Source organism: Bacillus cereus group sp. MS39, from assembly GCF_040448665.1.
GTDB lineage: Bacteria > Bacillota > Bacilli > Bacillales > Bacillaceae_G > Bacillus_A > Bacillus_A wiedmannii.
Genome location: NZ_CP123058.1, coordinates 461,371 through 517,757 on the forward strand (window position 1 = coordinate 461,371; position 56,387 = coordinate 517,757).

The following is a 56,387-nucleotide window of genomic DNA, read 5'->3' on the forward strand; positions in this document are numbered from 1 at the left end:
CAAAATTTCACCTGTTTCTGCATCGATTGTAATGCCATATTGCCCAGTAATGTTAGGTTGATCCGCTCTTACAGCTTGTTGCCTTTGCGCATAAGAGAAGAAAATCATCCCTGTAAATAGTGTAGCAATCATTACAATTATAACTATTGTTCGTTTCATTATAATTCCCTCATTTGTTACAAATAAATTGGGCAGAAAAAGCAGCCATTACCCATTATGCCACGTTTTCTGCCCAAAAATATACCGTTATTTTTCGCCCATATTATGCTTCTTATATTGTTGGTTATTACCTTGACGTCCTTTTTCCACACCGTGATTATGAGGACCTGCATTTCCAGTTACGCTTGCTGCGCTAATTCCAGCCTTTGAAGGGTTCTTCTTAAGTTTTGCCATATATATTCCTCCAGTTTCGTCAGATTATAAAAAGGAAAAGTGCATTTTAATGAAGAAAATACACATGTATAGCATAGCCAAATGAAAGAAATATATTTATTTCAGAAAATTTTATCAATAAATATATTGCGAAAATTCAAACTGTATCATATATTTATTAGTAGAGGCTCACTCATTGATTGCGACTTATGTCGAAAAATTGAATGAGCATTCATTCAAGAATAGGGGGAGAAATGGATGTTCCAAATTAAAAAGGCTGCTGTTCTAGGTTCAGGCGTAATGGGTTCAGGGATTGCGGCACACTTAGCTAATATTGGTATTCCGACATTATTGCTTGATATTGTACCACCTGCGCTAACAAAAGAAGAGGAAGCGAAGGGACTTACATTAGAACATAAAAGTGTGAGAAATCGTTTTAGTAATACGGCTGTGCAAAAACTATTAAAGCAAAAACCAGCTCCTCTGACAGTGAAAGGAAATCTAGCACTGATTGAAGCAGGTAACTTAGAAGATGATCTTGAGCGTCTAGCTGATGTAGATTGGATTATTGAAGTAGTAGTTGAAAACTTAGATATTAAAAAGAAACTATTTGAAAAAGTAGATGCTGTTCGTAAAAAGGGTTCTATTGTAAGCTCGAATACGTCAGGCATTTCAGTTGAAAAAATGGCAGAAGGTCGTTCAGACGACTTCCAGAAGCACTTCTTAGGCACACACTTTTTTAACCCACCACGATATTTAAAACTTCTAGAGGTAATACCGACGAAAGAAACAGATCCACAAGTATTAAGCTTCATGAAACTATTTGGCGAAGACGTTCTTGGAAAAGGCGTTGTTATCGCAAAAGACACACCAAACTTTATTGGAAACCGCATCGGTACGTACGGTTTATTAGTAACTCTTCAAGAGATGATAAAACGCGGCTATAGCATTGGGGAAGTTGATTCTGTAACAGGCCCACTTATTGGTCGTCCGAAGAGCGCAACGTTCCGTACATTAGATGTTGTTGGTTTAGATACATTCGTACACGTTGCAAATAACGTATATGAAAACGTACAAGAAGAAGAGCGTGATGTATTTAAAGTACCAGCTTTCATGCATGACATGCTTGATAAAAAATGGCTTGGAAGCAAAACAGGTCAAGGCTTCTTCTTAAAACAAGGAAAAGAAATTTTAGAACTAAATCCTGAAACGATGGAATACGAAGCTCGCAAAAAATTAAAAGCTGCATCTATCGAGTTAAGTAAACAAGAAAAAGGTTTATCGAATAAATTGAAAGCGCTTGTATACGCGAAAGACCGCGCAGGAGAGTTGTTATGGAACATCATCACACCAACTCTTTTATACTCTGCAAAACTTCATAAAGAAATTGCTGACGATATCGTTGCAATTGACCAAGCGATGAAGTGGGGCTTCGGCTGGGAGCAAGGACCATTTGAAGTTTGGGATGCAATCGGCGTTGAAAAGTCCGTTCAAAAGATGGAAGAAAACGGCGTAGTTGTTCCGACTTGGGTGAAAGAAATGTTAGAGAAAGGTTTCACTACTTTCTACAAACATGATAACGGAGATAGCTACTATTACGATAATGGCGAATATAAGCTAATCGAACGTAATAAAAAGGCAATTTCTCTTAAACAATTAAAAGCGAAAAATGGCGTATTAAAGAAAAATAGCGGAGCGAGCTTAATCGATTTAGGCGACGGTATCCTTTGCTTAGAATTCCATTCGAAGAGCAATGCAATCGGTATGGATATTACGCAAATGATTAACTACGCTGTTGATGAAGTAGAAAAGAATTATAAAGGTCTTGTTATCGGTAACCAATCGAAGAACTTCTGCGTTGGTGCGAACCTAGCAATGATCTTAATGGAAGCGCAAGATGACAACTACTTTGAAATTGAGTTAGTTGTTAAAAACTTCCAAGATGCAATGACGAAAATTAAATACTCTTCTAAGCCAGTTGTAGCAGCACCATATGGTATGACGCTTGGTGGAGGTACAGAAGTTTGCTTACCAGCAGCGAGCATTCAAGCTTCTAGCGAAACGTATATGGGCTTAGTAGAAGTTGGTGTTGGCTTAATCCCTGGCGGAGGCGGTAATAAAGAGCTATACATTAAACACTTAAATAAAATGCCAAACGGTGTAGAGTTTGATCTGCAAAAAGTTGCGAATAAAGTATTCGAATCTGTAGCGATGGCGAAAGTTTCTACATCAGCACAAGAAGCTGTATCGAACAACTTCTTAGGCGATAAAGACGGTATTAGTGTGAATGGTGATCACTTACTATATGATGCGAAACAAAAAGCACTTTCTTTATATGAAGCTGGCTATAAAGCACCGATCCGTAAAAAGATACCAGTTGTTGGTGAAACAGGATATGCAACTCTTGTACTTGGTGCAGAAGCAATGCATTTATCAGGTTACATTTCTGAACATGATCTTCACATTGCGAAGAAACTTGCATATGTCATCGCGGGCGGAAAAGTGCCGTACGGAACAGAAGTTGATGAGCAGTATTTACTAGATGTAGAACGTGAAGCATTTATTAGCTTAGTAAGTGAGATGAAATCACAAGCAAGAATGCAGCACATGCTTGTAAAAGGAAAGCCATTACGTAACTAATAACGAGGGGAGATATCGTTCATGAGAGAAGCTGTCATTGTTGCGGGAGCAAGAACACCAATTGGAAAAGCAAAGAGGGGTTCATTAAAAACAGTTCGTCCTGACGATCTAGGGGCGTTAGTAGTAAAGGAAACATTAAAGCGTGCGAATTATGAAGGACCAATCGATGATTTAATTTTCGGTTGTGCGATGCCAGAAGCAGAGCAAGGGTTAAATATGGCTCGTAATATCGGCGGACTAGCAGGACTTTCTTACGATGTTCCAGCTATTACAATTAACCGTTACTGTTCTTCAGGGTTACAAAGTATTGCTTACGGAGCGGAGCGCATTATGCTTGGTCACTCGGAAGCTGTATTATCAGGCGGAGCGGAATCAATGAGTTTAGTTCCGATGATGGGACACGTTGTTCGTCCAAATAGTCGCCTTGTTGAAGCAGCTCCAGAATATTATATGGGTATGGGACATACAGCAGAGCAAGTTGCTGTGAAATATGGAATTTCTCGTGAAGAACAAGATGCATTTGCAGTAAGAAGTCATCAACGTGCTGCGAAAGCATTAGCTGCAGGGAACTTTGCTGATGAAACAGTATCTGTAGATGTAACGTTACGTACTGTTGGATCAAACAATAAACTGCAAGAAGAAACAATCATTTTCGCGCAAGACGAAGGTGTAAGAGCGGAAACGTCGCTAGACATTTTAGGTAAATTACGTCCAGCATTTAACGTTCGCGGTTCTGTAACAGCTGGTAACTCTTCACAAATGAGTGACGGTGCAGCATCTGTACTATTAATGGATCGTGAAAAAGCAGTGAGTGATGGCATGAAACCACTTGCGAAATTCCGTTCATTTGCAGTAGCTGGCGTACCACCAGAAGTAATGGGAATCGGTCCAATCGCTGCAATTCCAAAGGCGTTAAAATTAGCTGGTTTAGAGCTATCTGATATCGGCCTATTCGAACTAAATGAAGCATTCGCTTCTCAATCAATCCAGGTTATTCGTGAGCTTGGTTTAGATGAAGAAAAAGTAAACGTAAACGGCGGTGCAATAGCACTTGGACATCCACTTGGCTGTACAGGAGCAAAACTAACACTATCTCTTATTCACGAAATGAAACGCCGCAACCAACAATTCGGTATCGTAACAATGTGTATCGGCGGCGGAATGGGAGCAGCAGGAGTGTTTGAATTACTATAAAAAAGTGTAAGCGGCTCGTTCAGAATGAGAGGGGGATGGAGCTTCAGACGTAGAGGCGCTCTTTGCCTCGCAGGAAGCAGCGAAGCCACCGAACATTCTAGCCGCTGGAACTGGATTATAAAAAGTGGAAGTGGCTTGCTCAGAACGAGAGGACACTAAAGCAAAGAATGGAAGCAACAAAGGTTTATAAAAAATAAAATTGAGAGCCAGCTTCTTTCAAAAAGAAAGAAGCGGCTTATGAAAATATGAAGGAGGAAATTTTCATGGAAAAAACAGTAGGAAATGCGGTTAAAGGCGGTAGCTTTTTAGTTGATGAGATTACGATTGATCAAGTGTTTACGCCAGAGGATTTTTCATCTGAGCATAAAATGATTGCAAAAACGACAGAGGACTTTATCGTAAATGAAGTTCTTCCAGAGCTTGAATATTTAGAGCAACACGAGTTTGATCGTTCTGTTCGTCTTTTAAAAGAAGCTGGGGAACTTGGTTTATTAGGCGCTGACGTACCAGAAGAGTACGGTGGAATTGGCCTTGATAAAGTAAGCTCAGCGTTAATCGCAGAGAAATTCTCTCGCGCTGGTGGTTTTGCAATTACTCACGGTGCTCACGTAGGTATCGGATCATTACCAATCGTGTTATTCGGTAATGAAGAGCAAAAGAAAAAGTATTTACCATTACTTGCAACTGGTGAAAAATTAGCGGCATACGCATTAACAGAGCCAGGTTCAGGGTCTGATGCATTAGGTGCGAAAACAACTGCACGTTTAAATGCAGAAGGTACACATTACGTATTAAATGGTGAAAAACAATGGATTACAAACTCTGCATTCGCTGACGTATTTATCGTATACGCAAAAATTGATGGAGAGCACTTCTCAGCATTTATCGTAGAGAAAGAATATGCTGGCGTATCTACAAGCCCAGAAGAAAAGAAAATGGGTATTAAATGTTCTTCAACTCGTACGTTAATTTTAGAAGATGCATTAGTACCGAAAGAAAACTTACTTGGCGAAATCGGTAAAGGTCATATTATCGCGTTCAACATTTTAAATATCGGCCGTTATAAATTAGGTGTTGGTACAGTTGGATCTGCGAAACGTGCAGTAGAAATTTCAGCACAATATGCAAACCAACGTCAACAGTTCAAACAACCGATCGCTCGCTTCCCATTAATTCAAGAGAAACTTGCGAATATGGCAGCGAAAACATATGCAGCTGAAAGCTCTGTATACCGTACAGTAGGTTTATTCGAAAGCCGCATGAGCACATTATCTGAAGAGGAAGTAAAGGACGGTAAAGCAGTAGCAGCTTCTATCGCTGAATATGCAATCGAGTGCTCTTTAAACAAAGTATTCGGTTCTGAAGTATTAGACTATACAGTAGATGAAGGTGTTCAAATTCACGGTGGTTACGGATTTATGGCAGAGTACGAGATTGAAAGAATGTACCGTGATTCTCGTATTAACCGTATTTTTGAAGGAACGAACGAAATTAACCGCCTAATCGTACCAGGTACGTTCTTACGTAAAGCGATGAAAGGTGAATTACCACTTCTTCAAAAAGCACAAAAATTACAAGAAGAGTTAATGATGATGATGCCAGAAGAAGTAGGCGATGAGCCATTAGCACTTCAAAAGTATTTAGTAACTAATGCGAAGAAAATCGGCTTAATGGTAGCTGGATTAGCTGCTCAAAAATACGGTAAAGCATTAGATAAAGAGCAAGAAATTCTTGTGAATATCGCTGACATCGTAAGCAATCTATACGCAATGGAATCAGCTGTTCTTCGTACAGAAAAAGCAATCAAAACAACTGGCCTTGAAAAGAATAAACAAAAAGTGTTATACACTGAAGTATTCTGCCAAGAAGCATTTAACGAAATCGAAGCAGATGCGAAAGAAACACTTATCGCAGTTGAAAACGGCGACATGCTGCGCATGATGTTATCATCATTACGTAAATTAACTCGCCACACACCACTTAACGTAATTCCGAAGAAACGTGAAATCGCTGCGAAAATTTTAGAAGATGAGCGTTATACAGTTTAATACCTTTAAATAACAGTAGTCGTATAAACGACTACTGTTATTTTTTTGTGAAAAAATGTAATTTTCAGTGACAAAAACTAATACCGTTAGTATAATAAAACTAATGGTATTAGTTTTTGTGGAAAGGGAGCTGGAAATATGAGAGTGATACATGAAAAAACGGTATATCAATTGTCATTTTTGCCAAGAGTGTTTCCTGTGAATTGTTACTTTGTGGAGGAAGAAGATGGTTTAACTTTAATTGATGCAGCTTTGCCATATAGCGCAAAAGGAATTTTACAGGCGGCTGAGAAAATAGGGAAACCAATTACGAATATTGTATTAACACATGCGCATGATGATCACATCGGTGCACTAGACGCATTAAAGGAAGTACTTCCTAATGTTCCAGTCTATATTTCTAAACGGGACGCAAAGGTGTTAGAAGGCGATACGACGTTACAAAAGGATGAACCAAATACGCCAATAAAAGGCGGTGTACCTAAAAAGGTGAAAACGGCACCTGATGTTTTATTAGAAGATGGCGACCGAGTTGGATCGCTTCTTGCGATTATGACACCGGGTCATACGCCAGGATCCATGTCGTTTCTTGATATACGAAATAAAGCTCTTATTGTTGGGGATGCATTTCAAACAAGAGGAGGTATGGCTGTTTCGGGACAAATGAAATTTTGGTTTCCGTTTCCGGCGATGGCAACGTGGAGTAAAGAAGTCGCATTACAAAGTGCAGAGAAGCTAAGAGAATATGAGCCGTCCTTGCTTGCGGCAGGGCATGGGAAAATGATAAATGATCCAGGCGCTATCATAGAGCTTGCCATTAAGGAAGCTAAGCGGAATATAGAAAGTATGAAAGAAGGTTAATTTATGTCACCAAGAATCGGACTTACATTACCGAAAATTGTAGAAACAGCTGCAGAAATTGCAGATGCAAATGGAATACAAGAAGTAACATTAGCTTCATTAGCGCAAAGGTTAGGGATACGTTCGCCCTCGCTATATAATCATGTGAAAGGGTTACAAGATGTACGCAAAAATCTTGGTATTTACGGAATACAACAGCTGCATAACAGACTGGAAGAAGCGGCCGGGGGTAAACGTATGGACGAGGCAATTCATGCTTTAGGAGAAGCGTATGTAGCATTCGTACGCAAACATCCTGGATTGTATGAAGCAACCTTTTTACGAGATGAAGAAGTAAGAAAAGCAGGAGACGGAATTGTGAAGCTTTGTCTTCATGTTTTACAACAATACGGCTTAGAAGGAGAGAATGCACTTCATGCGACACGTGGATTCAGAAGTATTTGTCATGGATTTGCGTCGATTGAACAGCAGGGTGGATTTGGTTTGCCGCTAGATTTAGATACAAGTTTACATGTATTATTGGAAACGTTTATTAAAGGACTACATGTAATGAGAGATTGAATAAGAAGCGAGGCAACTAAAAACCTTAGAAGCGAGTCTAAGGTTTTTTTAGTGCATATGATTCCAAAAGAATGGTAGGCTCTTTCTCATTAAATGATATTATTTAGCTGGTTTGAAAAATGTGTATATGGCTAAGGGAAGGCAAACGAAAATAAATGCAATAGGATCTTGATATGGACTAGGCTCAGAGCCCTTCTGGATTTCTGTAAGGAAGTCATGTGTTTTCATGTTCATTGCTCCTTTAACTAATAAGTTTTATATGATGCGAGGGTTATGCTGGATAGAAATTGTTTTTTGAAATTTCATATAATAATTATTGTATAGCAATCTGATTCCTAAAACTATAGAATATAAAGTTTTCATAATATGTAAAATTGCATATTATTCTTTTTGAAAATTTTGTTATATTATCTATATATTTGTATTAAAGGGTTTTTATTAAGGTAATGAAAACAAATGGAGGAATAGTATGAGAAAAACAGTATTAGACGCGTATAATGCAGAAAGAGAAGTAGATAACATAACATATAAAAATCTAGTTGTAACGATTGCAAGCATTCTAGGGTTCTCACTCTTAGGGGGATTATTCCTTGCTTTAGCCCTTGGAATTTTTGGAGAAGAGGTATTACGTGCTCATTTAGAGGGATATTATTTACTTCTATTTGATGCAGCTGTTGTTACTATTGTTTTATTTGCTTATAAACCAGTGCTTCATTTTATTAAGAACATATGGGATGTATCTGTTTTAAAAAATGGGAAAACCTACTTGTATTTATTAATAGGTTTTATCATCATTGCATTAACTCAGTATGTAATGTTAGAGTTGTTTAGCTTTGAAAGTGCAGAGCAGCAACGAGATCAATTAGGGAGCTTAGGACTTCAAAATAGTCTACAAAGTATTATATATGTGTTAAGTGTTGCTATAATTACACCAATTAAAGAAGAAATTTTATATAGAGGTATTTTGTATCGATTTTTTGAAAAGAAATATAGTTTTCTAGTTGGTATCATTATTTCTTCCTTTATCTTTGGGATTCTTCATGGTGGTTTTCCGGTTACGGCAATGATTATGGGGATTGTATTTGCTATGTTATATAAGAAAACACAATCTATTGTACCTAGCATCATTTTACATATTGTATGGAACCTACTTGTGAGTATAAGTATGATTGTTTCTTTATAAAATTGAATGAATATTTAGCATAAAAGATGAATGGCCTAGCTATTCATCTTTTATTTTGTTTATATGTGGGAAAAGTTGATGAATACAATCCAAAAAGAACCAAATACTAATGATGAATGAACAAAGAAAGGCGGGTATGTTATATGCAAAACTTAACAGAGCTTGAAGTAGAAAACTTACGTCATTTGATTGGTGGACACGCAACCATTATTAACAAGTTAGACCAGTATGCACAGGCTTGTACAGATCCACAACTGAAACAAATGTTACAAAAGGATGCGCAAGATGCACGAAATACGAAACAGCAATTAATGACTTTCCTAGGATAGGAGGAAGCGGAAAATGAATGAAAAAGATATGGTAAATGATTATTTAGCAGGGTTAAATGCAAGTTTAACAAGTTATGCAAATTATATTGCTCAGTCTGATAATGAACAGTTACATCAAACGTTAATCCAAATTCGTAATCAAGATGAGATGCGTCAACGTAATATGTATGAATACGCAAAGCAAAAGAGTTATTACAAGCCAGCAGCACCTGCGAATCCAATGATTGTACAGCAATTAAAAGGCCAATTAAGTGCGGAATAATGGGATGAAGAAACGAGCGAATGAAGTCGCTCGTTTTTTTTGTTTTGGGCATGTCAATAAATATATAATAAATATTTTTCCAGTTGTAACAAATATGACGAAAATGGAATATAACAATTCACAAAAAGGACAAAAGTTTGCTCAACATTTCACAAAGTATCCATGGTTTCTATCGTGGGAATCTCTATAATTAGGAGTGTAAAGAACAAAAGAAATAGATTATATGATCAATTAGGAGAGATTGCTATGAAAAGAAATACAAGAAAAATTGCAATTATCGGTACTGGATTAGTTGGATCAAGTTGTGCATATTCCATTGTAAATCAAGGCATTTGCGAAGAACTATTATTAATTGATATAAATCATGAACGTGCAGTTGGGGAAGCAATGGATTTATCACACTGCATTAACTTTACAAATACAAGAACAAAAGTATATGCAGGAAACTATGAAGACTGCAAAGATATGGACATCGTTATTATTACAGCAGGACCAGCACCAAAACCAGGGCAAAGTCGCTTAGATACTTTAGGAGCGAGTGCGAAGATTATGGAAAGCATTGTTGGCGGCGTAATGGAAAGTGGATTTGATGGTATTTTCTTACTTGCATCGAACCCAGTTGATATTATTACTTATCAGGTGTGGAAATTATCTGGATTACCTAGAAATCGTGTGATCGGTACTGGTACATCACTAGATTCTTCTCGCTTAAGAACAATTTTATCTGAAATGTTACATGTAGATCCTCGTAGTATTCATGGGTATTCTCTAGGAGAACATGGTGATTCTCAAATGGTTGCTTGGTCTCACGTAACTGTTGGTGGAAAGCCAATTCTGCAAATTTTAGAAGAGAAAAAAGACCAATTTGGTGAAATAGACTTAGATGAAATTGTTGAGAAGACTGCAAAAGCAGGATGGGAAATTTATAAACGAAAAGGCACTACTTATTACGGAATCGGAAATTCTCTAGCATATATTGCGAGTTCAATCTTTAACGATGATCACCGTGTAATTGCTGTATCAGCTATTTTAGATGGTGAGTACGGTGAGTATGATATTTGTACAGGAGTGCCAGCTATTATTACTAGAGATGGTATGAAAGAAGTTGTAGAACTAAACTTAACAGAGGATGAAGAATCTCGATTCGCAAAATCAAACGATATTTTACGTGATTATATGAAAACAATTGGTTACTAACTTATAGGAGAAGGTGAAACAAATGAAGGAATATATAATGTCCCGTGTATTTAAAGCATCAGCTGGAATTGCACAAGGTATTTTCGTATCCCTTGGAATTGGTTTACTAATCGAAAATATAGGAAGAATTGTTGATATTCCATTGCTTATTACAATCGGAGTTGTTGCAAAATCACTTATGGCACCAGCCATTGGTGCCGGAATTGCCTTTATGCTCGGTGCAAATGGTCTTGTAATCTTCTCAGCTATGGTAGCTGGAGCGATTGGTGCCGGATCCATTTCAATTACTGAAGCAGGTCTAATTATTAAAACAGGTGAGCCAATCGGTGCATTATTAACAGCGACTTTAGCTGTATATATTGGTAAACGTTTAAGTGGAAAAACTGCGTTAGATATGATGCTCGTTCCATTTGCGGCCATATTAGGTTCTGGTTTAGTTGGTATTTGGTTGTCTCATAATATTACTCCTGTGTTAAATACAGTTGGAGCGTTTATTAAAGATAGCTCAGCTGGTAGCCCGTTTATCGCTTCTATCGTCATTGCAGTCGTTTGGGGACTATTACTTATCTCTCCAGCTTCATCAGCTGCGTTAGCAATCGCACTTAGCTTAGACGGTGTTGCAGGTGGTGCTGCTCTTGCAGGCTGCGTTGCTCAGTTTATCGGATTCTCTGTAATCTCAGCGAAAGAAAATAATTTAGGCGGCATATTAGCTCAAGCGCTTTGTACTCCGAAAGTACAGTTGCCAAATATCACTAAAAATCCAATGATTCTCGTCCCAACTGTCGTCGCCAGTGCTATAGTTGGTCCAGTATCCGCATTAATTTTCCAACTAGAAGCAGGAAAAGAAATTGCAGGTCTTGGATTAAGTTCTCTTATCGCACCAATTAATTTAATTTCTAGCGAAGGATGGGAAGTTGTCCCAGCGATGGTAATCACTTATATCATCATTCCAGTAGCTGTTTCTTATATACTTTACATTGCCCTTAAAAAAGCAGGGCGTATTCACTCTGGTGATATGACTGTACCGCAATCTTAAATTGAAAATCTCCTTTTATATATAGAAAAGCAGACTGGAAGCCACAGTCTGCTTTTTACATTTTGTGATTTTGTTTTACTGGAACACGTACAGTTTCTTTTGCTAATAAAAGCTGAACGCCGAAGTAAAGTATGCTTGCAAGCGTCATTCCAGAAATGGCGTCTACAAATGCGTGTTGCTTCGTAAATAGCGTGGATAAAATAATAAGCGTACCGAAGAAGGTAAGAATGTAATATTCAAAAGCATGTTGTTCTCTACGTTTAAAGGCAGCTAGCATAATCACAAAGGTAGTAAGAACGTGAATGCTAGGGAAACAGTTTACCGGTTGATCGATACTATAAATATAGCGGACTAGTTCGGAAAATACGTCTGATCCAACGACTGTTGGACGTGGTACAGTTGTCTGCCAAAAATAATAAATAGAAAAACAAGCCAGTTTTCCAAGAATAACACTACTTAAAGTGGCATAATATTGCTTTCGATCTGCAAAGCAGTAATAAATAAGTGCGCCGTATAAGTAAGGAAACCAAAGTAAATAAGGAATAATAAATGCTTTCACAAATGGAATCCAATCATCTACTACAGTTGTGACATCTACTGCGTGAACAGCCGATTTATTTAATACATCGTAAAGGGGACTTACGAGTACGAGTAGAAGTATATAACTTAACGGAAGAAAAGATGAAAGTTTAAATTTCTTCATGATAATCTCCTATGTTTAGTAATGTAAGTAAATTCAATTGATTATAATATAGAAACGTAATTTGAGCTATCGATTTTACTTACATTTTCTTGAATTCGCCTTACGTTTTTGTCACTTGACTGAAAAGAAGGGGAGGGTGCTAAATGAAGCGTTTATCGTATTTCTTATTTTTTATATTGATATGCCTAGTCGGTGCTGGGTGTGCAAAGGATAAAGAAGGAGAGAAATTAGAATATAACGGAAGAGCACTCGTAATTGGAGTCATTGGAGAAAAGCCGAAAGATACGTTTAGGAATATAAAGTTTGAGGAAATGAAGTTAGAGGAACTGGAAAAGAAATCTAAGGAAGTGGATGGTTTTTTAATAATGAAAGATCACTTTCAAGAAGCCTCAACAGATCAATATAAAAATGTATTTTCATCGCTAAAGAAACCAGTGTTTTTTATCGGTTTACAAGATAAATCATATTCAATTTTTACTACAAAAGGGATAGAGTATAACAGTGCAAGAAAAGATGTAAATGCTATGTATACGCAAGGGTTTGCAAATATCGGAAGTGGTGAAGGACAACAATGGGCAGTTGGTTTATCTAATGGCGGAAATACAGAAGAAAGTATTCATAATATGTATATTGTCGTATTTCAAACCATCGCAGATTATTTGAATAGATGATGAAGGAGCCTGTATAAGAGGCTTCTTATTTTTTATGCAGAAGCACAGATAAAAATATGATTGAGAAGTTCAAGCAAGCTTTACAACGTATGCGAGATGTAATGATACTGATTTATAATTTTATATCAGCTATTGCGGATTTTATTATAAAGTTTTAATGAAGTGCATCCAGTATTAGTTCGTTTTATCAAGGGGTGATAATGTTAGTTCCACATCTCCCTTTGCGATTAGTATTGGTTTGTAGGCAGGTATGCAAGCAGTTTTAGCTTTATTATGGCCAATAATCGTTCCTGTTGAGATTGGACTTGCGGTTATGAGTGGCTACGGTATGGTTAGTGGCGTCTGCTTGAGCAGGAATTGCCGTAGGATATTCATATGCATATAAACATGTTTATTTATATACTCGTTTACTCTTTCTATATCTCACTACATCATAACGACTATGCCATAGTTATATAATGGGTTTCTGTTAAAAATTAGTATTAAATATCTTAATTGAAGTGCACTGCATTTCTACCCATTCATTTGCTATATCTTGCTCGATTCCTTCTACATCAATTAGTATTATACTATCGTAGATATTTAGTGTTGCTAAGCTATCCTCACTGTTATAATCTAGCTTAGCAATTACTTTAAAGCCTTTACTATTCTGAATTATTGCATTTGCATTTTTATCTGAAAAAGTTATATTTGTATTCCATATAAATTCATTATCTATATGTATTTCTACATTATAGTTTTCGTGTTTTTCTGGTTTATCGCCATCCCACTCAGCGATAAATTGATTGCTATCTACTTGAACTAAAACTTTATATCCATCTAATAATTTGTCTGATATATCCACTATTTTAATATTCATTGCTTATTACTCCTTTTTATTTTTTATATGATACTCTAACAAGGGGATTGTCAACATTCATCATGTTATTTACTTGGTCATAGGTCCATTTTTCTTTATGAAAGAAAAAATGTAAATAAGAGGATAAGGGGGAATGATGTTGAAAACTATTAAAAATACATTATTATTTGTTCTATGTTTGGTAGTTCTTAGTGGTTGTTTTACAAGAGAAGGAACGATTGTTGGTGGTAAGGTTCATGGTTCTTCAGATAGCGTATCTGGTAGTATATCTGGGGACTATAGGAAATTTACTGGATATGCAACTCAAGATAGGAAAGTTAAAAAAGGGGAGAATTGGATCTTTTCTTTTACTGATAAAACTAAACAAGGAACCATAAAGGCTTATGTTTTAGATTCAAATGATAATACAATATTGGAAGTTACTAGTGGAAACAATAAAAATAATATTAAAGTGTCTAAAGATGATACATATAAAGTTAAAATTATAACAGAAGAACATGGTGGAGAATTTGAAATATCATGGAAAAAAGAAAAGTAGTTAAGTTAATGAGTATCGGGCTATTATTATGTTCTTAGGATTCGGATATTTTCCAAAGAGATGGGGAAAAAGGAAAGTTTCAGAAAAGTTTCTGCAAGCAAAATTTGCTGATGAAGGAAAAGGGATTTTGATTATTACTTATGCTATAGATTTATATGTAATATCTATTCCTTTAAAAGTAAAGAAATATAATTCACTTTAATTTCTATTGAATATAGAAGTGATTATGCTATGAAAGTCATGTTTATTCATGGCTTTTCTTTGTAGTAATTTCTTAATTATGAGCTCAATAGTATCCATCCGTTGTAGTGTTATGCGGTGGGTTATTCATTAGGGTTAGTAGCCAGGAACAGGGATTTCCCCGTATTTCAAGGGCTGGGATTGACTATACAGTGGTTCAAATAATTTCGTTATTTATGCGATTATTTGTTGGGGTTGCTAAAGCCATTTTGTCCTACAATTGTAGGGCTTTTTTATTAACAGTACTTCCTTAATATTCACGAAATATGCATATTGTATTTATTTGGATATTTTGTATGTTAAAATTGAATATAAGGGTTTTTGTATATTGAGAACTGAAAACAGAAATATCCAATGAATTTTGAGAGGTGTTACATGTTTAAAAACAAGAAATTAATTCGGTTTGGTCTAACATTACTTGTATGTTTATTTGTAATTGATTTTACAATCGGTTATTTTCAAGCATATCTTGAATCAGCAGGTATTAAATGGATAATATCAGAAACTTGGAGAACTATTTTGTTAGATGCTCCTGAAGGTATATTGGTTATTTTAGGCGCGATTGCTTTATATGATTTCACAAAAGAAACATCGCCAAAAGACGCATCAATTTAAATGCGTCTTTTTTATTTCATGCAATTAGCAATTTCGTGGATGGTAGTCTTGCTATCAATAATAGGGCATTATGTCATACAATGAAGATGAAGATAATATTAGAAAATTATGGGGATGATTACGTTGAGGAAATTTTTAATTAGTTATGCTGCAAGTCTGCTTACTTTTATTATCATATGGTTCTTAATACCGTATATTTCTGATCCTAGTTATTCTAACGAGAATGGTTTACCTAACATAGTTGGATTTATTGTAATTCTCATCATATTTGGTAGTGTATTAGATCTTGTAGCTTGCCTAATTGGAGAAGTGTTATACAGGAACATAAAACAATGTAGGAAGTTTCGAGTTGGAATTCCTGTATTTATTGGACTATCTCTTATCTATATATTTATACTCTCTCTTTTTACTATTACTAGTGCATATGCTTCTAGTTTAGTTGCACCTATTATTATGGGTTCCTTAGCTTTTTATGTAGTACGTAGAAAAATATAATTAACCTCAGCTAACGATAATGATGTAAATGAGCTAGTGGCGGTTCCGCAAAGATTTTGAATAAATTACGAAAAAGTAGAGAACTATACATTTTTACTTTAATGAAGGATACGTTTACCTTTAGGTTGATGATAAAAAAGAAGTACCCTGTCTCTAAGCAAGGGCACTTCTTTTTATATTTCAGTCAGTAATTTGAATTTCATATTCTCAGGAGCAGTTACTTTTGCTTTATTGATGATAGGCTTAATAACTTTTTTATGGGCTCACTACTACGGTCAAAATCGTTAGTTCCTTTTATCTGTAAGCTTTTGTCATTTAAAGTGTTTCCAGGTTTTGTGACTATAGGCTGAAACGGTTAAATAAACGTTTGTTTAAGATGTATGTTCGGTAGGAAGAAACCGATGTAGCTCAAGGGTGAACAGAGAAAAATAGGGAGTTAATCAAACGTTTGTTTAAGATATATGTTCGGTAGGAAGAAACCGATGTAGCTAAAAGAGTGAACAAAGAAAAATAGGGAGTTAATCAAACGTTTGTTTAACATATATGTTTGAAACAGAATGAGAGAAAAATCTAAAAAAATTATATATTTATTTTTTCTTAACAAATGGCGGAAAAATAAGAAAAAATTGCAGGATTATTAAAAATTATCACGAAATAAGTAAAAGTTTAGCGAATAATCGTTTGAAATAATAAAACGTTTTCTATATGATAAAGGTAAAGGTTAGTAAAAAAGTAGGTGAATTTATGACAGTAACATTTTATTCATATCCAAAGTGTGGCACATGTCAAAAAGCAAAGAAATGGTTTGAGGCAAACGATGTAGCATATGAGATGATTCATATTGTTGAAAATCCACCATCAAAAGAAGATTTACGTAATTTACATGAAAAAAGTGAATTACCATTAAAAAAATTCTTTAATACAAGTGGAATGCGTTACCGCGAACTTGGTCTGAAAGATAAGTTAAAGGATGCAAGTGAAGACGAAATGTACGAACTTTTAGCATCTGATGGCATGTTGATTAAACGTCCAATCGTAACAAATGGAACGAATGTAACACTTGGTTTTAACGAAGAGCAGTTTGAAAGTGTGTGGAAAAAGTACCAATAAGGTATTTTTACATAATTAATACATTCACTGGAGGTACAGTCATGAGCATTCCAAATAATTTACGTTACTCTGAAGAACACGAATGGGTAAAAACTGAAGGTAATGAAGTTGTTATCGGTATTACTCACTTTGCACAAGGTGAGCTAGGCGATATCGTATTCGTTGAACTTCCTGAAGTAGGTGCAACAATCGAAGCTGACGAGCCATTCGGAAGCGTAGAATCTGTTAAAACAGTTTCTGAGTTATACGCACCTGTAAGTGGTAAAGTTGTAGCAGTAAACGAAGAATTAAGTGACCAACCAGAACTTGTTAACGAATCTCCATACGAGGGTGCATGGATGGTTAAAGTTGAACTTTCTGATGCAAGCCAAGTTGAGAAGTTATTAACTGCAGAAAAATATGCAGAAATGACAAACCAAGACTAATTATAGTCGACTAAAGGACAGCCTTTGTGCTGTCCTTTTTTATTTTGTGTTACATAATACATTTAAAATCGAGTGCAAATGAATAAGCTATTATGGGAATGAATGTTTTTCGGTAAGGTTTCATGGGGCTTCACAATCTGAACGAGCCGCTTGCGCTTTTCTTTTGCAAAAATAAACAGGAAACAACATGAAAATAACGAATATACTATATACTAAGTTAAAGGTTGTATAGTATATGGTGATCGGGTGATGACATATGATTTATGTAGAAAAAGTCATTATTGTAGAAGGTAAATCAGATAGAAGAAAGATTGAATCTATTATTCGTGAACCGGTGGAAATTGTTTGTACAAATGGTACAATTGGTTTATCGAAAATGGATGAGCTCATTGATCAGTTTTTTGATAAGGAAGTGTATGTACTAGTGGATGCTGATGATGCTGGAGAAAAGTTAAGGAAGCAATTTCGAAAAGAATTTCCGCAAGCAGAGCATATTTATATTGATCGCTCGTACCGAGAAGTGGCAACTGCGCCATCTTCACACTTAGCAAATGTATTATGGGGAGCTGACATTGACGTCTATACAGAATATTTACGGTAAGGAATGATAGAAGTGATTGACTGGACAGGAGCCGAAGCAACAGCCCTAATAGAGAATGAAGAAAAAACAGTGTTATATGTATATACTCCAATGTGTGGAACATGCCAATTAGCAAAAAAGATGTTAACAGTCGTTGAGATGACAATTGAAGACTTGAAAATTGGAATGTTAGATTTAAATTATGCTCCGCATTTAGCGAAAGAGTATGGAATCGAAAGTGTACCGTGTTTACTTGTTTTTGAAAATGGGACACTCATGAAGAAGATATATGCATTTCATTCGGTTGAATATTTATATACGGAATTAAAGTAGGCGGCAAAGTTTTTGCCGCCTCGACATATTTCTCGGGAAATATGTCGAGGCGCAGGGTGGTTACAGTATTTGTCGAGCGAAAGTAACAGGATTGTTCTTTAGTGAGAGGGAATGGTATGTGTAATAGAAAGTGATATGAAGGATGTGATTTAGGGTGAAATTATATTCTTTGCTGCAATCATTTGTAAATTACGCTAATGGTCAATATCATTTAGAGCCGCTTTTAAGACAAGGAGAAAAAACTGTTAATTTCCGCTTTGGAGATGAAAGTTGTTCGTTACAAATTTCAAGAGATTATATAGAGCTGCTACATGAGGAAAGAGGAACAGAGCAAATCGTTTGTGTAGATGAGGAAGATGTAAAACAATTGGTGAACGGAAATGTACGATTGCAAATGCTAATGAACGATGGACGTGTACAATATTCGGGAACGTATCGAACGATGCTACTAGTTGAATCGATGTTCCATATATGTAAACCGATGTCAGTAGGCGCTTAAAATTCTGAAGTTTCATTTTTTGCGAAAATTTCTGTTGACATGGTGTGTGGATATTGATACAATTCAATTCATAAAATATAGACAATTTCATAAATTACAAATCAGACGAAAATGTAATCTGATTTCTCTTATCAAGAGAGGTGGAGGGACTGTGCCCTGTGAAGCCCGGCAACCGTCAACTTATGTTGAAATGGTGCCAATTCCTGCAAAGCAAATGCTTTGAGAGATGAGAGAGAGGGATAATGTTGTTATATACGCATATAAACCTTTCTGCTTCTCTAAAGCGGAAAGGTTTTTTTATTGTTTGAATGTGGAGGACATTCAAATAATAAAAGTAATGATAACGGTGGACTACACGCATTAAAAATAAAAAATTGCGGAGTCGACCAAAAATCTAGCTTCAGTGGCTAGAACAGTCGGTCGTTTCATCCCTTCCTATGAGGCAAAAAGCGCCTCTACGTCAGGGATTCGGGCGTCCTCTTGTTCTAAACGAGCCGCTTGCGCTTTTTAAACAAAAAAAGGGGTGAACATCATGATCTTGTTAGAAAATGTAAAGAAAATATATAAAGCAAAAAGCGGTGATGTCACTGCTGTAGATAATGCCAATTTAAAAATAGACAAAGGTGAAATATTTGGTGTGATCGGATATAGTGGCGCTGGGAAAAGTTCTTTAATCAGATTATTCAATCAGTTAGAGAAACCAACTTCTGGCCAAATTACAATTGCAAATCGTGTGATTTCAGCAATTACAGGGAGTGAACTTCGTAAGGCAAGGCAAGAAATCGGAATGATTTTTCAGCACTTCAACTTACTTTGGTCACGAACTGTACGCGAAAATATCGAGTTCCCACTTGAAATTGCAGGTGTTGATAAGGCGAAGAGAAGAAAACGAGTGGATGAGTTAATTCATCTTGTTGGATTAGAAGGAAGAGGAGACGCGTATCCATCTCAGCTGAGCGGAGGACAAAAGCAACGCGTTGGTATTGCAAGAGCATTAGCTAACAATCCACAAGTGCTTTTATGTGATGAAGCGACATCAGCTCTTGATCCAGAAACGACAGATCAAATTTTAGATTTATTATTAGATATTAATAAGCGTCTCGGTTTAACAATTGTACTCATTACACACGAGATGCACGTGATTCGAAAGATTTGTAATCGAGTGGCGGTAATGGAGAAAGGGAAGATTGTAGAAACGGGTCCAGTACTTGATGTATTCCGCAATCCGCAGAAAGACATTACAAAGCGATTTGTACAGCAGTTAACGGATTCTGAAGATACAAATGAAACGATTGAAAGTTTAATTGAAAAGTATCCAGATGGTAAAGTAGTTCGTTTGCAGTTTATCGGTGAAGCTGTAGAAAGACCAGTACTTCAAAGATTAATGCAACGCAGTGATATAGAAGTTAGCATTTTGCAAGGAAACATCGCCCAAACAAATAACGGCTCTTACGGTAGTTTAGTTGTTCATTTAAATGGTGAGGAAACAGCGATTCAGCAAGCAATAGAGGGAATACATCAAGATCAAGTAGAGCTGGAGGTGATTGCACATGGATAAGTTACTCACAAATATTGATTGGAATCAAATGTTAGAAGCAACTGGTGAAACGTTATATATGACGGCAATCGCAGCTCTTGCCACATTTGTTTTAGGACTAATTTTAGGATTGTTACTCTTTATGACAGCGAAAGATAATTTATGGGAAAACAAATCGGTTAACACGGCGATTGGAGCGTTCGTAAACATTTTCCGCTCGATACCGTTCATCATTTTAATCATTTTATTAATCCCATTCACAAAGATTCTGCTTGGAACAATTCTTGGAGCGAGTGCAGCACTGCCAGCTTTAATTATTGGAGCGGCGCCGTTTTACGCGAGAATGGTTGAAATTGCACTTCGCGAAATTGATAAAGGTGTAATTGAAGCTTCAAAAGCAATGGGAGCAAAAACAAGCACTATTATTTTGAAAGTATTAATTCCAGAATCGTTACCAGCATTAGTATCTGGTATTACGGTTACAACAATCGCTTTAGTAGGCTATACAGCAATGGCGGGGGTTGTTGGTGCTGGTGGCCTTGGAACACTTGCTTATTTAGAAGGATTCCAGCGAGGAAATAACGATGTAACAATCGTTGCGACAATTTGTGTATTACTAGTGGTATTTTTCATTCAGTGGATTGGTGATAGTGTAACGACTCGAATAGATAAACGATAATAAAAAAACAGGAGGATGTTTCAAATGAAAAAATTATTACTTACAGCACTTATTTCAACTTCTATTTTTGGGTTAGCTGCTTGTGGCGGGAAAGATAAAGATGAAAAGAAACTAGTTGTGGGGGCTTCTAACGTGCCGCACGCTGAAATTTTAGAAAAGGCAAAACCGTTACTTGAGAAAAAAGGAATTGAATTAGAAGTGAAAAAGTTCCAAGATTACGTGTTACCAAATAAATCGTTAGCGGATAAGGATTTAGATGCAAACTACTTCCAGCATATTCCGTATTTAGAAAAAGAAATGAAAGATAAAAAATATGATTTTGAAATAGCGGGGAAAATTCACTTGGAACCAATTGGTGTATATTCTCAAAAATATAAGAGCTTAAAAGAACTTCCAGACGGGGCGACAATTATTATGAGTAATTCCGTTACTGACCATGGACGTGGTTTAGCAATTTTACAAAAAGAAGGCATTTTAAAAATTAAAGACGGAGTAGATCCAGTTAGTGCAACTCCAAAAGATATTGCAGATAATCCGAAAAACTTAAAGTTCAAAACGGATATCGAGCCTGGTTTGTTACCACAAGTGTATAACAATAAAGAAGGCGACGCTGTTTTAATTAACTCGAACTATGCAATTGATGCAAAATTAAATCCAGAAAAAGATGCAATTGCAATTGAAGGTGATGATTCTCCATACGCAAACGTATTAGTGGTTCGTAAAGGTGATAAAGATAAAAAAGGGATTAAAGAGCTTGTAGAAGTATTGCATTCTAAAGAAATCGAAGACTTTATTAATAAAGAATATAAAGGAGCGGTTGTTCCTGTAAAAGAATAATTGCTGAAAAGAGCTGGTGTATGCCAGCCTTTTTTATAACTACATAACTATAGGGGAGAAGGGGACATCATATGAAAAAGATTCTATTGTCAGTTGTTACAGCGCTGTCTGTATTTACATTAGCTGCTTGCGGAGGGAAAGAAGAGAATAAGCTTGTTGTGGGAGCTTCTAACGTGCCGCATGCTGTTATTTTAGAAAAGGCACAGCCGATACTAGAGAAAAAGGGCATTAAATTAGAGATTAAAAAGTTCCAGGATTATGTTTTGCCGAATAAAGCGTTAGCGGATAAGGAAATTGATGCGAACTACTTCCAACACATTCCTTACTTAGATAAAGAAATTCAAGAAAAGGGATATAAAATTGTAAACGCAGGAAAAATCCATTTAGAGCCAATGGGCATTTATTCTAAGAAGTATAAAAGTTTAAAAGAATTGCCAGATGGCGGAACAGTTATTATGAGTAATAACGTAGCGGAGCGTGGCCGTATGCTCGCATTGTTACAAAAAGGCGGCGTTATTAAATTAAAAGACGGTGTAGATGTTGTTAAAGCAACAGTAAAAGATGTTGTAGAAAATCCGAAAAACTTAAAGTTTAAAACAGATGTAGAACCGGGACTTTCACCGAAGCTATATGAAAATAATGAAGGTGATGCTTTATTCATTAATTCAAACTACGCAATTGACGCAAAATTAAATCCAACAAAGGATGCAATTGCGATTGAAGGATCAGATTCTCCTTATGCAAATATTATTGCAGTTCGCAAAGGTGACGAGAAGAAAAAAGAAATTAAAGAATTAGTAGAAGTACTGCATTCAAAAGAAATTCAAGACTTTATTAATAAAGAATATAAAGGTGCTGTACTGCCAGTAAGTGAATAAATATAAGGGAAGGACTGGAAAATTACCAGTCCTTTTTTCTTTATATAAATAAGAAGAAAGGTGTATCATATAAAGATGCAAGGGAAATACTTATATACATTTGTGAAAAAATTGTTACTTTTTTTCGTCGTTTGCGATATCATTTTATTTGATATAAAATTAGAATGAGAATAAAATGAGAATATGAACGTTTTAGTAATTTTTAAAATGTATATAGAGGATTAATGGAGGTATTGAGATGGCTGGTTCTACATTAACGGTTAAAGACTTACACGTATCAATCGACGGTAAAGAAATTTTAAAAGGTGTAAACCTTGAAGTAAAAGGTGGAGAAATCCACGCAATTATGGGACCTAACGGAACAGGTAAATCAACTTTATCTTCTGCAATTATGGGTCACCCAAAATATGAAGTAACAGAAGGTAGCATCATCATCGACGGTGAAGATGTATTAGAAATGGAAGTAGATGAGCGCGCACAAGCAGGTCTATTTCTAGCAATGCAATATCCAAGTGAAATTAGCGGAGTAACAAACGCTGACTTCTTACGTTCTGCAATTAACGCACGTCGTGAAGAAGGCGATGAAATTTCTCTTATGAAATTTATCCGTACTTTAGATAAAAACATGGAATTCCTAGAAATGGATCCAGAAATGGCACAACGTTACTTAAACGAAGGTTTCTCTGGTGGAGAGAAAAAACGTAACGAAATTCTTCAATTAATGATGATTGAGCCAAAAATCGCAATCTTAGATGAAATCGACTCAGGTCTTGATATCGATGCATTAAAAGTTGTATCTAAAGGTATTAACCAAATGCGCGGCGAAGAGTTCGGTTGCCTAATGATTACGCATTACCAACGTTTATTAAACTACATCACTCCAGACTTCGTTCACGTTATGATGAACGGTCGTATCGTTAAATCTGGTGGCCCTGAGCTTGCACAACGTCTAGAAGCTGAAGGTTACGACTGGATTAAAAAAGAATTAGGTATTGAAGACGAAACAGCAGAGCAAGAAGCGTAAGAGAGGAGCATAAACATGACAATCGGTACATTACCTTTCGATCAAGAAACAATCCGTCAGCGCGCAAGCGAAGTAAACGAAGCTGCTTGGTTGACTGAGTTCCGCTTACAAGCTCTTGCACAAGCAACTGAACTTCCAATGCCAACGCCTGATAAAACGAAAATTGAAAAATGGGACTTTATCGGAAAAGGCGACGCTGCTAAGCAAGAGCCTGTAAGTTCTTTAACAGAGCTTCCAGAAGCAGTGAAAAACTTAATCGATGAAAATAACAGCGTATTAGTACAACGTACTGGTACAACTGCATTCGTTTCTTTAGCAGACGAAGCAAAAGAAAAAGGTGTTATTTTTACAGACATCGTAACAGCTGCAACAGAGCATGCTGAACTATTACAAAAGTATTTAATGAAAGACGGCGTGAAGGTAGACGAGCATCGTTTAACTGCACTTCATGCTGCATTAATCAACGGCGGTGCATTTGTATATGTTCCGAAAAACGTTGTTCTTGAAACTCCACTTCAAGCTGTATTCTTAGTAGACGGCGAAGAAGCTAACGTATATAACCACGTATTATTCGTAGCAGATGCGAACAGTACTGCAACTTATGTAGAAAACTACGTTGCAAATGAAAATGCTAAAGGTATTGCAAATATCATAGCAGAAGTAATCGTGGAACAAGGCGCACAAGTGAAATTTGGTGCGGTTGATCTATTAGCAAAAGACGTAACAACTTACGTTAACCGCCGCGGTGTTGTTGGACGCGACGGCCGTATTGATTGGGCTCTAGGCCTTATGAATGACGGAAACACAATTTCAGAGAACGTTACGAATTTAATGGGCGACGGATCATATGCTGATACAAAAACAGTAACAATTGGTCGCGGTAACCAAACACAAAACTTTACAACTAAAGTTGTTCACTTCGGTAAACACTCTGAAGGTTGGATTTTAAAACACGGTGTACAAAAAGATAGTGCAACATCTATCTTTAACGGAATTGGTAAGATTGAACACGGTGCATCTAAATCAAATGCACAACAATCTTCTCGCGTTCTTATGTTAGATGAAAAAGCTCGCGGTGATGCAAACCCAATTCTTTTAATCGACGAAGATGATGTAATGGCAGGTCACGCAGCTTCAGTAGGCCGCGTAGATCCGTACCAATTATACTACTTGATGAGCCGTGGTATTCCAAAACGCGAAGCAGAACGTTTAGTCATCCATGGATTCTTAGCACCTGTAGTAAATGAGCTTCCAATTGAAGGAGTAAAGGCACAGCTTGTTGAGGTAATTGAAAGGAAAGTTCGCTAATGAATATTCATGAAATACGCAAACAGTTTCCAATTCTTGATCAAAAAGTGAACGGCAAACAACTTGTATATTTCGATAGTGCAGCAACTTCTCAAAAACCAATTCAAGTCATTGAAACGTTAGAACGTTACTATAAAGAATATAATTCTAACGTGCATCGCGGTGTTCATACGCTCGGTACGAAAGCTACCGACGCGTATGAAGGTGCACGCGAGAAAGTTCGCAAGTTTATTAACGCGAAATCAATGGAAGAGATTATTTTCACGCGCGGAACGACAACTGCATTAAATACAGTAGCGGCTAGCTATGGTCTTGAAAATGTAAAAGAAGGCGATGAAATCGTTATTTCTTACATGGAACATCATAGTAACATCATTCCGTGGCAACAAGTTGCGAAGAAAACTGGTGCAACTTTAAAATACCTTCCGCTTCAACCAGACGGTACAATTTCTTTAGAAGATGTTCGTCAAACAGTTACACCGAATACAAAAATCGTTTCTATTATGCAAGTATCAAACGTACTTGGAACGATTAACCCTGTAAAAGAAATCGGAGCAATCGCACATGAAAACGGTGCAATCATGATCGTTGATGGAGCACAAAGTGCACCTCATATGAAAGTGGATGTACAAGATTTAAACTGTGATTTCTACGCATTATCTGCTCATAAGATGTGCGGACCTACAGGTATCGGCGTATTATATGGTAAAAAAGAATTGCTGAACAATATGGAGCCAATTGAATTTGGCGGTGAAATGATTGATTTCGTAGATTTACAAGAATCTACTTGGAAAGAGCTTCCGTGGAAGTTTGAAGCAGGTACACCGATTATCGGTAATGCAATCGGACTTGGTGCGGCAATTGATTTCCTAGAAGAAATCGGTCTTCATAATATTGAAAAGCATGAACATGAATTAGCGCAATATGCTTTAGAAAGACTATCAGAAGTAGATGGCGTTACAATTTATGGTCCAAAGCATCGCGCTGGTCTTGTTACATTTAATATTGAAGACGTACATCCTCATGATGTAGCAACTGTATTAGATGTAGAAGGCATTGCGGTTCGCGCAGGACACCACTGTGCACAACCGCTTATGAAGTGGCTGAAAGCTTCTTCTACAGCACGTGCGAGCTTCTATTTATATAATACAAAAGAAGAAATTGATACATTTGTTGAATCACTAATCAAGACAAAGGAGTATTTCACAAATGTCATTTAATAATTTAGATACGTTATACCGTCAAGTTATTATGGATCATTATAAGAATCCTCGTAACAATGGCGTGTTAGAAGATAGTGTTACTGTTAACTTGAACAATCCAACTTGCGGCGATCGTATTCAACTTACGATGAAAGTAGAAGAAGGTATTGTACAAGAAGCGAAGTTTGAAGGAGAAGGGTGTTCTATCTCAATGTCTTCAGCTTCGATGATGACACAAGCAGTAAAAGGTAAGAAAATTGAAGAGGCACTTCAGCTTTCTAAAATTTTCTCTGACATGATGCTAGGAAAAGAGTACGATGACAGCATTGATTTAGGAGATATTGAAGCATTACAAGGCGTATGCAAGTTCCCTGCACGTATTAAATGTGCAACATTAGCGTGGAAAGCGTTAGAAAAGGGCTTAAACGAAGATAAGTAATGTTAAAGGTTCCTAAAAACGAGGTTATCTAAGGAGGGACACACCAACATGGCGAAGCAACTGCCAGATATCGGCGATTATAAATATGGTTTCAAAGACAAAGACGTTTCGATTTTCCGTGCTGGACGCGGTTTAACAAAAGAAATCGTTGAAGAGATTTCACGTATGAAAGAAGAACCACAGTGGATGTTAGACTTCCGTTTAAAATCACTGGATAAGTTCTATGAAATGCCAATGCCACAATGGGGCGGCGACTTAAACGACTTAGATTTCGATGAAATTACGTACTACGTAAAACCATCTGAGAAATCTGAGAAGTCTTGGGATGAAGTACCTGAGGAAATTAAAGCGACATTTGATAAATTAGGTATTCCTGAAGCGGAGCAAAAATATTTAGCTGGTGTATCTGCACAGTACGAATCTGAAGTTGTATACCACAACATGAAAGAAGACCTAGAAGCTCTAGGAATCGTCTTCAAAGATACAGATAGCGCATTAAAAGAGAACGAAGATATTTTCCGTGAGCATTTCGGAAAAGTAATCCCACCAACAGACAACAAATTCTCTGCATTAAACTCTGCAGTTTGGTCTGGTGGATCATTCATCTACGTTCCAAAAGGTATTAAAGTGGATACGCCACTTCAAGCGTATTTCCGTATTAACTCTGAAAATATGGGACAATTCGAGCGTACGCTTATTATCGTAGACGAAGGCGCACACGTACACTACGTAGAAGGTTGTACAGCACCTGTTTACACGACTAACTCACTTCACAGTGCGGTAGTAGAAATCATCATTAAGAAAGATGCTTATTGCCGTTACACTACAATCCAAAACTGGGCGAACAACGTATACAACCTAGTTACAAAACGTGCGGTTTGTGAAGAAAACGCAACGATGGAATGGATTGACGGTAACATCGGATCTAAATTAACGATGAAATACCCAGCAGTTATCTTAAAAGGCGAAGGCGCTCGTGGTTTAACATTATCTATCGCGATTGCTGGTAAAGGCCAACACCAAGATGCTGGTGCGAAAATGATTCACTTAGCACCAAACACGTCTTCAACAATCGTTTCTAAATCGATTGCGAAGCATGGTGGTAAAGTAACTTACCGTGGTATCGTACAATTCGGACCAAAAGCGAAAAACTCTCGCTCTAACATCGAGTGTGACACGTTAATTATGGATAACCAATCTACATCTGATACAATTCCTTACAACGAAATCAAAAACGATTACGTTTCACTTGAACACGAAGCGAAAGTATCGAAAGTATCAGAAGAACAATTATTCTACCTAATGAGCCGCGGTATTTCTGAGCAAGAAGCTACAGAAATGATCGTAATGGGCTTCATCGAGCCATTCACTCGCGAACTTCCAATGGAATACGCAGTTGAAATGAACCGCCTAATCAAGTTTGAGATGGAAGGTTCTATTGGTTAATATATGTATGAAAAAAGCGCCCTGCTGTGCAGGGCGCTTTTTTATGTTGTGCTGGGGGTCGATTCAGTTTAGGTCAGTTCAGTTCAGGCTGGGATACCCAGGCGGGTGTTCAGCTAAATATATCAGCGATTATTCAAATAAATCGACCATAACTCGGAATATATCGGCGATTATTGCAATATATCGACGTTTCGACAAGGGATATCGACTTATCGACAAAGTAAGACAAAAGAAATTCCGTATATACCCCACAACATGTTGTAGGAAAAGAGACTGACTAGTGGTATGGAAAAGATATTGACAAACCCACTGGAAAATCCAATTGAAGCCCCACCTATCGAACTCTCTGTTAAACTTTTTGACAAATCCCCCGAACCCCAACCAAATCCCCGTTCAATCATCTAAAACCCTTCCACACACTAGAAAAAGTTTTCTTATCAAAAAGGACAATCTTTTGCTTTTTCTTATAATGCGAGTACAATGTAAAATAGCAAGAAAAGACGAAAAGTATTTACAGGATTATTGCGTACGCGTAGCGTAAATGGCAGTAAGGAACTGAGAGGAGGTTTTTTCTCTGAATATAAATAAAGAAACAATCATCCACCTTTATCATACAAACGATATACATAGTCATTTTGAAAATTGGCCGCAAATTTCTCGGTTTGTACAAGGGGAGAAAAAGCGAAGACAGGAAGCGGGAGAGACCGTTTTGACGGTTGATATCGGCGATCATGTGGATCGTTTTCATAGCATTTCGGAAGCGACGAATGGACTGGGCAATACGAAGCTTTTGAATGAGGCGTTATATGATTATGTAACGATCGGAAATAATGAAGGAATTACGTTAGCGAAGGAGCATTTGAATCGTCTATATGATGATGCTGGATTTGAGGTGCTCGTTGCGAATTTATTTGAAAAAGAAGGGGTACGTCCAGCGTGGGCAAAGCCTTATAAATTACATACAACGACAGATGGGATTACGATTGCCTTTATCGGGTTAACGGTAGCTTATCCAGAGTTTTATCATATGCTCGATTGGCATATTGAGGATCCGCTTATCCATTTAGAGTCTATTTTAGAAGAAGTGCGAGATGAGGCTCATATTACGGTTGTCCTTTCTCATCTTGGGAAAAGCATGGATGAGTATATGGCAGAGCATTATGATATAGATGTTATTTTAGGTGCACATACGCACCATTTATTTGAGCGTGGCATTCTTATGAATAATACTTTACTTTGTTGTTGTGAAAAGTGGGGACGTTACGTTGGGCACGTTCAGCTTACTGTGGATAAAGAGACGAAGAAGCTGTTGAAAAAGGACGGTAGAACGATTAAGACAGAACGTTTAGGTGCTTATAGCAAACCGTTATCCACAATTGAATTGCTGCAGGAAGAAAGTAAACAGATTATGGCAGAGCCTATCGTTCATTTAAAGGAATCATTACCAGTCGATTGGTTTCATGAGACGGCATTTTCGCATATGTTAGCAAATGCGCTGAAAACGTGGTGCGGTGCAGAAATTGGAATGGTGAACGCTGGTGTGCTATTAGAGGGATTAAATGAAGGTGTTGTGACGCGCGGAGATATTCATAGAATTTGTCCACATCCAATTAATCCATGTTTATTAAAAGTGCCGGGGAAAACGTTAAGAGAAGTTATTTTGAAAGCACGTCGCCCGAATATGGAGAACCTTGAGGTAAAAGGATTCGGATTTCGTGGGAAAGTGATGGGGAAAATGATTTACGCTGGTGTCGAAGTCATTCCAGATATGATTCCTGGGAATAAAATTTTACTGGAAGATGTATTGATTAACGGGGAATCGCTGGAATTAGATCGTATATATACAGTAGGAACGATTGATATGTTTACATTCGGATACTTATACCCAGAGCTATCCACACTTTCTGACAAACAATATTATATGCCAGAGTTACTCAGAGATGTGTTAACAGACGTGTTGATAACTCATACATCTTCCGTCAAACTATAGGCTAGTTAACTTGTAACACTCATTTTTCTCTTGTCATACAGATAAGAAAGAGAGGAGTGTGGACTATGGTTAATGTGGAGCCAATTATAATCGATAATTATACGTTTATTGCGGTTAGCGTCAAACTTCCAAAGACAAATTTGCTAGCTGTAATGAGCGATAAAGGATATATTATGTGCGGTGCATTAGATGTAGGTCTTTTAAATGAGAAGTTAGGTGATCGAGGAATTATTGCTGGCCGTGCGGTTGGTGTAAGAACGATTGAACAACTTCTTGAAGCACCGCTAGAATCAGTCACGATTGAAGCCGAAGCATTAGGTATTACGGCAGGCACAATCGGAAAAGAAGCATTATTAAAAATGAGATAAGCATATATCGTCCCTCCTTCTTGCATAGAAATGATATAAGAAGGAGGTTTTTTTATGAGTATATTTCGTTCGAAAAATTCGCGGTTTCGAAGGGGACCAATTTCCTTTCGGCACATACTGCTTATGTCGTTTATTCTTTTTGTCATATTACTCGTGCAAGGATTATGGATTGTGAATAAAAGCATTCAGCCGACATTACTTAAATATGGGGAAGTAGAGACGCATAAAATGGCGACAGCGGTTATGACGAAGGCGGTAAAAGATAGAATTAATGAAGGGTTTGATGTCGATTCATTAATGAAAGTACAAAATGATAAAAACGGAAAAGTATCCACAATTAATTTAAATACAAAGCAAGTAAATGAAATCGTAACGTCAACGACCACATACATAGAAAAATATTTACAGCAAGTAGAACAAGGTGATTTGAAGGGGCTAGGTATTTCTGAAAAAAATGGGGCAACGATGGCAGTTCCTTTTGGTCGTGTAACGGATAATGCGCTTCTTGGAAATATAGGTCCCGATATTCCAATTGATTTCACGACGATTGGTCATGTGAATACGGATATTAAACAAAAAATTGAACCGCACGGGATCAATACGACAGCGATTCAAATTATTATGGAGATGGAAGTCACGTTGCAAGTGATTATTCCATTTCATACGAAAGAAATAAAGGTAAAACAAGATGTTCCGATTGCAACGCGCATTGTTCAAGGGGAGGTACCTACTTATTATGGAAGCGGGAGTGTGGTTGTACCTGATAAAAAGAAAACGGATAGTTAGCCGAATTAAAAAAATAACCGTAGCAATATGCTACGGTTATCGTTTTGTATTCGTGCGTTCTTTTCGCTCCCACAGACTTAAATGCATGTATGGATCGAAAGCCCATTCTGTATAACCATTGTCTTTATACATACCGAAATGTAGGTGGGGCGGGAATTTTCCCGCTGTGCCGGGAGGGCCGTAACCGGTGCTACCGACAAATCCGATTACTTTTCCTGGTTCGACAATTTGTCCAAGCTGTATTTCTTTTGAGAATCCGCCTAAATGAGCGTAATAATGGTAATTATTATGAAGGTCGCGAATACCGATGCGCCATCCGCCAAGACGGTTCCAGCCTTTTGTTTCAATAATGCCATAGCAAGTAGATCTTACTGGTACACCATAGCCTGCAAAAATATCAGTTCCTTCATGAACTCTCCTTCCCCCAAAACTTCTTCCAGCACCGAAAGTACTACGGTAGCTATGGTCACTACGAATCGGAAGAGGGAAAGCATTTCCTTCTAAATTAATACGTCCGTAATGTTTATAAATTTGGGCGTATTCGGTAATTAATTCAACTGTTTTCGCACGTCTATAATATTCCCAAAGCATAATGTGAACACGGTCTTCGGACGTTCCTTGTTTCTTTAAAATTGTCGCTGCTGTATGCAGAAGATCACGGTCGTTATTTGCGTTTGCAAATCCATCTTTGTCACCATCTAAACCCAATCCGCCAAATAGAGAAATTGTATGGGGGAGAGTGTCGTTACCATTAACGGGACCAGCCCATATTTCTGGTTTGAAATAAAGGGAAATAATGGCATCTGGTTTTTTCGGAATATCTTTTCTTACGCTCCGTATATTTCTTTCGTATTGATCCATTGCAGCTAAGTAATACCACGGAATGCCTGAAGATTGCTCGGTTTCTTTATATAGTGCCATGCGCTTTTCGTATATGCTTTGCTGATTATCTTCACCGTAAGCGATGTTTTGGTGGAGAAGAAAGCAAATTGAAAGCAAAAGAGAAATTTTTCGAAGCATGAAATAGACTCCTTTCACAACATCACTCTTTTTAGTGTGGGATATACGGAGTATTTCATTATAGGGAACGATTGGAAAAAATCTTAGAATCTTCATTTGAGCAAATCGCTTTCATACGTTAGAATAGATATGTTACATTGAAAGAAGCGAACACGGTAAACTATTTCATATTGTGCGGAGTTGATAACCATGACAAAACAAACAGAATATAAGCGCAAGCCCGAATGGTTGAAAATTAAGTTAAACACGAATGAAAACTATACAGGCTTAAAGAAAATGATGCGTTCTAAGAATCTTCATACAGTTTGTGAAGAAGCGAAATGTCCGAATATTCATGAATGCTGGGCTGTAAGGAAAACAGCAACATTTATGATTTTAGGTGCGGTTTGTACACGTGCTTGTCGTTTTTGTGCGGTTAAAACAGGCTTACCAACTGAGCTTGATTTACAAGAGCCAGAACGCGTAGCAGATTCTGTAGTACAAATGGGCTTAAAGCACGTTGTTATAACAGCGGTTGCACGTGATGATTTAAAGGACGGAGGAGCAGCTGTTTTTGCTGAAACAGTACGCGCTGTACGTCGTAAAAATCCATTTACGTCAATCGAAGTATTACCATCTGATATGGGTGGAGTAGAAGAAAACTTAAAAATGTTAATGGATGCAAAACCAGATATTTTAAACCATAACATTGAAACAGTACGTCGATTATCTGACCGAGTTCGCGCTAGAGCAAAATATGATCGTTCATTAGAGTTTTTACGTCGAGCAAAAGAAATGCAGCCTGATATTCCAACTAAATCGAGCATTATGGTGGGCTTAGGTGAAACGAGAGAAGATTTAATTGAAGCGATGGATGACTTACGTGCAAACAATGTGGATATTTTAACTCTTGGACAATACCTACAGCCATCTAAGAAGCATTTACCAGTTCTTAAATATTACCCACCAGCAGAATTTGCAGAGCTTAAAGAAATTGCACTTAGCAAAGGCTTTAGCCACTGTGAAGCTGGCCCACTTGTGCGTTCTTCTTACCATGCGGACGAGCAGGTTCGTTCTGCAAAAGAAAAAACAGCAGAAGCAAAATAATGAAAAAAGAGAGCTAATCATTAGCTCTCTTTTTGTTTATATTCTAAAACAGTATTTGGGCATGTTAATAAGATTTTCTTTAATTCCTCTGTGGATAATTCAATTGTAAATTCAGGTACACCAGGTGTAATTAAAATTTTATCGTAAGCATAAATAGCAATATCCACAATAATCGTTACATTTTGTGAATAACCGAAAGGAGCTACACATCCTGGAGTACAGCCTGTTTCTTCTCTTAGCTCATCAGGAGAACAGAGAGATAAGCTTTCTCCTGTTATTTCTTTCATCTCTCCTCGGTTGAGCCTTGTACCCTCTAACGTAAAAAATACGTAATAATCTCCAGACTTTGATTTTAAAAATAAGCTTTTACTTGGAGTGCCGTGTAAGCCAAGTCTTTCACGTACGATACGATCTGTTTCATAATCGAGTACTGGTTCGTGTTCAAACTTTTCGTAAGAAGCATTTGTTTTATGTAGTAAAGCAAGTACATCTTCGTACATATGGAGTGATACCCCTTTCTATTGTTAGTACAGTTTCTTCTCGTGGCGTCAACTGAATGTGTTGGAAAGAGATATTACTTGGACGGTGCTTCCCATAATCGTTTTAGGATACATTGTTTATCGAGTGTAATTTCGTAAATATCAGGATTCGTTAAAGCTCTCCATTCAATAAAGCCGATCGTATGATCAAAGTGCTTTAAAATGAGCGTGAGTAAGTTGCCGTGTGTAACAAGTAGTGTTGTAGTATGTTTTAACTTTAAAACGTCTTGGATAAGTGATATAGCACGATCCGTCGCTTGTTTTGTTGACTCTCCGCCTGAAAAGGCAATATCTATATTTGTAAAAGTAGATTCTAGTTTTTGCAACCAATCATCCATTGGAACGTCGCTTAATATGCGTTCAGCTAATCGTTCATCTTCTTGGATAGACAAGTTAGCTTGAAGCGCATAGGGCCGAATTGAATCGATAGCTCGCACAAATGGGCTTGAAATAATATGATCTATTTGTGATTGGTTTTCTAAGAGGAATGTAGCAAGAGTGTTTGCTTGATTTTTTCCGGCAATCGTTAATTCGGCATCACGTTCTTGTCCAGTTGCTGAACAATGTCGTATTACAATCAATTTCTTCATAATTCATCCCCATCTTTCAAGTTGACGCTATATACTTCGACAAATGTGGGGAAAATTCCTTTTTATTGGAAACGGCATATTGATTTAAATATGTGGAAAAGTAATGTGGATAAATGAACATTTGAGGTGTAATGATGAAAAAAATGATATGTATTATATTCGTTCTTTGTTTTTTTATACACTTGTCCACAACATATGCAGAATCCAATCAAAAATTAAATTATCCAAGCAATCGAAATAAATCGTTTGTGAGTGAGGATGTGTTTTATGAACAGTTAGATAAAAAGGTGTATAAAGAATATAAAAATGCAGCATATAGCGTTCGAAAAAAAATCTCATTTAAAGAAGTGCCTGATGAAGAATTTTCTTTCTTACAAAAAACAGCTGTGGGTTGTCGGAGTAGTGTGGTGTTCCAAGATTCTTTTATTCACCCTGATCGCCAAGTTTATTTTTTCGCGTCCTTTTTTCAAAATGAAGCAGAAGAGTTTCATAAGTACATTGTTATAGATGCAGAAACGAAGAGGGAGCTGCAAGAGGGCGAGAGTTATCATCATTGCGAAAATCGTGGTAAAAAATAACCCACCAGTTGGTGGGTTATTTTTTATTCCGGTACACTCATTAATTTCTCTTTCATTTTACGAATAAGAATGACAGCACCAATTGTGAAGAGAAGGGTAATTCCTTCTGCAACAAAGATGTTAATTGTTTTTGTTTGATAAAGTGCCGCGAAAAAGTCTACAAATGCGTGGAATAATATAGCGTAAACAAGGAAGATATATTTCTTCTGTTTTACTGCGTATAAGACAAGCATTGTAAAGGAAATTTGCAATACAAGAGCCATAATTCTTTCCAAGCTGCCAAGGAAGTATAAATAAGCAGGTTGTTCTATTAACATATCCTTTACAAGGTTTAATTGTGGTAGTTTTTCTGCCATTTGAGCGAAGCTACCATTGTTAATAGCATTAGCGAATATAAGTGTCTGCAATGCAGAGAATCCGCCAACTAAAATGGATTCAATCCCGCCGTGACCAATTCCATAAGCGAAGCCATCTTTATATTCTAGATATTTTTTTAGTAGGAAGAAGAAGGCAACGAAGCGTCCTAATTCTTCAAAAATACCAGCAGTTAGTCCACCATAAATTGCAAAGATAAACGGATTTTCTAAAAATGGAGCGATTGCTGGATTACCACGCATAAATAGGTGGAACGGTGTTTCGAGAATTTGGGTAAATCCAATAAAGATAAGAACACCAACGCCGACTACTTTCCAATTAATATTATATTTTTTACGGAAATAAACAAACGCAATAATAGGTACCAGAATCGAAATCACAAGTTGAATTGTGATACTGGCAATTACCGTACTTGAAACCATACTTTCACCGCTTTCTAATATATGTACATATCTATTATGCATGAAATATAGTGGAGATGAAACTTTAAAAAAAAATGAATTTACTTATTGACTCTAACGTTGCGTCATACTTTATCGTATGTACTAAGGGGGAGATACACATGACAATGAAGGTAAAAGAAGTAGCTAATTTAGTTGGAATTAGTGTGCGCACACTGCATCATTACGATGAAATTGGGTTATTAACCCCAGACGAGACGACAGAGTCTGGATATCGTCTGTATTCCAATGAAAATTTAGAGACATTGCAGCAAATTTTATTTTTTAAAGAACTAGGCTTCCCTTTGAAGAAAATTAAAGAAATTATTATGAGTCCATCATTTGACCACGAAGAAGCACTACAGCTTCATAAGAAAATGCTTCTTGAAAAGCGTGCCAGATTAGATAAGGTGATTGCGACGATTGATAAAACAATTCAGCATACAAAAGGAGAGATTGAAATGACGAATAAAGAGAAATTTGAAGGCTTTGATTTCAGCCATAATCCGTACGAAGAAGAAGCGCGTGAACGATGGGGAGACGCAGCTGTAGATAAAGCGAATGAATACGCGAAAGGTATGTCAAAAGATAATCAAGAAGAGTTTAATACTATTTACAGAAATTTAGCGGCCCTTAGACACGGCGCACCAGATTCTAAAGAGGCACAAGAAGCAATTGGAGTATGGTACGATTACTTGCAAAACTTCGGAGAGTATTCATTAGATGCTTTTAAAGGACTCGGTCAAATGTACGTCGCAGATGAGCGCTTCACGAAAAATATCGATAAGTTTGGTGAAGGGTTAGCACAGTTTATGTGTGATGCGATGGCGGTTTATGCGGATCGTAAGAAATAGTCAAAAATAAAGAAGGTGGAGGTTTTCTCCACCTTCTTTATTTTTTTATCATATCATTCAAAGTCTGATCCCCCGTATTGTTCAAATGAGGATTTTTACTCATTTCCCGTTTTAACATGTCGAGGCTCTGTGTATATTCTGTATCATTTAAAGCGCCAGATTGAAGGCCTTGAATTTGAGAAATCAACTTTTGGTCTGTTGATACATATGCTTTATAATAGCGAGGGACGATGGACAAAGCAGCTTTATATACTTGATCTGCTACGAGTTTTGGATCCGTTGTGTTTGCACGGTATACAACAAATACTTCATCATCGGTAACGAGCGTAGCAGCGTTTGTAACGTCAGGAAGTTTGACTGTCATGCTTGTAATCATTTCAGCGACTTTCTCACGGTTAATGGCTCCTACTTGTTTGTTAGATACTTCATGTTTTTGTTTAGATGAATAACCGACTCTCGTTAATCTTGTATTTGTATTTTCCGTATGATACATGTCGTTTTTATTGGAAACAAGAACACGACTTCCTTCTTCACGTTCCATTTCGGCTTTATTAGATGATTGACAGCCTGCGAATAAGGAAAGAGTGAGGAGAGAGAGTATAATTTGTTTTTTCACGATGTATCACCTCCTTCTCCATAGCATGCACTAATTTTCAATTTTTTGTATTTGAAATTGTTGGTTGGTATGCTTTGTGATACGATAAAAAGAAGAATGCTTAGAGAGGAAGTTAATGATGGAGCAAAAGCAAGAGCAAGAGATGCATGCTACGGTGAGCATTAATAATGTGCAGTACGAAGTAATTAAAAACTTTCGTGACGGTTTTAGTGAAGAAGCATTTAAAGAGCGTTATGCAGAAATTTTAAATAAATATGATTATATCGTTGGGGACTGGGGTTATGAGCAACTTAGATTGCGCGGTTTCTTTGATGATAGTAATCAACGTTCGACATATGATACGAAAATTAGTACGTTAACGGAGTATTTATACGAGTACTGTAACTTCGGTTGTGCACACTTCGTATTACGAAAAGTGAAGAAATAAAAAAATCCTCTTACGATTGTAAGAGGATTTTTTGCATTATAAACAAATCGAGATATGATCGCCTTCAGAAAGTATTGCATTTGGTTTCATTTGTTGTCCGTTCAATTGAATATCCCCATTTTTAATTTTATCCACAATGAGTGTACGGCTCCAGTCGGAAATATATGTGGATAAAGCTTTATCGATTCGGTGGGAACCGAAAACGATATCTAATACGATTGTGATTTCAGCTACGCCACCTTCTTTATGATGTGTAATGGAAATGGTAGTAGTTGTTTCTGTTTGATCTTGCTTCGTCATGTCGACTGTTTCAACGTGATCAGTAAATGATTTATAAATACGAAGTTTTTGGTTCCACGTATGATCTTTCGGACATTTATAAATGGCAAAACGATATATATTTTTTCCGTTGGCGTTATGCCTACGAATATTCGTGTCAGTAAATAAGGTAGTGCGTCTGCAATTTTTACAATACTTTTCAATTGTACCTTGTTCATTTTCATATAAACTCCAAGAAAGTTGTACTTTTTGCATTTTCCTTCACCTCTTATAGTAGTGGCAAAGAAACGTAATACAGCTATTTGGATGTCTTGTAGTATGAAGGCATGAGAAATAGACAAAAATAAAAGGAGGTTCCCCAAAGAGGAACCTCCGTAAACATCATACTACAGATGCGTTACGTTCCTTTGTAATGGGAATGGGCAGACTACTCCCTTGAAAAAGCGTGGTGCTTTTTTGAGAGTAATGCTATCCAATTGCTGGTCCATTACAAAGTAAATGTCGGCATACGTAGATAACGTCCTTTCTATCCAAATAGATTTATTCTTAATTATAACATATAAGATCGAAAATTCGAAATACTTAAAGCGAAAAAACACCAGCTAAAATAGCTGGTGCCTACGATAAATTATATAAGTTCAAATAAAAATGAGCGTAATTCTTCTGCAATTTCTTCAGTCATAGAAAATGCATGCTCTAAGTAGCCTGGTTCGTTTAAATCGTCAGGACCGATGATTGCAAATCTATTGCGCTGTATATCAAGGACAATTGTTTTACCGTAATGACGATCGGAGTATAAAAGCGCTAAATCATGACGCTCATTTTCTCCCATAAAGCTAACGAAACGAGTTCTTGTAGCGACTGTATCGTCGTACAGAAAGAAACGTTCTTCCATACACATGGCTCCTTTATTAAATATCTAAGTTTAAGTGTGGTTTATGATCTAAATGGTGATGCGTTTTAATGAATCGTACCGTTCTTGTTTTGTAACGCATAACGATAGAATATGTTTCAGCTAGATCTCCGCCAAGGAATTTAACACCGTCTAATAACTCACCAGCAGATACACCAGTTGCTGAGAAGATTGCATCATCCCCAGATACTAAGTCATCTAACATAAGAAGTTGACGAGGATCTTCTAATCCCATTTCACGACAACGAGCTTCTTCTTCTTCGTTCATTGGAACTAAGCGAGCTTGCATTTCACCTTCAAGGCATTTTAATGCTGCTGCAGAAATAACACCTTCTGGAGCTCCGCCAATACCAACGAATAAATCAATACCCGTTCCAGGTAGTGCTGTTGCGATTGACGCACCAACATCACCATCACCAAATAATTTTACGCGTGCACCTTTTGCACGAACACGGTCAATAATATCTTGATGACGTTCACGTTCTTGAACGATAACTGTTAGATCACGAATCTTTTTATTGTTAGCTTCTGCTACAATTTCAATTGTTTTTTCAATTGGATCATCTAAGCTAATTTTACCAGCTGCTTTTGGACCAACCGCGATTTTTTCCATGTACATATCAGGAGCATGAAGAAGGTTTCCTTTATCTGCGATTGCGATAACTGCCATTGCATTTGCAAGACCTTTTGCAACGATGTTTGTACCTTCTAATGGATCAACGGCAATGTCTACTTCTGGACCGTTACCTGTTCCTAGTTCTTCACCAATATACAACATCGGTGCTTCATCAAGTTCTCCCTCACCAATTACAACTGTACCTGCCATGTTTACTGAATCAAACATATCACGCATTGCTGTAGTTGCTGCATCATCTGCTTCGTTTTTCTTTCCGCGGCCCATCCACTGTGCGGATGCTAATGCTGCTGCTTCTGTTACACGGACAATTTCTAGTGCGAGTTCACGTTCCAAGATTCCATTCCTCCAATTTCAAAAATCATACAAATATAACTATAACAAATAACGGAGAAAAGGTGAATTCGAAAAATTGTCGATTTTTTCAGAAGAAAGCGTTACAATTAAAATGTAAATGCTTTAATTTCCAGGTAGGTGACATTCATGTATTTTGTAGACAGAAAGAAAATAGAACAAATGCTAGTATGTTTAGAACGAGCAACAAGTACATTTCAAGAGAAAAAGATATATGAAACCGAGTTTGAATTTTACGCATTAGAACGCATAGCTCATCTCATTATTGATTGTGTATTAGATGTAGGGAATGCGATGATTGATGGATTTATTATGCGCGATCCAGGAAGTTATGAAGATATTATCGATATTTTGATGGACGAGCGAGTGATAAGTGCAGAAGAAGGACAAGGAATGAAAGAAATTATCCTTCTTCGAAAAATGCTTACGCAAGATTATATTCAAATGAATCATGATGAATTATATAAGACGATTCAAAAACATATTGCAGTGGTAGAGAAATACCCAGCAAATATTCGCAGTTATTTAGAGAAGGAATTAGGACCTGTATCTGCATTTGTACCAGAATAATTATGCTTATAAGATCCCCAGGACTGCCTTTTGGGGATCTTATATTGTATGTGAGAAAGTAAAGGGAAAAGGGAGAAGGGTTAAGCATGGGGGAAGCACGTACGACGAAAGATGAAATTGTGCAATTGTTGAAAGTTAAGGGAGAGCACACAGTAGCGGAACTAGCTGACGTTTTAGAGATTACAGAAATGGCGATCCGAAGACATTTAAGTAATCTTGAGAAAGATGGTTTCATTTATTCTAAGATGGTAAGACAACATGTCGGAAGACCAACTTATTTATATGGATTAAGTGAAAAGGGAGAAGATACATTCCCGAAGGAGTATAAGCAATTTGCGATTGATATGCTAGAAGATTTAGCTCGAATGGGTGATGAAAAAATACTTCGTTACGTTTTAACAGAGAGAACGAAGCGAATGGAAGAACAGTTGCAAAAGCGAGTGAGTAATCAAAAGAATTTAGCATATAAAGTGCAAGAGATAGCAGCTATGCAAGAGAAAAATGGTTATATGGTTCAAATAAAGAGAGATGGAGAGAACTCTTTCGTAATTGAAAAACAAAACTGTCCGTTAAAAGAAATTGCAGAGAGATTCCCGCAAGTATGCGAAGATGAAAAAGAGATGTATAATCGTTTATTTGCAGGAGCAGATGTAAAGACGTTAGCAAACATGTGTGAGGGCGATTGTAGTTGTTCTTACCAAGTAAAAGAGAAAAAATGAACGTTATGGGGCGCTTTAAGGTAAAGCGTTTTTTTCTTTTTGAAAAGCGGGTAATATAAGAGTGGTATGATAGGTGAGAACGTTAGCATAGAAGGAGAGACATAATGATGTATAAAGGTTACTTAATTGACTTAGACGGTACGATGTATCGCGGAGAAGAACAAATTGAAGAAGCGAGCGACTTCGTAAAAGCGTTAGGAGAGCGCGGTATTCCTTATTTATTCGTTACGAATAACTCAACTCGTAAACCAGAACAAGTGGCAGAAAAACTTGTTCGTTTCGATATTCCAGCGGAAGCAGAGCAAGTATTCACAACGAGTATGGCGACAGCGAACTTCATTTATGAACGTAAACAAGACGCAACTGTATATATGATTGGTGAAGAAGGCTTACATGATGCGCTTGTGGAAAAAGGATTTGAACTTGTGGATGAAAATCCTGATTTCGTTGTTGTTGGTTTAGATCGTGACATCACATATGAAAAATTAGCAAAAGCTTGTCTTGCTGTGCGTAACGGCGCAACGTTTATTTCTACAAATGGAGACATTGCCATTCCGACTGAGCGTGGATTATTACCAGGTAATGGTTCATTAACATCAGTTGTAGCAGTATCAACAGGTGTGGATCCAATCTTTATCGGAAAACCAGAATCAATCATTATGGAACAAGCTTTGAAAGTGCTTGGCATAGAAAAGAATGAAGCCTTAATGGTTGGGGATAACTACGATACAGACATTTTAGCAGGAGTAAATGCTGGAATGCATACGCTTCTTGTCCACACTGGAGTCACAACTGTGGAGAAGTTAACAGAATACGAAGTTCAACCAACGCAAGTTGTGCATAACTTGACGGAGTGGATTGAGAAGATGTAATGAAAAACAGGTAGCCGGAAGAGGTTACCTGTTTTTTTTATGCATAATTGCATATGTGCTGTTGTTATATAAAATGTAAAATTCATATGTAGTGATATTAAGAGGAGGGAATCAGAGTGTACTGGATGTCATGTATTATGTTTGTTTTTACATTATGTGTTTTGTTCTTTGTTCTATGGAAAATATATAAAATAAATGAAATGAAAAAAAGCGCGGGAAAACTCATTGCAATGTATCCTCGAGTGAAGAGACGGTGGATTGCGTTACTTGGACCAGCATATTTCATTGGACAATGTATGTATATATATGCTCAGTACGTAAGTGGCGATATTGATACAGCTGAAAAGTTTCTTATTCAGTTGGGTAGTTATGTTGTAGCAAGTTGTTTTATGACTTTAATAGCTATCCATCTTATTAAAAGTGTACAAATATATGAAAAAGGTGTAGTAGACGGATTAAACTTTTATTCATATGAAGAATTAAAAGGCTATAAAACATCAACATGGGAAAATCCAAAAGAAAATATATTTTTATATCGCGGGCGAGAAAAAATGAATGACAATGTGAATTTACTTATTAGACAGGAAGATATGAATGAATTAGAAAACATTCTTCGAAGATATATTCCGAAATTGATGATGAAATAAAAAAACTCCGGTTGTGAAAACCGGAGTTTTTTTATTAAAATGCACGATTCACAACATCTTTAACCTCTTCAAGATATTGTTTACGCACATTATCATCCACAGAAGGGACACTCGTATAGAATGTATGCTCAATTGTTTCAATGCCTGTAAATTCAAAAATACCAACATCAGCTGTTTTCTTCATTGCATCAAACATACCGCCTGCTGTGTATGCTTCTTTCGTATTTCCCATTGTAGATAATAATAAGCCTTTTTTATCGCTTAATAGTTTTTCAATGCCATTTTCACCGTAAGCATAAGCGAAGCCGTGGCTAAATACACGGTCAACATATCCTTTTAAAATAGCAGGAAGTCCCGCCCACCAAACTGGATAAATAAATGTAATGCTATCCGCCCAAGAGATATGCTCTTGCTCTTCTTTAATATCTTCTGGTGTGTTTCCTTGAGAAAATGAGATGAAATCGGAAGCGCCTAATACTGGATTGAAGTTTAATTCGTATAGATCGCGAACGCGTACTTCGTGAGCTTTTTCTTCTAATTCACTTTTTACCGTTTCTAAAATCGCATGGTTGAAGCTTTCTGTATTTGGGTGTGCATAAACGATTACATGTTTCATTGTTCTTCCTCCTATTTGTGGATATGTGAATAGTTTTTATGTATTCGTGTAACTATTATGGTTACTTTTTTTATGAGAGTCAATTTTTCTGACATGAGAAATATTAGTGTGTGACAAAAAAATACAAAATAGTAGGGATTTTGTATTTTTGAATAGAATATATAGATTGGTAAATAGAGAGAGAAGGGGATATGGGGATGAATATTATTGAAATTGAAAGGTTAGAAAAATCGTTTGATATTGGGGATAGTAAAGTAAAGATATTAAAAGGTATTAATCTTCAAATTCAAAAAGGAGATTTCGTTTGTATTATGGGGGCAAGTGGTTCAGGGAAAACAACTTTATTGCAGCTATTAGGTGGATTAGATATTCCATCGGTAGGTAGTATTCGAGTTGACGGTACAGAGATTTCAACGTTAAAAGAAAAAGAGCTCGCTTTATTTAGAAGACATAAAATCGGTTTTATTTTTCAACAGTTTAATTTGATTCCGGTGTTTAGTGCAGAGGAAAATGTAGGATTACCGTTACTGTTGGATAATGTATCGCAAAAGAAGGCAACGGTGACAGCAACTCGTTTATTAAATCTCGTCGGGTTAAAAGGAAAAGAAAAACATTTACCAGCGCAGTTATCAGGCGGGCAACAGCAAAGGGTTGCGATCGCAAGAGCTTTTGCAAATGAGCCGGCTATTATATTAGCTGATGAGCCAACAGGGGCATTGGATTCAGAAAATAGCAAAAATATAATCGCGGCACTGCGCAATGCGTGTGATGAGTTAGGACAAACAGCTGTCATTGTAACGCACGACCCGTTCGTAGCGGCCCATGCGGATAAAGTTGTTTTCTTATTAGATGGTGAAGTAATTCATGAACATGCTGAAAGTAAAGGATGGAAATTTCGAAATATCCCGCAACAAGTTACCCACATTCAAGAGATTATGAATCGCCACTTTAAAGTAGGAGGTAAAGGTGATGCGATGGGTAATTAAGTATGCGATAAAATCGATGAAACAAAATTGGTTGCGAAATATGTTGATTGCCCTCGGTGCAGCTTTAGGTGTTATGTTAGCGACGATGTTATTACTAGGCAATCAATCGGTAGAGAAAAGTGTAAAAGAACAAGTAGTAAGCCGGTATGGAGATTATAATTTACAATTTGGCTATATAAAAAATGATATGTATTTAAATAATGAAAGTTTAAAAGGAATAGATGGCTTAGAAAATGTTGAGAAAATATCAAAAGTACTTATACCATATCCTTTTCCAAATTATAAAGAGTTATCGGGAAAACCGTCCTATTGGGGTGTTGAGCAAGATTCTCCAGAAATGCATTCTTATAAAATATTAGAAGGTCGATATCCGAAAGAAGGTGCTGAAGTAGCGCTGACAAAAGGATATACAGACCGTGAAAATATACGGTTAGGAGATACGATTAAGTTGCCATTCCCGCAGCATGGAGAAAAGAATGTGAAAGTCGTCGGGATTTTAAATCCACCGCTAATGGCAGCAATGGGGCATAGTGCTTATTTTCCAATCCATTGGCTTCAAAAAGAATTAAATCTATCAAATAAATTCAACCTCGTTCAAGTGAAAACCCCCGATGTAAATGTGAAAAGAGCAATTGCTCTTGATGTAAATAAGAAGATAGAAAATATAAAGGTGGATCAACGTACTTATGTTGATAAGGCGTTTGAACGACTAAATGTAATGAAGCCGTTAATTTTTAGTTTAGGTGGTATTGCTTTATTTGTTGTAGCTCTTTTAATAATGGGAAGTTTCTTCTTATCTGTTAGAAGTCGATTTAAGCAGTGGGCATTATTACGTGCACTCGGTAGTAACCCAAATCAAATTATATTAGTCGTTTTATTAGAGGCTTTATGCATCGGGGCAATCGGATCGCTAGCAGGGGTTATTCTTGGGGCAGGTACGCAAACAATTGCAGCATCATTCATTAACAAATGGGTGAATATTGAGGGGGCAGGTAAAGCATCATTCTCAATTTCAGGTGAGATTTTAATCATTACGTTTTTACTAGGCATTGTTATGTCTATCATAGGGGCCATTATACCAGCTTTCATGGTTAGAAAGATTCCACCAGTTCAAGCACTTCGCCCAGGTCTTCCTAGTAATGAGAAAAAAGAAAAGAGATGGAGTGCTTTTAGCCTTAGCGTTTTAATCATTGGTACTGTTATTGGACTAGCAGGTAACGTATTAGAGCAGTATATCGGTTTTAATCCAAGTGCGATAGGAGCGCTGTTATTTGCAGTTGGTTTGTTATTTGCAATTCCGTTCTTTATTCGTATGATAGCACCAGTGATTGCAAAACCGTTTCAAATGATATTACGAATTGAAACGACGATTAGTAGCCGGAATGTAATTCGTTATCGGAATAAGGCAGCTGTGTCGGTTGCTATACTAGCATTTGGTTTTATGTTAGCGCTTGTTGGAACGATGTATGTAAATTCTATGTATGAAGGTATGAAAAAAGGATTACAAAAACATTTACCAGCGGACTTAGTAATAAGAATTCCGGTAGAGTCGCAAGGAATAGAAACATTACCGTTTAGTTGGATGGAGAAGGTTAGAAAAATTGATGGTGTGGAATCGAGTGTTGGGAATGCTACTGACTTTACAGCAAAGCTTGTGAATTATGACTTTAAAAAAGCGAATCAAGAATGGTATGAATTTGTGAAAAAAAACAATTTAAACTACGATTCAATGGAAGTTGTCGGTAACGATATTGTAGCGTACCAGAAAGTAACAAAGGCGAAAGTAATTTCAGGGCAAACTTTAAGTAAGCCATTACAAGATGGTGAGGGAGTCATTACGAAGGAAGTGGCTAAAAATTTAGGACTTCAGTTGCATGATACGATTGAAGTACAAGGAAAAGGGAAAGAAAAACAAACGATTAAAGTCGTTTCGATTATTGAGCAAGGATTAAGGTTAAGAGGGTTAGATATTTTTGTAAATGAACAATGGGCTCGCGATAAGTTTCACGTACAAGGATATGAAGCGATTCAAATTATGACAAATTCTAATCAATCATTTGAAGCGATTAAGAAGCAAGTAAAAGAAATTACAAATAATAAAGAGAATGTAGAAGTTATAAACAGTTATGATTTATTGCAAGAACAAGAGCAGTTATTATCGCAAATGATGATGTTAATTCGCTTGTTAGTAGTAATTGTTTTCATTATTTCTGGTATAGGATTAATGAATGCGATAGTCGCAAGCTTGCATGAAAGACGTGCTGAAATTAGTATGATTCGTGCGGTAGGAGCTATTCCGAAGCAAATGAGACGGATCGTTTTATTAGAGGGAACTTTACTTGGAGCGATAGCTGGTTGTATTGGCATTTTTGGTGGGATTTTGTTTAGCTATATTGTGTTATCAAGTCTAGAGCTAACAGTTATTATCATTCCGTATAATCAAGTCTTCATATTGGCTCTAGCTAGTTTGATGCTTGGGGCAGGGGCAGCGTTGATTGCTTCCTTACAATTAAGAAAGTTTAAATTAAGTGATACTTTAAAGGAGTTGTCAGCATAAAAGATTGCTATACCCCACTCATACAAAGAACAAAGAAAACAAATAAAATGATGACAATACCAATGCCGAAATTAAATACGAGAGTACTATCCATATTATGTAACCTCCTTGTTTGAAAGTAAAAAGCACTCTAGCCAAGAGTGCTTTTTTATTTTGAGTCTACTTCACAACTTTTAGAAAAAGATTCATGTGTGTAAAGAGTTACATTATTTTATGTATTTATACTTTGAAATGAGTAAGTCCTTGTGAGGTATAAAAAAAAGACACTCTTTCAAGTGTCTTTCATGATGACAAAATGTGCCAATTGCTTGAGTTTGATAAGGCGCTAATATCCGTTTTAACGCCTTTTCTTTGATCAAGAAGTGTAGCAACAGCGATTCAAATAAATTGTACCATTTGTTTCATAAGTGTGCGTATGTAATTATGCATATTCCAATTAGAGGGAAATGAGGCGCGAAAAATGAATGAGTATATATAGAATATTTGATTAGGGGAGAGAAGGATGGATATACATAAGTTAACGGTAGAAGAAGCAAATGAGATAAATACGTGGACGTACGAAGAACCTTATAATTTGTATGATTTTTCAGGTGAGAAAGAAGTAATAGAAGAATTATTAGATGGAACGTATTATGGCTGTTGTAACGATAATGGGGGGGTTATCGGCTATTTTTGTTTTGGGGAAAATGCACAAGTACCAGGTGGAAGAGATGCAAATTTATATGGTGGAGAAGATGTAATTGATATCGGACTTGGCATGAAGCCAGCGTTAACAGGGAAAGGGATGGGGAAAATGTTTTTTCAAGCTGGGATAGCCTTTGCTGTTAAAGAATATAAGCCGAAAACGTTTCGACTTAGTGTAGCGACATTTAATACAAGGGCTATTACGCTATATAAAAACATAGGTTTTCAACAAGGACCTACTTTTTTGAGCCGCGGAAGAGAATTTATGCTCATGAAATATGAAAGACCGTCAGTATGAAACTGACGGTCTTTCATATTTTATTCCGAATGCTCAGCTCTATGCGCTAAACGGCTTGAAGCAGCGGCAGCAATTCCGCCAACGATATCATCAAGGAATGTATGCACCTTTCCAGATGATTTATCATTTAAGAATTCTAAAATACCAGGTTTTAATTTATCGATATATCCAAAGTTCGTGAAACCAATAGAGCCGTACACATTAACGATAGAAAGTGCGATCACTTCATCAATTCCGTATAAGCCTTCATCACGTTTTACGATATCTTGTAAAGGCTCACTTAACATTCCTTTTTCAGCAAGGACATCGAGTTCGATACCAGTAATCAGTGCGTTTTGTACTTCACGTTTTGATAATACACGCTCAACGTTATAACGGCATTCTGACATCTCTAAATTTGGATGATATTTTTTTTGAAGAAAATGAACAAGCTCAGCAATATCGTCAATTGTTACACCACGTTCTTGTAATAGTTGTAATGCTCTTTCTTGTAGTTGATTTGATTCTTTCATGTTTATCACCTTTTTTTCTTTTTAGTATTTGTATACGTTTCGTTGCTTTATCATGTGCATAGGAATGAAAGGCGAGCACAAGCTCATATATATAAAGAAAAACCATAGGTGGCGACTGCGATGATTCATCATATTTATGAGCATTATCATATGCATGTTAAAGAATTAATCCCCCTTGGCCCCTATAAAAGCTTTTGGATTCGCAACAAAATTTATGTACTTGTTCCAATTGGAGAAATGGAGGAAGAAGTACTTGTAGAGATGAAAAAGCTCAGTGATTATATGAACCAGCAAGGGGATATAACTGTAGCGACTTTCGTTCCGACTATACACGGGTACTATGTAAGTGAGATAGAAGAACAAAATTACTGCTTATTAAAAGGTATGCGTGCGTTAGAACGACATGCTACATCATTAGGAAGTGAGCTTTCTATATTCCATAAAAGAGGTGCATTCTTTCCAGAAGAAATCGAGCAATTAAGCCGCATAGGCGAATGGAAAGCGTTATGGGAAAAAAGGCTCGATCAATTAGAAAAGTTTTGGCAATCACAAGTGATGAACCACCCTACAGACGTATTCGATCAATTGTTTATTGAATCCTTCCCGTATTACTTAGGAGTTGCAGAAAATGCAATTCAGTATGTTGTCGATACAGAGATGGATGATACGCCGCAAATGACTGATGCAGCAACAATTTGCCAAGAACGATTCACACCTTTATTATGGCATCAAACGAAGCGTCTCAAACTTCCTTTTGATTGGGTGTATGATCACCCAACTCGAGATATGGCAGAATTAATCCGCTATATGATGATAGAAAAAAAGAAAGACTGGGAGCAAACAATCGTTCAATTTGTTACAGATTACGAACGAAATTATTCGCTATCCTCATTTGGTTGGCGCCTATTATTTGCAAGGCTTCTGTTCCCACTTCACTATTTTGAAACAGTCGAAAGATATTACCAAACTGGAAACGAAGAACAAAAAAGCATATATAGAGATCGCTTAGAAGCCATTTTACACGATGTGAACCGCTCTGAGCAATTTATGAAGCACTTTTATGGCTCACTTCGTTTACCAGTCGATAAGTTAGGGATTAGGAAATTAGATTGGCTATCTTAAAATATAAAAAAGAGACCGATTGAGGTCTCTTTTTTATATATCACAATTGTATGTAATACATTATGCCCCTACCTGTTGATCTGCACATATATTTAAAATGAATTGATGTTTTTCGATTTTTTCATTTACTTTACTCAATAATTCTTGCTGAATTTCTTTAAATAAAAATTGATAGCTCGCATTCCATGTTGGTATAACGGATGAAAGGTCTAATAAATACTCTTTTTTCTTTTCTAGTTCTTGAATTGTTAAGAAAGTGTTCCCCATTTTTGGCATGTGTCGTCCCCCTATGTTTTTTACTTTTATATGTGTGAACGATTCTATAGTATTAATTATCTCACTTTTTGAGAAGGATTTCCAATTTTGTTTTATGATGTTAACGCATGAGTGATATTTGAATAAAAAAGGAGACCAAATTTGGTCTCCTTTTAGCAAGTGACTTTGAACGAGCCGCTTCCGCTTTTAGATTAAAATACTTGTTCTACTTCAATAACGCCTGGTACTTCTTCAAGTAATGCGCGTTCGATACCAGCTTTTAGTGTAATTGTAGAACTTGGGCAGCTTCCGCATGCACCCATAAGGCGTAATTTTACGATACCTTCTTCAATGTCTACTAACTCAACGTCTCCGCCATCGCGAAGTAAGAATGGACGTAATTTATCTAATACTTCTAGTACTTGTTCTTCCATATGTGGGTTTTCCATTTTTATCGACTCCTTTCATCAGTTTTATTATAATCAAGATAGAGGGGAAAATCTATTTTTTCTGTTCTTGTTTTATTGCCGAAATTTTTTATCATGTTTACAACGTGTTTTTTCAGTATAGGGGTATGGAATAAGTTTGTAAAATGATGTGCTTATGTAATAAGACATCTGAATATACTGTTGAAACAAGAAGTGGGGGAGAAGAAATGGTTAATGTGCAAGTATATGGGACGAAAGTAATTTGTGCGAGCTGCGTTGGAATGCCATCTTCAACAGAAACGTTTGAGTGGTTACAAGCGGCGATTGGTCGTAAATATGAAGGACAAGAAAATAAATTTAATTTCGAGTATATTGATTTTCAAGAAGAACAAGAAGATGAAGATAAGAAAGCATTCGCAGAGCGCGTAGTGGAGGAAGATTTATTTTATCCAGTCGTTCTTGTAAATGGAGAAATTGTTGGAGAAGGAAATCCTCGTTTGAAGGATGTTTACGAAGAAATCGAGAAATATTTATAAAGCAGGAAGCCTTTGCGAATTTGCAAAGGCTTTTTTTATTGGAGGGATAGATGTGGAGAATGTAGTAAAGCATGCGTTACCGAAAGAAGTAGAGCAGTTGATGGAGCAGTACATAGTAGGGTTAAAAGAAATTTTTTTGGATGAAAAAATAGTCGGGGTATATATTTACGGGTCTATCGCACTTGGTGCATTTCATGTAGAAACGAGTGATGTTGATTTTGTTACGGTAATAAGTGATTCCGTGAATGAGGCTGAAAAACAACAACTTGTAGAATTACATAAGAAACTTAGTGGTAGTACGTTAGGCAAAAGAATGGACGGTATGTATATTCCGCTTGCTGATTTAGGGAAATACAATGATGAAATGAATGAGTACGTGTATTGTGCAGATGGTAAAGCGAATATAGGTCATTGGGATATTAATGCGGTCACATGGTGGACATTGAAAAATCAAGGTATTACAGTTACCGGGAAAGAAGCGGAAGATCTTCCGTTTCAAATAGGGTGGGACGATGTAGTCAATACGATGAAATACAACGTAGAACAGTACTGGAGTGAAAAAGCGAAGCAGCTGTATTTATTTTTCATAGAAGAGTGGGTAGAATCAGCTGTCGTTACGATGGGCCGTATTTTATATACACTAGATCATAAAACAATCGTTTCAAAAGATAGTGGATTGCAATACTTGTTAGAACGTTCAGGGGAAGAATGGGAGCTTTTATTAAAAGAAGTAGCGAGAATACGGCAGAATCCAAAAGAAAAGCGAATGCTCTCAAGGTGGAGAAGGGCAGATATGACGAGGAAGTACTTACTGCATTTAATTGAAACATGTAGAGAGAAATGGTAGGGAAAAACAGACGATACAGTAGATTGTATCGTCTGTTCTTTAATTGAAATTGGTATATAATGGTTTAAAAGGTTTAATTATACTGGAGGGGATAGGATGAATACAGAATTAGCTACTTATGAAGAAAAGTATGTAGTAATGAGTATGCGCGAAGTAATTAGTATGATAATAATTATTTTTGGGGTAATGTATGGAGTGGGTTTTTTGAACCTTGTTTATGACTCTTCCTTATATCCATGGTATGTAGATCATCTTATTCCGCCTTTAACATTTCTTACTATTATCTTAATATATTCACCAGCGAGAAATTACTGTGTACATTTATTAAAAACAATACAGTTCAATAATTTTAAGCATTATGTAACGATAGTAATGACGATGATCGTACTGCTTATATATCTTGCAGTATTAAATTTAGTTTTACCACATGGGCTTGGGGTGAATGAATCTAATATAGTAATAGAGCCTACTAAAAGTGAAATCATTTTATACATAGTTGTACTCACCACTTTTGCACCGATTTGGGAAGAACTTTTATTTCGGGGGATGTTTTTCACAAAATTATCTCAGCGCTTTTCTACACTTACTAGTATTGTTATAAGTGCTTTTATATTTACTTTAGGACATCCACTTACAGTAGGGAGTGTTTTATATATTTTTGGTGGCGGTATATGTTTAGCCTATACGTATAAGAAAACAAATAACTTACTCGTCCCATGGGGGATTCATTTATTAAATAATGCATTTTTTATATTAGTAAATTTTCAACTGTAAAAAGACGTCTTTTGAAAAGGGCGTCTTTCGTATTTTGTAGAAATGGATTTACATGTACTGTGTAGAGGAAAGGTAATACGAAATATAGATAGTTTCATGTGAAACATTTTATTATCAAATATACAAAATAATTAACTTAGTGTATTAAACATATCATTCATAAGTATTCTAATATATTTAAAAGTAAAATGGAATAATAAACAGGTAATTGTCGGAATAGATTCGATTTTCGTTCATTTTTATGAAATATATGTACTTTTTGTTAGATTCCTTCTTTTTATTTCTATAAAATACACGTATGTAGAAATGAGAAAAGGATGATGTACGTGAGGGACACTGTTTTACAAGAAACAATTTCTCCGCAACAGTTACATACAGTCGTTCAAAAGAATACGGCGTATTATGACTTTAAGTGGGGAAAAGTAGAAAATCCAGCGCAAGGAAATACGTGGAATTGGGTAGCCTTTTTCTTCCCGACTTTTTGGTTAGCTTATCGTAAAATGTATAAGTTATTTATTATACTTACTTTATTGGCGATACCTAGTATACTTATCCCCCTTTTTATAGACATTCCAGATGGGATTTTTTTATCAATTGGTCTAGTTTTTCAATTAGGAATGATGATATTCACTGGATGGCAAGGAAACCGTTTATATTATAAGCATGCTGTTCGTGTATTACATAAGGGAGAAAATATGCCTGATCATGAGAAGGCATATTACTTACAATCAAAGGGTGGCGCTAGTTTTGCTAGCATGATTGGTTTACAAGTTATAGTGACGATAGTATTTGGTGGAGCTATGTTTGGACTTTCCCTTTTACCAACTGAGCCGAATATTAAAAATGTCGTTCGTTCAAGTAGTGAAGGTGTTACTTTAGAGATTATGACGGATAATCCAACTTGGAAGTTTGTGAAGAAAGAAAAAGATTATGACGTAATAGAGTTTACTGGTTATGATTATACAGAGAAGAAAAACGTGAAAATTAAATTTGCTGTTTATTTTAGTGAAGACTATTTTGAATGGCAAGAAGTATATGAAAATAATAAGAAGTTAAGTGAAGAAGAGTTAGAAGAGTATCAATTTTACATTGAAGAAAATAGTTGGAGTTTCTATTGAGAACTCGTTCATTTTGAAAAGAAGAATCTTGTGAGGGTTCTTCTTTTTTCATTGGAAACGGTATATGAATTGAAATTTTGTAAAATACAATAAAAAATGAGAATTTGAGGTAGGCTTGTCAATAACGTAAGACTATGGCACTATAAAGAAATGCTATACAAATTTTATTTATCGAGATGTAAACATCAATTTTGATTTTTACGTATAAATAATGAACGGAGGAAATGAATTTATGGCTACTTTACCAAATTGTCCAAAATGTAATTCAGAATATACGTATGAGGATGGCGTTCTTTTCGTATGTCCAGAATGTGCTCATGAGTGGGGCCAAGAAGCAGAAGCTGAAAATAATGATGGTGCAAAAGTTGTAAAAGATGCGAACGGAAACGTTCTTCAAGACGGCGATGCTGTTACTGTTATTAAAGATTTAAAGGTAAAAGGAACTTCTTCAGTTGTGAAGATCGGTACGAAAGTAAAGAGTATCCGTCTAGTTGATGGCGATCACGATATCGATTGCAAAATCGACGGTTTCGGAGCAATGAAGTTAAAATCACAATTCGTGAAGAAGGCGTAAGTAAAAGAGGAGGCGAATAGGCCTCCTCTTTTTATTATGTCATTTTTTGTCGGTAAGTCGATATTCCTTGTCGAATCGCCGATATATTTCAAAAATCGTTGATATATTTTGAGTTATGATAGATATATTCGAAAAATCGTCGATATAATTTCACTCACCGAGAACGGTGCATCATTTACCAAGCGAGAGGTACGATTCATTTCACGCCATAGTCAATCTCTTTCAACTGACACCGCTTATTAAAGAATGTTTTATATCCAAGCTGTAAGAAGATAATAACAGCAAAGGCAGTGCTTCCTGAAATACCAAGTATAATGGCGATTTGATATTGAATGGCTGTAAATGGTGATACACCAGATAAGATTTGACCAGTCATCATGCCTGGTAAGCTTATAATCCCCATTCCGACCATAGAATTGATTGTTGGTAAAATAGCAGAGTCAAAAGCGTCTCGTATGAGCGGCGCAGCGGCTTCTTTCGGTGTTGCGCCAAGCATAAGTGAGCCTTCAATTTGACCTCTTTGCGATTTCATATTATTTAAGAACGTATTTGCACCGAGAGAAACACCTGTCATCGCATTCCCAACTAACATTCCCGTAATCGGAACGATATATTGCGGCGCATACCAAGGATCATGACCGATAATAACAAAGATAAATAGTAGAAGTGGCCCAATTGATCCGGCAACCATGGAAAGCGCGGCTACTCGTTTTAATTCTTTAGACATCGGGATGTTAACCCGTTTATAAATATTAAAAATTGCAAAGGTAGTAATAGAAGTAATAAGAGCAATTGTATAAAATGGATTACTATTTTCAAATACGTATGTAAGGACATATGCAACAAGTACGAGCTGAATCGTCATACGGAATGTTGCGAGCGCAATTTGTTTTTCACGCGGAATCCCTTTTAATTTTACAAGTCCAATTAAAATAAGAATAAAAATATATGCAGCGGCAAGTTGCCAAATTTGGAGTTCAATAACGCCCTTCAATTGAGAGCACTTCCTTTCTAGTTGCACCGTTTGTTTTACTAATTTCAATAATATCGTCTGCAATTTTTTCTGGAAGTTGTTGTGAGTGTGTAATGAAGATAACTGTTTTTTTCTTTTCTCTTGCTAGCATAGTAAATTGTTTCATAACGCGGCGTTCTGTATCGCTATCTAGTGCCGAGGTTGGTTCATCTAATAAATAAACAGGTGGATCCATAAGTACGATACGTGCAAAAGCAAGTCGTTGTTTTTCTCCGCCTGATAATGAATCAGCGTTGTCTTCTAAATTTTTTTCTAAGCTAACAGTCGTTAATGCGCTTCGCAAGGCATCGTCATTTGGAAATGGTTTTTCAGAAAAACGAAGTCCCATTAATAGATTGTCTTTAATCGTTCCATCAAAAATAGGTGGCGTTTGCCCAAGCATGACTACGTCACGTCGTAATTGAATAGGAGGATAATCAGAAATCAGTTTTCCGTTATATTTAATTGTACCGGATGTTGGAGATTGCAAATCATTTAGCATGCGGAGCAATGTACTTTTTCCGCTCCCACTCTCACCGATAATACATGTGATTTTTTCTTTTTGAATCTGTAAATAAGGAATTTGTAGTATATCTTTATATGTAACGTCTTTTAATATAAACATAGATGGCTCCTTTCTGATTCTAGTTCTATCGTATCAAAAAAGGGAGGATAAAGGTTATAAAGAGCAACGTTTTTTCTTCGTCTTGAGTTCTATTAATAAGTTAAGTAAACGATCTAATTCTTGGCTGAAAGAAATCACTTTATCATGAGTGAATCCGTACTTTTCAACGAGATAGATCAATTCTTTCTTCTTCGCTTCTATTCGATCGTTTAGTTTCGTTAAGTTCATAAGTGAAATGGAATACCTCCTGTAAAAGTATTTACAACATAAAAAATAAGACCGAATGACTTCGGTCTTAAAGGAAATAATAAAACAACTTATAAATAGCATACACTGTTTATCAATAGTTTTTAATATAAAAATGAAAAATAAATCATTATTCATATTGAGAAAGATGTGTCTGATAATTATATTTTAACTCATAAAAGAGACTGCCTATTTAGTAGACAGTCTGTAAAGTATTAACCTTTATGATACTTGTACATCCAAAGAAGACCGGATTTTAATAATCTCGGTACACGTCCCATTAATGGTTGGTTTGCAAGTAAACCAAAGCCGTGCTTCTTACCAAGAGAGCCGAGAACACCTTTTAATTTAATTACAGGTAGTTCGTCAGGAAGTGGTTCATTATTCCAACGTTTTAATAATATTTGGACAATTTGCTCTCCTTGACCTTCAGCAAGTT

The 56,387-nt window shown here is 36.5% G+C and carries 67 protein-coding genes, 2 pseudogenes and 1 riboswitch (2 of these 70 only partly in view); of the genes and pseudogenes, 49 read left to right on the forward strand and 20 right to left on the reverse strand.

Translation table 11 applies throughout. The features are described 5' to 3' along the window. Both QEP67_RS02200 and QEP67_RS02205 read right to left on the reverse strand, forming a co-directional pair. Positions 1-159, reverse strand: the 5' portion of a protein-coding gene (locus QEP67_RS02200) for a serine hydrolase (protein ID WP_353706513.1). 681 nt of this gene lie to the left of the window's left edge; the window shows 159 of its 840 coding nt (coding positions 1-159); the start codon lies at positions 157-159; the stop codon falls past the left edge of the window. A gap of 87 nt (positions 160-246) precedes the next feature. Further along, on the reverse strand, positions 247-393 hold the full coding sequence (locus tag QEP67_RS02205) for a YuzL family protein (protein ID WP_001096344.1): 147 nt from the start codon (positions 391-393) through the stop codon (positions 247-249). A 237-nt stretch (positions 394-630) separates the two neighbouring features. Between QEP67_RS02205 and QEP67_RS02210 the strand changes: the two genes are divergently transcribed. The 10 genes and pseudogenes from QEP67_RS02210 to QEP67_RS02255 all read left to right on the forward strand — a co-directional run bounded on the left by QEP67_RS02210 (position 631) and on the right by QEP67_RS02255 (position 11,683). Beyond that, positions 631-3,012 (forward strand): 3-hydroxyacyl-CoA dehydrogenase/enoyl-CoA hydratase family protein, encoded by a 2,382-nt coding sequence (locus tag QEP67_RS02210; protein WP_000486361.1) that lies wholly within the window; start codon positions 631-633, stop codon positions 3,010-3,012. Between the two features lie 21 nt (positions 3,013-3,033). Next, positions 3,034-4,206, forward strand: a complete 1,173-nt coding sequence (locus tag QEP67_RS02215) for an acetyl-CoA C-acetyltransferase (RefSeq protein ID WP_001206340.1) — start codon at positions 3,034-3,036, stop codon at positions 4,204-4,206. Between the two features lie 245 nt (positions 4,207-4,451). Next, a complete protein-coding gene (locus QEP67_RS02220; protein WP_002008874.1) occupies positions 4,452-6,254 on the forward strand; it encodes an acyl-CoA dehydrogenase family protein in 1,803 nt (600 codons plus the stop codon). 138 nt (positions 6,255-6,392) lie between these two features. Continuing rightward, positions 6,393-7,115 carry an MBL fold metallo-hydrolase gene (locus QEP67_RS02225; protein ID WP_353706514.1) on the forward strand — a complete coding sequence of 241 codons (723 nt, stop codon included), beginning with the start codon at positions 6,393-6,395 and terminating at the stop codon, positions 7,113-7,115. A 3-nt stretch (positions 7,116-7,118) separates the two neighbouring features. After that, a complete protein-coding gene (locus tag QEP67_RS02230) occupies positions 7,119-7,676 on the forward strand; it encodes a TetR/AcrR family transcriptional regulator (RefSeq protein WP_000074912.1) in 558 nt (185 codons plus the stop codon). 469 nt (positions 7,677-8,145) lie between these two features. After that, positions 8,146-8,859 (forward strand): CPBP family intramembrane glutamic endopeptidase, encoded by a 714-nt coding sequence (locus QEP67_RS02235; protein WP_001232989.1) that lies wholly within the window; start codon positions 8,146-8,148, stop codon positions 8,857-8,859. Between the two features lie 143 nt (positions 8,860-9,002). After that, positions 9,003-9,188, forward strand: coding sequence for a hypothetical protein (locus QEP67_RS02240; protein WP_001180550.1), 186 nt, complete (start codon positions 9,003-9,005; stop codon positions 9,186-9,188). A 13-nt stretch (positions 9,189-9,201) separates the two neighbouring features. Continuing rightward, positions 9,202-9,450, forward strand: a complete 249-nt coding sequence (locus QEP67_RS02245; protein WP_001002985.1) for a spore coat protein — start codon at positions 9,202-9,204, stop codon at positions 9,448-9,450. A gap of 4 nt (positions 9,451-9,454) precedes the next feature. Next, positions 9,455-10,647 (forward strand): annotated as a pseudogene (locus QEP67_RS02250) (L-lactate dehydrogenase). Between the two features lie 22 nt (positions 10,648-10,669). Next, complete coding sequence (locus QEP67_RS02255; protein ID WP_000666176.1) at positions 10,670-11,683, forward strand: PTS sugar transporter subunit IIC; 1,014 nt, start codon at positions 10,670-10,672, stop codon at positions 11,681-11,683. A gap of 55 nt (positions 11,684-11,738) precedes the next feature. On the opposite strand, the gene QEP67_RS02260 is transcribed toward QEP67_RS02255, so the two are convergent. Then, positions 11,739-12,386: a phosphatase PAP2 family protein gene (locus QEP67_RS02260; RefSeq protein ID WP_000713746.1), complete on the reverse strand. Its 648-nt coding sequence runs from the start codon at positions 12,384-12,386 to the stop codon at positions 11,739-11,741. Between the two features lie 143 nt (positions 12,387-12,529). On the opposite strand from QEP67_RS02260, the gene QEP67_RS02265 reads away from it, so the two are divergent. Continuing rightward, complete coding sequence (locus tag QEP67_RS02265; protein ID WP_000826870.1) at positions 12,530-13,057, forward strand: hypothetical protein; 528 nt, start codon at positions 12,530-12,532, stop codon at positions 13,055-13,057. Positions 13,058-13,526: 469 nt separating this feature from the next. Here the strand turns inward: QEP67_RS02265 and QEP67_RS02270 are convergent, their stop codons facing one another. Further along, positions 13,527-13,916 carry a hypothetical protein gene (locus QEP67_RS02270; protein ID WP_001022082.1) on the reverse strand — a complete coding sequence of 130 codons (390 nt, stop codon included), beginning with the start codon at positions 13,914-13,916 and terminating at the stop codon, positions 13,527-13,529. Between the two features lie 136 nt (positions 13,917-14,052). On the opposite strand from QEP67_RS02270, the gene QEP67_RS02275 reads away from it, so the two are divergent. The 21 genes and pseudogenes from QEP67_RS02275 to yunB all read left to right on the forward strand — a co-directional run bounded on the left by QEP67_RS02275 (position 14,053) and on the right by yunB (position 31,245). Next, positions 14,053-14,454: a hypothetical protein gene (locus QEP67_RS02275; protein ID WP_000920744.1), complete on the forward strand. Its 402-nt coding sequence runs from the start codon at positions 14,053-14,055 to the stop codon at positions 14,452-14,454. A gap of 293 nt (positions 14,455-14,747) precedes the next feature. Next, positions 14,748-14,948, forward strand: a pseudogene (locus QEP67_RS02280) (quinol oxidase); the annotation flags it as partial. Between the two features lie 121 nt (positions 14,949-15,069). Beyond that, complete coding sequence (locus QEP67_RS02285) at positions 15,070-15,309, forward strand: DUF3937 family protein (protein WP_000475827.1); 240 nt, start codon at positions 15,070-15,072, stop codon at positions 15,307-15,309. A 123-nt stretch (positions 15,310-15,432) separates the two neighbouring features. After that, the gene (locus QEP67_RS02290) at positions 15,433-15,804 is read left to right on the forward strand and encodes a hypothetical protein (protein ID WP_001224770.1); all 372 of its coding nucleotides are present in this window, start codon (positions 15,433-15,435) and stop codon (positions 15,802-15,804) included. Positions 15,805-16,548: 744 nt separating this feature from the next. Beyond that, a complete protein-coding gene (locus QEP67_RS02295; RefSeq protein WP_000218969.1) occupies positions 16,549-16,914 on the forward strand; it encodes an arsenate reductase family protein in 366 nt (121 codons plus the stop codon). Between the two features lie 41 nt (positions 16,915-16,955). Further along, the gene (gene gcvH / locus QEP67_RS02300) at positions 16,956-17,339 is read left to right on the forward strand and encodes a glycine cleavage system protein GcvH (RefSeq protein ID WP_000026896.1); all 384 of its coding nucleotides are present in this window, start codon (positions 16,956-16,958) and stop codon (positions 17,337-17,339) included. Positions 17,340-17,595: 256 nt separating this feature from the next. Beyond that, positions 17,596-17,940: a toprim domain-containing protein gene (locus QEP67_RS02305; protein WP_000640866.1), complete on the forward strand. Its 345-nt coding sequence runs from the start codon at positions 17,596-17,598 to the stop codon at positions 17,938-17,940. Between the two features lie 3 nt (positions 17,941-17,943). Further along, complete coding sequence (locus tag QEP67_RS02310) at positions 17,944-18,252, forward strand: thioredoxin family protein (RefSeq protein ID WP_002008881.1); 309 nt, start codon at positions 17,944-17,946, stop codon at positions 18,250-18,252. Positions 18,253-18,406: 154 nt separating this feature from the next. Next, the gene (locus QEP67_RS02315; RefSeq protein ID WP_000781217.1) at positions 18,407-18,751 is read left to right on the forward strand and encodes a hypothetical protein; all 345 of its coding nucleotides are present in this window, start codon (positions 18,407-18,409) and stop codon (positions 18,749-18,751) included. A 125-nt stretch (positions 18,752-18,876) separates the two neighbouring features. Further along, positions 18,877-18,984, forward strand: a riboswitch (SAM riboswitch). Between the two features lie 299 nt (positions 18,985-19,283). Further along, complete coding sequence (locus QEP67_RS02320; RefSeq protein WP_000601756.1) at positions 19,284-20,309, forward strand: methionine ABC transporter ATP-binding protein; 1,026 nt, start codon at positions 19,284-19,286, stop codon at positions 20,307-20,309. Beyond that, positions 20,302-20,967, forward strand: coding sequence for a methionine ABC transporter permease (locus tag QEP67_RS02325; RefSeq protein ID WP_000359548.1), 666 nt, complete (start codon positions 20,302-20,304; stop codon positions 20,965-20,967). The genes QEP67_RS02320 and QEP67_RS02325 overlap by 8 nt, the downstream gene beginning before the upstream one ends. A gap of 24 nt (positions 20,968-20,991) precedes the next feature. After that, the gene (metQ, locus tag QEP67_RS02330; RefSeq protein WP_000735093.1) at positions 20,992-21,804 is read left to right on the forward strand and encodes a methionine ABC transporter substrate-binding lipoprotein MetQ; all 813 of its coding nucleotides are present in this window, start codon (positions 20,992-20,994) and stop codon (positions 21,802-21,804) included. 71 nt (positions 21,805-21,875) lie between these two features. After that, positions 21,876-22,682: a methionine ABC transporter substrate-binding lipoprotein MetQ gene (metQ, locus tag QEP67_RS02335; RefSeq protein WP_000722406.1), complete on the forward strand. Its 807-nt coding sequence runs from the start codon at positions 21,876-21,878 to the stop codon at positions 22,680-22,682. Between the two features lie 238 nt (positions 22,683-22,920). Continuing rightward, on the forward strand, positions 22,921-23,706 hold the full coding sequence (sufC, locus tag QEP67_RS02340) for a Fe-S cluster assembly ATPase SufC (protein WP_000929162.1): 786 nt from the start codon (positions 22,921-22,923) through the stop codon (positions 23,704-23,706). 15 nt (positions 23,707-23,721) lie between these two features. Further along, positions 23,722-25,014, forward strand: coding sequence for a Fe-S cluster assembly protein SufD (gene sufD / locus QEP67_RS02345; RefSeq protein ID WP_048566622.1), 1,293 nt, complete (start codon positions 23,722-23,724; stop codon positions 25,012-25,014). Then, complete coding sequence (gene sufS / locus QEP67_RS02350; protein ID WP_001020765.1) at positions 25,014-26,234, forward strand: cysteine desulfurase SufS; 1,221 nt, start codon at positions 25,014-25,016, stop codon at positions 26,232-26,234. The genes sufD and sufS overlap by 1 nt, the downstream gene beginning before the upstream one ends. Then, positions 26,224-26,655 carry a Fe-S cluster assembly sulfur transfer protein SufU gene (sufU, locus tag QEP67_RS02355; RefSeq protein ID WP_000009525.1) on the forward strand — a complete coding sequence of 144 codons (432 nt, stop codon included), beginning with the start codon at positions 26,224-26,226 and terminating at the stop codon, positions 26,653-26,655. The genes sufS and sufU overlap by 11 nt, the downstream gene beginning before the upstream one ends. Before the next feature lie 48 nt (positions 26,656-26,703). Further along, positions 26,704-28,101, forward strand: a complete 1,398-nt coding sequence (gene sufB, locus QEP67_RS02360; RefSeq protein ID WP_001118829.1) for a Fe-S cluster assembly protein SufB — start codon at positions 26,704-26,706, stop codon at positions 28,099-28,101. A gap of 652 nt (positions 28,102-28,753) precedes the next feature. Beyond that, a complete protein-coding gene (locus QEP67_RS02365) occupies positions 28,754-30,091 on the forward strand; it encodes a bifunctional UDP-sugar hydrolase/5'-nucleotidase (RefSeq protein ID WP_254661707.1) in 1,338 nt (445 codons plus the stop codon). 65 nt (positions 30,092-30,156) lie between these two features. Next, positions 30,157-30,459 carry a DUF1805 domain-containing protein gene (locus QEP67_RS02370; RefSeq protein ID WP_000248463.1) on the forward strand — a complete coding sequence of 101 codons (303 nt, stop codon included), beginning with the start codon at positions 30,157-30,159 and terminating at the stop codon, positions 30,457-30,459. 54 nt (positions 30,460-30,513) lie between these two features. Beyond that, the gene (yunB, locus tag QEP67_RS02375) at positions 30,514-31,245 is read left to right on the forward strand and encodes a sporulation protein YunB (protein ID WP_046954393.1); all 732 of its coding nucleotides are present in this window, start codon (positions 30,514-30,516) and stop codon (positions 31,243-31,245) included. Positions 31,246-31,281: 36 nt separating this feature from the next. Here the strand turns inward: yunB and QEP67_RS02380 are convergent, their stop codons facing one another. Then, a complete protein-coding gene (locus tag QEP67_RS02380; RefSeq protein ID WP_000944677.1) occupies positions 31,282-32,265 on the reverse strand; it encodes a M23 family metallopeptidase in 984 nt (327 codons plus the stop codon). A 189-nt stretch (positions 32,266-32,454) separates the two neighbouring features. On the opposite strand from QEP67_RS02380, the gene lipA reads away from it, so the two are divergent. Then, positions 32,455-33,351, forward strand: a complete 897-nt coding sequence (gene lipA, locus QEP67_RS02385; RefSeq protein WP_000166369.1) for a lipoyl synthase — start codon at positions 32,455-32,457, stop codon at positions 33,349-33,351. Positions 33,352-33,371: 20 nt separating this feature from the next. On the opposite strand, the gene QEP67_RS02390 is transcribed toward lipA, so the two are convergent. Then, positions 33,372-33,851 carry a YbaK/EbsC family protein gene (locus QEP67_RS02390; RefSeq protein WP_000272727.1) on the reverse strand — a complete coding sequence of 160 codons (480 nt, stop codon included), beginning with the start codon at positions 33,849-33,851 and terminating at the stop codon, positions 33,372-33,374. A gap of 74 nt (positions 33,852-33,925) precedes the next feature. Beyond that, the gene (locus QEP67_RS02395) at positions 33,926-34,480 is read right to left on the reverse strand and encodes a histidine phosphatase family protein (RefSeq protein ID WP_000734024.1); all 555 of its coding nucleotides are present in this window, start codon (positions 34,478-34,480) and stop codon (positions 33,926-33,928) included. Between the two features lie 134 nt (positions 34,481-34,614). On the opposite strand from QEP67_RS02395, the gene QEP67_RS02400 reads away from it, so the two are divergent. Next, positions 34,615-35,058: a hypothetical protein gene (locus QEP67_RS02400; RefSeq protein ID WP_353706515.1), complete on the forward strand. Its 444-nt coding sequence runs from the start codon at positions 34,615-34,617 to the stop codon at positions 35,056-35,058. A 23-nt stretch (positions 35,059-35,081) separates the two neighbouring features. Here QEP67_RS02400 and QEP67_RS02405 read toward each other — a convergent pair whose 3' ends face one another. Next, positions 35,082-35,897 (reverse strand): YhfC family intramembrane metalloprotease, encoded by an 816-nt coding sequence (locus QEP67_RS02405; protein ID WP_142950469.1) that lies wholly within the window; start codon positions 35,895-35,897, stop codon positions 35,082-35,084. A gap of 98 nt (positions 35,898-35,995) precedes the next feature. On the opposite strand from QEP67_RS02405, the gene QEP67_RS02410 reads away from it, so the two are divergent. Then, the gene (locus QEP67_RS02410; protein WP_087986023.1) at positions 35,996-36,727 is read left to right on the forward strand and encodes a MerR family transcriptional regulator; all 732 of its coding nucleotides are present in this window, start codon (positions 35,996-35,998) and stop codon (positions 36,725-36,727) included. Between the two features lie 37 nt (positions 36,728-36,764). Here QEP67_RS02410 and QEP67_RS02415 read toward each other — a convergent pair whose 3' ends face one another. Beyond that, on the reverse strand, positions 36,765-37,343 hold the full coding sequence (locus QEP67_RS02415) for a YhcN/YlaJ family sporulation lipoprotein (RefSeq protein WP_000744033.1): 579 nt from the start codon (positions 37,341-37,343) through the stop codon (positions 36,765-36,767). Between the two features lie 118 nt (positions 37,344-37,461). On the opposite strand from QEP67_RS02415, the gene QEP67_RS02420 reads away from it, so the two are divergent. Next, positions 37,462-37,770 carry a YutD family protein gene (locus QEP67_RS02420; RefSeq protein WP_000435949.1) on the forward strand — a complete coding sequence of 103 codons (309 nt, stop codon included), beginning with the start codon at positions 37,462-37,464 and terminating at the stop codon, positions 37,768-37,770. 36 nt (positions 37,771-37,806) lie between these two features. Here QEP67_RS02420 and QEP67_RS02425 read toward each other — a convergent pair whose 3' ends face one another. From QEP67_RS02425 to glpX, 3 genes are all read right to left on the reverse strand, one after another. Next, positions 37,807-38,304: a hypothetical protein gene (locus tag QEP67_RS02425; RefSeq protein WP_001174565.1), complete on the reverse strand. Its 498-nt coding sequence runs from the start codon at positions 38,302-38,304 to the stop codon at positions 37,807-37,809. Between the two features lie 373 nt (positions 38,305-38,677). Then, positions 38,678-38,944: a DUF3055 domain-containing protein gene (locus QEP67_RS02430; protein ID WP_000392614.1), complete on the reverse strand. Its 267-nt coding sequence runs from the start codon at positions 38,942-38,944 to the stop codon at positions 38,678-38,680. Between the two features lie 16 nt (positions 38,945-38,960). Continuing rightward, the gene (glpX, locus tag QEP67_RS02435) at positions 38,961-39,932 is read right to left on the reverse strand and encodes a class II fructose-bisphosphatase (RefSeq protein WP_000439090.1); all 972 of its coding nucleotides are present in this window, start codon (positions 39,930-39,932) and stop codon (positions 38,961-38,963) included. 147 nt (positions 39,933-40,079) lie between these two features. On the opposite strand from glpX, the gene QEP67_RS02440 reads away from it, so the two are divergent. The 4 genes from QEP67_RS02440 to QEP67_RS02455 all read left to right on the forward strand — a co-directional run bounded on the left by QEP67_RS02440 (position 40,080) and on the right by QEP67_RS02455 (position 42,758). Further along, positions 40,080-40,520 (forward strand): HepT-like ribonuclease domain-containing protein, encoded by a 441-nt coding sequence (locus QEP67_RS02440; RefSeq protein WP_000274003.1) that lies wholly within the window; start codon positions 40,080-40,082, stop codon positions 40,518-40,520. An 86-nt stretch (positions 40,521-40,606) separates the two neighbouring features. Then, on the forward strand, positions 40,607-41,239 hold the full coding sequence (locus QEP67_RS02445; RefSeq protein ID WP_000503338.1) for a metalloregulator ArsR/SmtB family transcription factor: 633 nt from the start codon (positions 40,607-40,609) through the stop codon (positions 41,237-41,239). Between the two features lie 107 nt (positions 41,240-41,346). Then, positions 41,347-42,111 (forward strand): TIGR01457 family HAD-type hydrolase, encoded by a 765-nt coding sequence (locus QEP67_RS02450; protein WP_002109015.1) that lies wholly within the window; start codon positions 41,347-41,349, stop codon positions 42,109-42,111. A 116-nt stretch (positions 42,112-42,227) separates the two neighbouring features. Further along, entirely contained in the window at positions 42,228-42,758 is a 531-nt protein-coding gene (locus tag QEP67_RS02455) for a hypothetical protein (protein WP_000289895.1), read from the forward strand. Positions 42,759-42,792: 34 nt separating this feature from the next. Here the strand turns inward: QEP67_RS02455 and QEP67_RS02460 are convergent, their stop codons facing one another. Further along, positions 42,793-43,374: an NAD(P)H-dependent oxidoreductase gene (locus QEP67_RS02460; RefSeq protein WP_353706516.1), complete on the reverse strand. Its 582-nt coding sequence runs from the start codon at positions 43,372-43,374 to the stop codon at positions 42,793-42,795. A 197-nt stretch (positions 43,375-43,571) separates the two neighbouring features. Here QEP67_RS02460 and QEP67_RS02465 point away from each other — a divergent pair, with 197 nt between their 5' ends. The 3 genes from QEP67_RS02465 (at position 43,572) to QEP67_RS02475 (ending at position 47,899) form a co-directional block, all read left to right on the forward strand. Further along, positions 43,572-44,360 carry an ABC transporter ATP-binding protein gene (locus QEP67_RS02465; RefSeq protein WP_001021174.1) on the forward strand — a complete coding sequence of 263 codons (789 nt, stop codon included), beginning with the start codon at positions 43,572-43,574 and terminating at the stop codon, positions 44,358-44,360. Further along, positions 44,344-46,917, forward strand: coding sequence for an FtsX-like permease family protein (locus QEP67_RS02470; protein WP_353706517.1), 2,574 nt, complete (start codon positions 44,344-44,346; stop codon positions 46,915-46,917). Before QEP67_RS02465 ends, QEP67_RS02470 begins: the two co-directional genes overlap by 17 nt. Before the next feature lie 502 nt (positions 46,918-47,419). Then, on the forward strand, positions 47,420-47,899 hold the full coding sequence (locus QEP67_RS02475) for a GNAT family protein (protein ID WP_282895055.1): 480 nt from the start codon (positions 47,420-47,422) through the stop codon (positions 47,897-47,899). Positions 47,900-47,919: 20 nt separating this feature from the next. Here QEP67_RS02475 and QEP67_RS02480 read toward each other — a convergent pair whose 3' ends face one another. Then, positions 47,920-48,411, reverse strand: a complete 492-nt coding sequence (locus QEP67_RS02480) for a phosphatidylglycerophosphatase A (RefSeq protein WP_000665100.1) — start codon at positions 48,409-48,411, stop codon at positions 47,920-47,922. A 120-nt stretch (positions 48,412-48,531) separates the two neighbouring features. Here QEP67_RS02480 and yutH point away from each other — a divergent pair, with 120 nt between their 5' ends. After that, positions 48,532-49,533 carry a spore coat putative kinase YutH gene (gene yutH, locus QEP67_RS02485; RefSeq protein ID WP_000581274.1) on the forward strand — a complete coding sequence of 334 codons (1,002 nt, stop codon included), beginning with the start codon at positions 48,532-48,534 and terminating at the stop codon, positions 49,531-49,533. Positions 49,534-49,593: 60 nt separating this feature from the next. On the opposite strand, the gene QEP67_RS02490 is transcribed toward yutH, so the two are convergent. Together QEP67_RS02490 and QEP67_RS02495 are read right to left on the reverse strand one after the other, a co-directional pair. Continuing rightward, a complete protein-coding gene (locus QEP67_RS02490) occupies positions 49,594-49,809 on the reverse strand; it encodes a hypothetical protein (protein WP_001125487.1) in 216 nt (71 codons plus the stop codon). 191 nt (positions 49,810-50,000) lie between these two features. After that, on the reverse strand, positions 50,001-50,237 hold the full coding sequence (locus tag QEP67_RS02495) for a NifU family protein (protein WP_000431158.1): 237 nt from the start codon (positions 50,235-50,237) through the stop codon (positions 50,001-50,003). A gap of 206 nt (positions 50,238-50,443) precedes the next feature. On the opposite strand from QEP67_RS02495, the gene QEP67_RS02500 reads away from it, so the two are divergent. From QEP67_RS02500 to phnA, 5 genes are all read left to right on the forward strand, one after another. Continuing rightward, the gene (locus QEP67_RS02500) at positions 50,444-50,752 is read left to right on the forward strand and encodes a YuzD family protein (protein ID WP_000248590.1); all 309 of its coding nucleotides are present in this window, start codon (positions 50,444-50,446) and stop codon (positions 50,750-50,752) included. A 52-nt stretch (positions 50,753-50,804) separates the two neighbouring features. Beyond that, a complete protein-coding gene (locus tag QEP67_RS02505) occupies positions 50,805-51,599 on the forward strand; it encodes a nucleotidyltransferase domain-containing protein (protein ID WP_002109019.1) in 795 nt (264 codons plus the stop codon). Between the two features lie 96 nt (positions 51,600-51,695). Beyond that, positions 51,696-52,373, forward strand: a complete 678-nt coding sequence (locus QEP67_RS02510; RefSeq protein ID WP_001091021.1) for a type II CAAX endopeptidase family protein — start codon at positions 51,696-51,698, stop codon at positions 52,371-52,373. Between the two features lie 320 nt (positions 52,374-52,693). Further along, complete coding sequence (locus QEP67_RS02515; protein ID WP_151035615.1) at positions 52,694-53,491, forward strand: DUF2628 domain-containing protein; 798 nt, start codon at positions 52,694-52,696, stop codon at positions 53,489-53,491. A 232-nt stretch (positions 53,492-53,723) separates the two neighbouring features. Next, positions 53,724-54,065, forward strand: a complete 342-nt coding sequence (phnA, locus tag QEP67_RS02520; protein WP_000212737.1) for an alkylphosphonate utilization operon protein PhnA — start codon at positions 53,724-53,726, stop codon at positions 54,063-54,065. A gap of 196 nt (positions 54,066-54,261) precedes the next feature. On the opposite strand, the gene fetB is transcribed toward phnA, so the two are convergent. The 4 genes from fetB to QEP67_RS02540 all read right to left on the reverse strand — a co-directional run. Further along, positions 54,262-55,059 (reverse strand): iron export ABC transporter permease subunit FetB, encoded by a 798-nt coding sequence (fetB, locus tag QEP67_RS02525; RefSeq protein ID WP_000679268.1) that lies wholly within the window; start codon positions 55,057-55,059, stop codon positions 54,262-54,264. After that, positions 55,043-55,702, reverse strand: coding sequence for an ABC transporter ATP-binding protein (locus QEP67_RS02530; protein ID WP_048566612.1), 660 nt, complete (start codon positions 55,700-55,702; stop codon positions 55,043-55,045). The genes fetB and QEP67_RS02530 overlap by 17 nt, the downstream gene beginning before the upstream one ends. A gap of 54 nt (positions 55,703-55,756) precedes the next feature. Continuing rightward, on the reverse strand, positions 55,757-55,930 hold the full coding sequence (locus QEP67_RS02535; RefSeq protein ID WP_001054620.1) for an aspartyl-phosphate phosphatase Spo0E family protein: 174 nt from the start codon (positions 55,928-55,930) through the stop codon (positions 55,757-55,759). A gap of 233 nt (positions 55,931-56,163) precedes the next feature. Next, positions 56,164-56,387, reverse strand: partial view of an NAD(P)/FAD-dependent oxidoreductase gene (locus QEP67_RS02540; protein ID WP_000682062.1) — the end only. The gene runs 847 nt beyond the window's last position; the window shows 224 of its 1,071 coding nt (coding positions 848-1,071); its start codon lies beyond the right edge, outside the window; it ends in the stop codon at positions 56,164-56,166.

Coding starts and splice junctions, on each gene's coding strand:
- QEP67_RS02450 (WP_002109015.1), top strand. CDS start 41,347: ATGTATAAAGGTTACTTAATTGACTTAGACGGTACGATGTATCGCGGA.
- sufB (WP_001118829.1), top strand. CDS start 26,704: ATGGCGAAGCAACTGCCAGATATCGGCGATTATAAATATGGTTTCAAA.
- QEP67_RS02465 (WP_001021174.1), top strand. CDS start 43,572: ATGAATATTATTGAAATTGAAAGGTTAGAAAAATCGTTTGATATTGGG.
- QEP67_RS02390 (WP_000272727.1), bottom strand. CDS start 33,851: ATGTACGAAGATGTACTTGCTTTACTACATAAAACAAATGCTTCTTAC.
- phnA (WP_000212737.1), top strand. CDS start 53,724: ATGGCTACTTTACCAAATTGTCCAAAATGTAATTCAGAATATACGTAT.
- QEP67_RS02245 (WP_001002985.1), top strand. CDS start 9,202: ATGAATGAAAAAGATATGGTAAATGATTATTTAGCAGGGTTAAATGCA.
- QEP67_RS02420 (WP_000435949.1), top strand. CDS start 37,462: ATGGAGCAAAAGCAAGAGCAAGAGATGCATGCTACGGTGAGCATTAAT.
- QEP67_RS02460 (WP_353706516.1), bottom strand. CDS start 43,374: ATGAAACATGTAATCGTTTATGCACACCCAAATACAGAAAGCTTCAAC.
- QEP67_RS02260 (WP_000713746.1), bottom strand. CDS start 12,386: ATGAAGAAATTTAAACTTTCATCTTTTCTTCCGTTAAGTTATATACTT.
- sufC (WP_000929162.1), top strand. CDS start 22,921: ATGGCTGGTTCTACATTAACGGTTAAAGACTTACACGTATCAATCGAC.
- QEP67_RS02445 (WP_000503338.1), top strand. CDS start 40,607: ATGGGGGAAGCACGTACGACGAAAGATGAAATTGTGCAATTGTTGAAA.
- QEP67_RS02265 (WP_000826870.1), top strand. CDS start 12,530: ATGAAGCGTTTATCGTATTTCTTATTTTTTATATTGATATGCCTAGTC.
- sufU (WP_000009525.1), top strand. CDS start 26,224: ATGTCATTTAATAATTTAGATACGTTATACCGTCAAGTTATTATGGAT.
- QEP67_RS02255 (WP_000666176.1), top strand. CDS start 10,670: ATGAAGGAATATATAATGTCCCGTGTATTTAAAGCATCAGCTGGAATT.
- QEP67_RS02370 (WP_000248463.1), top strand. CDS start 30,157: ATGGTTAATGTGGAGCCAATTATAATCGATAATTATACGTTTATTGCG.
- QEP67_RS02325 (WP_000359548.1), top strand. CDS start 20,302: ATGGATAAGTTACTCACAAATATTGATTGGAATCAAATGTTAGAAGCA.
- gcvH (WP_000026896.1), top strand. CDS start 16,956: ATGAGCATTCCAAATAATTTACGTTACTCTGAAGAACACGAATGGGTA.
- QEP67_RS02500 (WP_000248590.1), top strand. CDS start 50,444: ATGGTTAATGTGCAAGTATATGGGACGAAAGTAATTTGTGCGAGCTGC.
- QEP67_RS02395 (WP_000734024.1), bottom strand. CDS start 34,480: ATGAAGAAATTGATTGTAATACGACATTGTTCAGCAACTGGACAAGAA.
- QEP67_RS02425 (WP_001174565.1), bottom strand. CDS start 38,304: ATGCAAAAAGTACAACTTTCTTGGAGTTTATATGAAAATGAACAAGGT.
- QEP67_RS02220 (WP_002008874.1), top strand. CDS start 4,452: ATGAAGGAGGAAATTTTCATGGAAAAAACAGTAGGAAATGCGGTTAAA.
- QEP67_RS02430 (WP_000392614.1), bottom strand. CDS start 38,944: ATGGAAGAACGTTTCTTTCTGTACGACGATACAGTCGCTACAAGAACT.
- QEP67_RS02285 (WP_000475827.1), top strand. CDS start 15,070: ATGTTTAAAAACAAGAAATTAATTCGGTTTGGTCTAACATTACTTGTA.
- yutH (WP_000581274.1), top strand. CDS start 48,532: ATGATTCATCATATTTATGAGCATTATCATATGCATGTTAAAGAATTA.
- QEP67_RS02215 (WP_001206340.1), top strand. CDS start 3,034: ATGAGAGAAGCTGTCATTGTTGCGGGAGCAAGAACACCAATTGGAAAA.
- QEP67_RS02535 (WP_001054620.1), bottom strand. CDS start 55,930: ATGAACTTAACGAAACTAAACGATCGAATAGAAGCGAAGAAGAAAGAA.
- QEP67_RS02295 (WP_000218969.1), top strand. CDS start 16,549: ATGACAGTAACATTTTATTCATATCCAAAGTGTGGCACATGTCAAAAA.
- QEP67_RS02440 (WP_000274003.1), top strand. CDS start 40,080: ATGTATTTTGTAGACAGAAAGAAAATAGAACAAATGCTAGTATGTTTA.
- QEP67_RS02210 (WP_000486361.1), top strand. CDS start 631: ATGTTCCAAATTAAAAAGGCTGCTGTTCTAGGTTCAGGCGTAATGGGT.
- QEP67_RS02405 (WP_142950469.1), bottom strand. CDS start 35,897: ATGCATAATAGATATGTACATATATTAGAAAGCGGTGAAAGTATGGTT.
- yunB (WP_046954393.1), top strand. CDS start 30,514: ATGAGTATATTTCGTTCGAAAAATTCGCGGTTTCGAAGGGGACCAATT.
- QEP67_RS02275 (WP_000920744.1), top strand. CDS start 14,053: ATGTTGAAAACTATTAAAAATACATTATTATTTGTTCTATGTTTGGTA.
- QEP67_RS02320 (WP_000601756.1), top strand. CDS start 19,284: ATGATCTTGTTAGAAAATGTAAAGAAAATATATAAAGCAAAAAGCGGT.
- QEP67_RS02205 (WP_001096344.1), bottom strand. CDS start 393: ATGGCAAAACTTAAGAAGAACCCTTCAAAGGCTGGAATTAGCGCAGCA.
- QEP67_RS02310 (WP_002008881.1), top strand. CDS start 17,944: ATGATAGAAGTGATTGACTGGACAGGAGCCGAAGCAACAGCCCTAATA.
- metQ (WP_000735093.1), top strand. CDS start 20,992: ATGAAAAAATTATTACTTACAGCACTTATTTCAACTTCTATTTTTGGG.
- QEP67_RS02235 (WP_001232989.1), top strand. CDS start 8,146: ATGAGAAAAACAGTATTAGACGCGTATAATGCAGAAAGAGAAGTAGAT.
- lipA (WP_000166369.1), top strand. CDS start 32,455: ATGACAAAACAAACAGAATATAAGCGCAAGCCCGAATGGTTGAAAATT.
- QEP67_RS02480 (WP_000665100.1), bottom strand. CDS start 48,411: ATGAAAGAATCAAATCAACTACAAGAAAGAGCATTACAACTATTACAA.
- QEP67_RS02225 (WP_353706514.1), top strand. CDS start 6,393: ATGAGAGTGATACATGAAAAAACGGTATATCAATTGTCATTTTTGCCA.
- sufS (WP_001020765.1), top strand. CDS start 25,014: ATGAATATTCATGAAATACGCAAACAGTTTCCAATTCTTGATCAAAAA.
- QEP67_RS02305 (WP_000640866.1), top strand. CDS start 17,596: ATGATTTATGTAGAAAAAGTCATTATTGTAGAAGGTAAATCAGATAGA.
- QEP67_RS02475 (WP_282895055.1), top strand. CDS start 47,420: ATGGATATACATAAGTTAACGGTAGAAGAAGCAAATGAGATAAATACG.
- QEP67_RS02230 (WP_000074912.1), top strand. CDS start 7,119: ATGTCACCAAGAATCGGACTTACATTACCGAAAATTGTAGAAACAGCT.
- QEP67_RS02510 (WP_001091021.1), top strand. CDS start 51,696: ATGAATACAGAATTAGCTACTTATGAAGAAAAGTATGTAGTAATGAGT.
- QEP67_RS02470 (WP_353706517.1), top strand. CDS start 44,344: ATGCGATGGGTAATTAAGTATGCGATAAAATCGATGAAACAAAATTGG.
- QEP67_RS02400 (WP_353706515.1), top strand. CDS start 34,615: ATGAAAAAAATGATATGTATTATATTCGTTCTTTGTTTTTTTATACAC.
- sufD (WP_048566622.1), top strand. CDS start 23,722: ATGACAATCGGTACATTACCTTTCGATCAAGAAACAATCCGTCAGCGC.
- QEP67_RS02530 (WP_048566612.1), bottom strand. CDS start 55,702: ATGTTTATATTAAAAGACGTTACATATAAAGATATACTACAAATTCCT.
- QEP67_RS02410 (WP_087986023.1), top strand. CDS start 35,996: ATGACAATGAAGGTAAAAGAAGTAGCTAATTTAGTTGGAATTAGTGTG.
- QEP67_RS02380 (WP_000944677.1), bottom strand. CDS start 32,265: ATGCTTCGAAAAATTTCTCTTTTGCTTTCAATTTGCTTTCTTCTCCAC.
- QEP67_RS02515 (WP_151035615.1), top strand. CDS start 52,694: ATGTACGTGAGGGACACTGTTTTACAAGAAACAATTTCTCCGCAACAG.
- QEP67_RS02495 (WP_000431158.1), bottom strand. CDS start 50,237: ATGGAAAACCCACATATGGAAGAACAAGTACTAGAAGTATTAGATAAA.
- QEP67_RS02240 (WP_001180550.1), top strand. CDS start 9,003: ATGCAAAACTTAACAGAGCTTGAAGTAGAAAACTTACGTCATTTGATT.
- metQ (WP_000722406.1), top strand. CDS start 21,876: ATGAAAAAGATTCTATTGTCAGTTGTTACAGCGCTGTCTGTATTTACA.
- QEP67_RS02490 (WP_001125487.1), bottom strand. CDS start 49,809: ATGCCAAAAATGGGGAACACTTTCTTAACAATTCAAGAACTAGAAAAG.
- QEP67_RS02270 (WP_001022082.1), bottom strand. CDS start 13,916: ATGAATATTAAAATAGTGGATATATCAGACAAATTATTAGATGGATAT.